This is a genomic window from Nocardia otitidiscaviarum NBRC 14405, assembly GCF_000308635.1.
Lineage (GTDB): Bacteria > Actinomycetota > Actinomycetes > Mycobacteriales > Mycobacteriaceae > Nocardia > Nocardia otitidiscaviarum.
Genome location: NZ_BAGD01000066.1, coordinates 1 through 57,671, shown reverse-complemented (window position 1 = coordinate 57,671; position 57,671 = coordinate 1). Strand labels below are relative to the sequence as shown.

General features: G+C 69.1%; 52 protein-coding genes and 1 riboswitch (1 of these 53 running past the window's edge). Of the genes, 31 read left to right on the top strand and 21 right to left on the bottom strand.

What is annotated here, in order from left to right:
- From ON31_RS13005 to ON31_RS12995, 3 genes are all read left to right on the top strand, one after another.
- Window positions 1-1,478: the 3' portion of a malate synthase G gene (locus ON31_RS13005; RefSeq protein WP_039813346.1), read on the top strand. 712 nt of this gene lie to the left of the window's left edge; only the last 1,478 of its 2,190 coding nucleotides appear in the window; the start codon falls outside the window, past its left edge; its stop codon occupies window positions 1,476-1,478.
- 385 nt (window positions 1,479-1,863) lie between these two features.
- The gene (gene sigK / locus ON31_RS13000) at window positions 1,864-2,520 is read left to right on the top strand and encodes an ECF RNA polymerase sigma factor SigK (RefSeq protein WP_029930626.1); all 657 of its coding nucleotides are present in this window, start codon (window positions 1,864-1,866) and stop codon (window positions 2,518-2,520) included.
- Window positions 2,513-3,232 (top strand): anti-sigma factor, encoded by a 720-nt coding sequence (locus ON31_RS12995; protein ID WP_039813344.1) that lies wholly within the window; start codon window positions 2,513-2,515, stop codon window positions 3,230-3,232. Before sigK ends, ON31_RS12995 begins: the two co-directional genes overlap by 8 nt.
- Before the next feature lie 209 nt (window positions 3,233-3,441).
- Here ON31_RS12995 and ON31_RS12990 read toward each other — a convergent pair whose 3' ends face one another.
- Window positions 3,442-4,452 carry a fused (3R)-hydroxyacyl-ACP dehydratase subunits HadA/HadB gene (locus ON31_RS12990; RefSeq protein WP_039813342.1) on the bottom strand — a complete coding sequence of 337 codons (1,011 nt, stop codon included), beginning with the start codon at window positions 4,450-4,452 and terminating at the stop codon, window positions 3,442-3,444.
- A 270-nt stretch (window positions 4,453-4,722) separates the two neighbouring features.
- Here ON31_RS12990 and ON31_RS36625 point away from each other — a divergent pair, with 270 nt between their 5' ends.
- The 6 genes from ON31_RS36625 (at window position 4,723) to ON31_RS38385 (ending at window position 10,428) form a co-directional block, all read left to right on the top strand.
- Window positions 4,723-4,872 (top strand): hypothetical protein, encoded by a 150-nt coding sequence (locus tag ON31_RS36625; RefSeq protein ID WP_157533661.1) that lies wholly within the window; start codon window positions 4,723-4,725, stop codon window positions 4,870-4,872.
- Between the two features lie 53 nt (window positions 4,873-4,925).
- Entirely contained in the window at window positions 4,926-5,471 is a 546-nt protein-coding gene (locus ON31_RS12985) for an HNH endonuclease (RefSeq protein WP_039813391.1), read from the top strand.
- Window positions 5,472-5,505: 34 nt separating this feature from the next.
- Complete coding sequence (locus tag ON31_RS12980; protein WP_039813340.1) at window positions 5,506-5,772, top strand: WhiB family transcriptional regulator; 267 nt, start codon at window positions 5,506-5,508, stop codon at window positions 5,770-5,772.
- Window positions 5,773-5,954: 182 nt separating this feature from the next.
- Window positions 5,955-7,631 carry a substrate-binding domain-containing protein gene (locus ON31_RS36620; protein ID WP_039813339.1) on the top strand — a complete coding sequence of 559 codons (1,677 nt, stop codon included), beginning with the start codon at window positions 5,955-5,957 and terminating at the stop codon, window positions 7,629-7,631.
- Between the two features lie 57 nt (window positions 7,632-7,688).
- A complete protein-coding gene (locus tag ON31_RS12970; RefSeq protein ID WP_039813336.1) occupies window positions 7,689-8,102 on the top strand; it encodes a DUF7144 family membrane protein in 414 nt (137 codons plus the stop codon).
- A gap of 151 nt (window positions 8,103-8,253) precedes the next feature.
- A complete protein-coding gene (locus tag ON31_RS38385) occupies window positions 8,254-10,428 on the top strand; it encodes a WD40 repeat domain-containing serine/threonine protein kinase (protein WP_051037171.1) in 2,175 nt (724 codons plus the stop codon).
- A 57-nt stretch (window positions 10,429-10,485) separates the two neighbouring features.
- Here the strand turns inward: ON31_RS38385 and gcvP are convergent, their stop codons facing one another.
- From gcvP to ON31_RS12925, 7 genes are all read right to left on the bottom strand, one after another.
- Complete coding sequence (gene gcvP / locus ON31_RS12955; protein ID WP_039813328.1) at window positions 10,486-13,323, bottom strand: aminomethyl-transferring glycine dehydrogenase; 2,838 nt, start codon at window positions 13,321-13,323, stop codon at window positions 10,486-10,488.
- Window positions 13,324-13,478: 155 nt separating this feature from the next.
- Window positions 13,479-13,571, bottom strand: a riboswitch (glycine riboswitch).
- Between the two features lie 98 nt (window positions 13,572-13,669).
- Complete coding sequence (locus ON31_RS12950; protein WP_039813325.1) at window positions 13,670-14,233, bottom strand: MerR family transcriptional regulator; 564 nt, start codon at window positions 14,231-14,233, stop codon at window positions 13,670-13,672.
- Between the two features lie 183 nt (window positions 14,234-14,416).
- Window positions 14,417-14,890 carry a bifunctional nuclease family protein gene (locus ON31_RS12945; protein ID WP_029930635.1) on the bottom strand — a complete coding sequence of 158 codons (474 nt, stop codon included), beginning with the start codon at window positions 14,888-14,890 and terminating at the stop codon, window positions 14,417-14,419.
- Between the two features lie 306 nt (window positions 14,891-15,196).
- Entirely contained in the window at window positions 15,197-15,958 is a 762-nt protein-coding gene (ftsR, locus tag ON31_RS12940) for a transcriptional regulator FtsR (RefSeq protein WP_085996412.1), read from the bottom strand.
- Between the two features lie 44 nt (window positions 15,959-16,002).
- Window positions 16,003-16,467: an oxoglutarate dehydrogenase inhibitor Odhl gene (gene odhI / locus ON31_RS12935; protein ID WP_029930637.1), complete on the bottom strand. Its 465-nt coding sequence runs from the start codon at window positions 16,465-16,467 to the stop codon at window positions 16,003-16,005.
- Window positions 16,468-16,658: 191 nt separating this feature from the next.
- Window positions 16,659-17,057 (bottom strand): glycine cleavage system protein GcvH, encoded by a 399-nt coding sequence (gcvH, locus tag ON31_RS12930; RefSeq protein ID WP_039813319.1) that lies wholly within the window; start codon window positions 17,055-17,057, stop codon window positions 16,659-16,661.
- 59 nt (window positions 17,058-17,116) lie between these two features.
- Window positions 17,117-17,728: a CDP-alcohol phosphatidyltransferase family protein gene (locus tag ON31_RS12925; RefSeq protein ID WP_039813316.1), complete on the bottom strand. Its 612-nt coding sequence runs from the start codon at window positions 17,726-17,728 to the stop codon at window positions 17,117-17,119.
- Window positions 17,729-17,884: 156 nt separating this feature from the next.
- Between ON31_RS12925 and ON31_RS12920 the strand changes: the two genes are divergently transcribed.
- From ON31_RS12920 to ON31_RS12910, 3 genes are all read left to right on the top strand, one after another.
- Window positions 17,885-19,579, top strand: coding sequence for a GMC oxidoreductase (locus tag ON31_RS12920; protein WP_039813389.1), 1,695 nt, complete (start codon window positions 17,885-17,887; stop codon window positions 19,577-19,579).
- Between the two features lie 65 nt (window positions 19,580-19,644).
- A complete protein-coding gene (locus ON31_RS12915; protein WP_039813313.1) occupies window positions 19,645-21,018 on the top strand; it encodes a DUF2252 domain-containing protein in 1,374 nt (457 codons plus the stop codon).
- A gap of 135 nt (window positions 21,019-21,153) precedes the next feature.
- Window positions 21,154-22,041, top strand: coding sequence for an NERD domain-containing protein (locus tag ON31_RS12910; RefSeq protein WP_255222079.1), 888 nt, complete (start codon window positions 21,154-21,156; stop codon window positions 22,039-22,041).
- Here ON31_RS12910 and ON31_RS12905 read toward each other — a convergent pair.
- Together ON31_RS12905 and ON31_RS12900 are read right to left on the bottom strand one after the other, a co-directional pair.
- Complete coding sequence (locus ON31_RS12905) at window positions 22,032-22,697, bottom strand: phosphatase PAP2 family protein (protein WP_063821485.1); 666 nt, start codon at window positions 22,695-22,697, stop codon at window positions 22,032-22,034. The genes ON31_RS12910 and ON31_RS12905 overlap by 10 nt on opposite strands.
- Window positions 22,698-22,850: 153 nt before the next feature.
- Window positions 22,851-24,779, bottom strand: coding sequence for an acyl-CoA dehydrogenase family protein (locus ON31_RS12900; protein WP_039813383.1), 1,929 nt, complete (start codon window positions 24,777-24,779; stop codon window positions 22,851-22,853).
- A gap of 68 nt (window positions 24,780-24,847) precedes the next feature.
- Between ON31_RS12900 and ON31_RS12895 the strand changes: the two genes are divergently transcribed.
- Window positions 24,848-26,314, top strand: a complete 1,467-nt coding sequence (locus tag ON31_RS12895) for a threonine/serine exporter family protein (RefSeq protein ID WP_081592410.1) — start codon at window positions 24,848-24,850, stop codon at window positions 26,312-26,314.
- A gap of 119 nt (window positions 26,315-26,433) precedes the next feature.
- Here the strand turns inward: ON31_RS12895 and ON31_RS12890 are convergent, their stop codons facing one another.
- Window positions 26,434-26,619: a hypothetical protein gene (locus ON31_RS12890; protein WP_039813309.1), complete on the bottom strand. Its 186-nt coding sequence runs from the start codon at window positions 26,617-26,619 to the stop codon at window positions 26,434-26,436.
- A gap of 180 nt (window positions 26,620-26,799) precedes the next feature.
- Here ON31_RS12890 and ON31_RS12885 point away from each other — a divergent pair, with 180 nt between their 5' ends.
- Together ON31_RS12885 and ON31_RS12880 are read left to right on the top strand one after the other, a co-directional pair.
- A complete protein-coding gene (locus ON31_RS12885; protein WP_029930647.1) occupies window positions 26,800-27,687 on the top strand; it encodes a helix-turn-helix domain-containing protein in 888 nt (295 codons plus the stop codon).
- Entirely contained in the window at window positions 27,677-27,883 is a 207-nt protein-coding gene (locus ON31_RS12880) for a DUF397 domain-containing protein (RefSeq protein WP_029930648.1), read from the top strand. The genes ON31_RS12885 and ON31_RS12880 overlap by 11 nt, the downstream gene beginning before the upstream one ends.
- Window positions 27,884-27,931: 48 nt before the next feature.
- On the opposite strand, the gene ON31_RS12875 is transcribed toward ON31_RS12880, so the two are convergent.
- The 3 genes from ON31_RS12875 to ON31_RS12865 all read right to left on the bottom strand — a co-directional run bounded on the left by ON31_RS12875 (window position 27,932) and on the right by ON31_RS12865 (window position 31,531).
- Window positions 27,932-28,660 carry a TetR/AcrR family transcriptional regulator gene (locus tag ON31_RS12875; RefSeq protein WP_039813307.1) on the bottom strand — a complete coding sequence of 243 codons (729 nt, stop codon included), beginning with the start codon at window positions 28,658-28,660 and terminating at the stop codon, window positions 27,932-27,934.
- 46 nt (window positions 28,661-28,706) lie between these two features.
- The gene (locus ON31_RS12870) at window positions 28,707-29,933 is read right to left on the bottom strand and encodes a cytochrome P450 (RefSeq protein ID WP_039813304.1); all 1,227 of its coding nucleotides are present in this window, start codon (window positions 29,931-29,933) and stop codon (window positions 28,707-28,709) included.
- An 89-nt stretch (window positions 29,934-30,022) separates the two neighbouring features.
- The gene (locus tag ON31_RS12865) at window positions 30,023-31,531 is read right to left on the bottom strand and encodes a sugar transferase (RefSeq protein ID WP_039813301.1); all 1,509 of its coding nucleotides are present in this window, start codon (window positions 31,529-31,531) and stop codon (window positions 30,023-30,025) included.
- 524 nt (window positions 31,532-32,055) lie between these two features.
- Between ON31_RS12865 and ON31_RS12860 the strand changes: the two genes are divergently transcribed.
- Genes ON31_RS12860 through ON31_RS12845 form a run of 4 tightly spaced genes read left to right on the top strand, consistent with a single transcriptional unit; the run spans window position 32,056 to window position 35,766 of the window.
- Window positions 32,056-33,300: a class I SAM-dependent methyltransferase gene (locus ON31_RS12860; RefSeq protein ID WP_039813378.1), complete on the top strand. Its 1,245-nt coding sequence runs from the start codon at window positions 32,056-32,058 to the stop codon at window positions 33,298-33,300.
- Between the two features lie 5 nt (window positions 33,301-33,305).
- Complete coding sequence (locus tag ON31_RS12855) at window positions 33,306-34,088, top strand: sugar phosphate nucleotidyltransferase (RefSeq protein ID WP_029930653.1); 783 nt, start codon at window positions 33,306-33,308, stop codon at window positions 34,086-34,088.
- Window positions 34,085-34,729 carry a PIG-L deacetylase family protein gene (locus ON31_RS12850; protein ID WP_039813375.1) on the top strand — a complete coding sequence of 215 codons (645 nt, stop codon included), beginning with the start codon at window positions 34,085-34,087 and terminating at the stop codon, window positions 34,727-34,729. Before ON31_RS12855 ends, ON31_RS12850 begins: the two co-directional genes overlap by 4 nt.
- Window positions 34,729-35,766 carry an NAD-dependent epimerase/dehydratase family protein gene (locus tag ON31_RS12845; protein WP_039813298.1) on the top strand — a complete coding sequence of 346 codons (1,038 nt, stop codon included), beginning with the start codon at window positions 34,729-34,731 and terminating at the stop codon, window positions 35,764-35,766. The genes ON31_RS12850 and ON31_RS12845 overlap by 1 nt, the downstream gene beginning before the upstream one ends.
- Here ON31_RS12845 and ON31_RS12840 read toward each other — a convergent pair.
- Window positions 35,741-36,304, bottom strand: a complete 564-nt coding sequence (locus ON31_RS12840; RefSeq protein WP_039813296.1) for a dTDP-4-dehydrorhamnose 3,5-epimerase family protein — start codon at window positions 36,302-36,304, stop codon at window positions 35,741-35,743. The two genes, ON31_RS12845 and ON31_RS12840, sit on opposite strands and share 26 nt — an antisense overlap.
- 89 nt (window positions 36,305-36,393) lie before the next feature.
- On the opposite strand from ON31_RS12840, the gene ON31_RS12835 reads away from it, so the two are divergent.
- Both ON31_RS12835 and ON31_RS12830 read left to right on the top strand, forming a co-directional pair.
- Complete coding sequence (locus tag ON31_RS12835) at window positions 36,394-37,413, top strand: methyltransferase domain-containing protein (RefSeq protein ID WP_370450508.1); 1,020 nt, start codon at window positions 36,394-36,396, stop codon at window positions 37,411-37,413.
- A 78-nt stretch (window positions 37,414-37,491) separates the two neighbouring features.
- Window positions 37,492-38,115, top strand: a complete 624-nt coding sequence (locus tag ON31_RS12830) for an MspA family porin (RefSeq protein ID WP_039813291.1) — start codon at window positions 37,492-37,494, stop codon at window positions 38,113-38,115.
- 96 nt (window positions 38,116-38,211) lie between these two features.
- Here ON31_RS12830 and ON31_RS12825 read toward each other — a convergent pair whose 3' ends face one another.
- The 6 genes from ON31_RS12825 to ON31_RS12800 all read right to left on the bottom strand — a co-directional run bounded on the left by ON31_RS12825 (window position 38,212) and on the right by ON31_RS12800 (window position 44,309).
- Window positions 38,212-39,051 (bottom strand): glycosyltransferase family 2 protein, encoded by an 840-nt coding sequence (locus ON31_RS12825; RefSeq protein WP_085996409.1) that lies wholly within the window; start codon window positions 39,049-39,051, stop codon window positions 38,212-38,214.
- A gap of 57 nt (window positions 39,052-39,108) precedes the next feature.
- A complete protein-coding gene (locus ON31_RS12820) occupies window positions 39,109-40,440 on the bottom strand; it encodes a polysaccharide pyruvyl transferase family protein (RefSeq protein WP_063821484.1) in 1,332 nt (443 codons plus the stop codon).
- 211 nt (window positions 40,441-40,651) lie between these two features.
- Window positions 40,652-41,785, bottom strand: a complete 1,134-nt coding sequence (locus tag ON31_RS12815) for a serine hydrolase domain-containing protein (RefSeq protein WP_039813285.1) — start codon at window positions 41,783-41,785, stop codon at window positions 40,652-40,654.
- Between the two features lie 84 nt (window positions 41,786-41,869).
- The gene (locus ON31_RS12810) at window positions 41,870-42,088 is read right to left on the bottom strand and encodes a hypothetical protein (RefSeq protein WP_039813283.1); all 219 of its coding nucleotides are present in this window, start codon (window positions 42,086-42,088) and stop codon (window positions 41,870-41,872) included.
- Window positions 42,027-43,358, bottom strand: a complete 1,332-nt coding sequence (locus tag ON31_RS36220; RefSeq protein WP_051037168.1) for a serine/threonine-protein kinase — start codon at window positions 43,356-43,358, stop codon at window positions 42,027-42,029. Before ON31_RS36220 ends, ON31_RS12810 begins: the two co-directional genes overlap by 62 nt.
- 156 nt (window positions 43,359-43,514) lie before the next feature.
- Window positions 43,515-44,309 (bottom strand): SGNH/GDSL hydrolase family protein, encoded by a 795-nt coding sequence (locus ON31_RS12800; protein WP_039813280.1) that lies wholly within the window; start codon window positions 44,307-44,309, stop codon window positions 43,515-43,517.
- A 332-nt stretch (window positions 44,310-44,641) separates the two neighbouring features.
- Between ON31_RS12800 and ON31_RS12795 the strand changes: the two genes are divergently transcribed.
- The 10 genes from ON31_RS12795 to ON31_RS12750 all read left to right on the top strand — a co-directional run bounded on the left by ON31_RS12795 (window position 44,642) and on the right by ON31_RS12750 (window position 57,646).
- Window positions 44,642-45,700: a glycosyltransferase family 4 protein gene (locus ON31_RS12795; protein WP_172544868.1), complete on the top strand. Its 1,059-nt coding sequence runs from the start codon at window positions 44,642-44,644 to the stop codon at window positions 45,698-45,700.
- Complete coding sequence (locus ON31_RS12790) at window positions 45,697-46,854, top strand: glycosyltransferase family 4 protein (RefSeq protein ID WP_039813278.1); 1,158 nt, start codon at window positions 45,697-45,699, stop codon at window positions 46,852-46,854. The genes ON31_RS12795 and ON31_RS12790 overlap by 4 nt, the downstream gene beginning before the upstream one ends.
- A 598-nt stretch (window positions 46,855-47,452) precedes the next feature.
- Window positions 47,453-48,727 (top strand): lipopolysaccharide biosynthesis protein, encoded by a 1,275-nt coding sequence (locus ON31_RS12785; protein ID WP_039813364.1) that lies wholly within the window; start codon window positions 47,453-47,455, stop codon window positions 48,725-48,727.
- A complete protein-coding gene (locus ON31_RS12780) occupies window positions 48,724-49,731 on the top strand; it encodes a CgeB family protein (protein ID WP_039813275.1) in 1,008 nt (335 codons plus the stop codon). The genes ON31_RS12785 and ON31_RS12780 overlap by 4 nt, the downstream gene beginning before the upstream one ends.
- 81 nt (window positions 49,732-49,812) lie before the next feature.
- The gene (locus tag ON31_RS12775; protein WP_039813272.1) at window positions 49,813-51,192 is read left to right on the top strand and encodes a hypothetical protein; all 1,380 of its coding nucleotides are present in this window, start codon (window positions 49,813-49,815) and stop codon (window positions 51,190-51,192) included.
- A complete protein-coding gene (locus ON31_RS12770; protein WP_039813269.1) occupies window positions 51,183-52,493 on the top strand; it encodes a Wzz/FepE/Etk N-terminal domain-containing protein in 1,311 nt (436 codons plus the stop codon). The genes ON31_RS12775 and ON31_RS12770 overlap by 10 nt, the downstream gene beginning before the upstream one ends.
- Window positions 52,490-53,848 (top strand): glycosyl hydrolase family 28-related protein, encoded by a 1,359-nt coding sequence (locus tag ON31_RS12765; protein ID WP_039813266.1) that lies wholly within the window; start codon window positions 52,490-52,492, stop codon window positions 53,846-53,848. Before ON31_RS12770 ends, ON31_RS12765 begins: the two co-directional genes overlap by 4 nt.
- Window positions 53,845-55,173 (top strand): GNAT family N-acetyltransferase, encoded by a 1,329-nt coding sequence (locus ON31_RS34610; protein ID WP_051037167.1) that lies wholly within the window; start codon window positions 53,845-53,847, stop codon window positions 55,171-55,173. The genes ON31_RS12765 and ON31_RS34610 overlap by 4 nt, the downstream gene beginning before the upstream one ends.
- Entirely contained in the window at window positions 55,173-56,504 is a 1,332-nt protein-coding gene (locus tag ON31_RS12755; protein WP_081592413.1) for a glutamate-1-semialdehyde 2,1-aminomutase, read from the top strand. The genes ON31_RS34610 and ON31_RS12755 overlap by 1 nt, the downstream gene beginning before the upstream one ends.
- Window positions 56,501-57,646, top strand: coding sequence for a glycosyltransferase (locus ON31_RS12750; protein ID WP_039813261.1), 1,146 nt, complete (start codon window positions 56,501-56,503; stop codon window positions 57,644-57,646). Before ON31_RS12755 ends, ON31_RS12750 begins: the two co-directional genes overlap by 4 nt.
- Window positions 57,647-57,671: the final 25 nt, after the last annotated feature.

The following is a 57,671-nucleotide window of genomic DNA, read 5'->3' as shown; positions in this document are numbered from 1 at the left end:
TGCACATCGAGATCCAGATCGACCCGTCCTCGCCGATCGGTTCCACCGACACCGCCGGTGTCAAGGATGTGGTGCTGGAGTCCGCGGTCACCACCATCATGGACTTCGAGGACTCGGTCGCCGCGGTGGACGCCGAGGACAAGGTGCTCTGCTACCACAACTGGCTGGGCCTGATGAAGGGCGATCTGGCCGAAGAGGTCAGCAAGGGCGGCAAGACCTTCACCCGCACCATGAACCCCGACCGCGTCTACACCGCCCTCGACGGTTCCGAACTGGTGCTGCACGGCCGCTCGCTGCTGTTCGTGCGCAATGTCGGCCACCTCATGACCTCCGACGCCATCCTCGACGCCGACGGCAACGAGGTGCCCGAAGGCATCATGGACGGCCTGCTCACCGTGCTGATCGCCAAGCACGCGCTCAACGGCGACACCAAGCTGAAGAACACCCGGACCGGCTCCATCTACATCGTGAAGCCGAAGATGCACGGCCCCGACGAGGTCGCCTTCACCAACGAGCTGTTCGGCCGGATCGAACAGGTGGTGGGTCTGCCCGCCAACACCCTCAAGGTCGGCATCATGGACGAGGAGCGGCGCACCACGGTGAACCTGAAGGCGTGCATCCACGCCGCCAAGGACCGCGTGGTCTTCATCAACACCGGCTTCCTCGACCGTACCGGCGACGAGATCCACACCTCCATGGAGGCCGGGCCCATGGTCCGCAAGGCCGAGATGAAGGGCCAGCAGTGGATCCTGTCCTACGAGGACTTCAATGTCGACACCGGTATCGCCACCGGCCTGCCCGGCAAGGCGCAGATCGGGAAGGGCATGTGGGCCATGCCGGACCTGATGGCGGACATGCTGGTCCAGAAGGTCGGCCACCCCAAGGCCGGTGCGAACACCGCCTGGGTGCCCTCGCCCACCGCCGCCACCCTGCACGCCACCCACTACCACCTGGTGGACGTGTTCAAGCGGCAGGCCGAGATCGCCAAGGGCGGTGCGCGCGCCAGCGTCGATCAGATCCTGGAGATCCCCCTCGCCGCCGACACCAACTGGTCGGCCGAGGAGAAGCAGCAGGAACTCGACAACAACTCCCAGGGCATCCTCGGCTACGTGGTCCGCTGGATCGACCAGGGCGTCGGCTGCTCCAAGGTGCCCGACATCAAGGACGTCGGCCTGATGGAGGACCGCGCCACCCTGCGCATCTCCTCCCAACTGGTGGCCAACTGGCTGCGCCACGGAGTGGTGTCCGAGGACGAGGTCATCGCCTCCCTCGAACGCATGGCCCCGGTCGTCGACCGCCAGAACGCCGGTGATCCGAGCTACCGCCCGATGGCCCCGGACTTCGCCTCCAGCATCGCCTTCCAGGCCGCCAAGGAACTCGTGCTCGAGGGCACCAAGCAGCCCAACGGCTACACCGAGCCCATCCTGCACCGCCGCCGCCGCGAGGCCAAGGAGTACAACGCCAAGTTCGGCGCGTAATCGCGGACCATCCGCGCGCATCCCCCTGGTCGATCTCGGTCGACCGGGGGGATTCGTGTCTCCGGAGTGGGTAGGCTGCGCGGCGTCAGTCGTTCCCCAGCAGAGGAAAGCTCCATGGGCAGTACCGTTCTCGATGTCGTCAATCTGATCATCGCCCGCGTGAACGCGGCCTGGTGGTGGGCCTCCAGCGGCTCTTCCGGCCCGATGCCGCTCTAGCGGGTCCGCTCCTCCTCGGGCGGCCGCGAGCGTGCGTTCGGCGGTCGTCCGAGCCGGTGGATTCGCCGGGGAACCGCGGTGCGCGAGAATATCCGGCGTGCCGCGGCACCGGCCGCTAGGCTGCGAGGTATCCGCACCGGCGAGCCGTCCGACCAGGAAGACACCGCATATGGCCGATGAAGGCCGCACCCTCTCCGCTGATACCGGCGACAACCGGGTCGAGCGGTCCGAGAGTTGCCCGGCCGCCCGGCCGACACCCGATCCGGAGCAGATGCGCCGCCTGGCGGCGTTGTTGCGGGGTGTCGCCGCGGGCGATCGGGACGCCTTCACCGCCTTCTACCGCTCGACTCACGACCGCGTGTACGGTCTGGCGCTGCGGATTCTGCGTCGTCCCCCGGCCGCCGAGGAGGTCACCCAGGAGGTGTACCTGTACGTGTGGAACTCCGCCGACCAGTACGATCAGCGGCTGGCCAGTCCGATCGGCTGGCTCATGATGCTCACCCATCGGCGCGCGGTGGATCGCGCCCGTACCGAATACTCCCGCGGACACCGCGATTTCGCTTACGGTCAGCGGCATCTGGGCCGAGATCACGATATCGTCGCCGAGACGGTGACGCAGCGCTCCGAGGAGCGCGCCGTGCTCGACTGCCTGGCCACCCTGACCGATATCCAGCGGGAAACGGTGGCGCTCGCCTACTACGGCGGCCGGACCTATCCGGAGGTGGCCGATGATCTCGGTATCCCGTTGTCCACGGTGAAGACTCGCATTCGTGACGGATTGCGCCGACTGCGCAGCTGTTTGACAGGATCGGTGACCGATGCCTGACCACTCGCCCGACACCGATCTGCTCGACCTCGCCTATCCGTACGCACTCGACGCGCTCTCCGACGACGAGCGCGCGGCGGTGGAGGAGCGGGTGCGCACCGCCGACGCCGCGGCGGCGACCGCCTTCCGCGACTCCGTGCGCGATATCCGCGAGACCCTCGCGGCGCTCACCGTGGTCGACAGGCGTCCCGCGCCCGACCACGTCGAGGCGTCCGTCCAAGCCGCCCTGGACCACCAGTTGGCGGCCGCCGCACCGGCGACCCGGACCTGGCCGGTGCGCTGGCTGGCCGCCGCGGCGGTGCTGATCCTCGCGATCGGGGTCGGCGCGTTCCTGGCGATCGACCGTGCGCAGCAGCGGGATTCGGGCGCGGTGACCGCGCAGCGGGTGCTCGCCGAGCCGGATGCGCGGCAAACCCGCGCCCCGGTCACCGGCGGCGGCGATATCGTCGTCACCACCTCGGCGCGCTTGGATGCCGCCGCCGTGTCCTTCGACGCGGTGCCCGCCGCACCGCCGAACCGCACCTATCAGCTGTGGCTCATCCCCGAGGGCGGCCAACCCGTCTCGGCCGGTGTGCTCGACCCCCTCCCCGCGGCGGACGATCCGGCGGTGGTGCCGCTGGACCACGCCGACCTGCTCGCGCTCTCGGTGGAGCCCACCGGCGGCTCCGACCAACCCACCACCGACCCGGTGGTCGCGGTCCCCCTCGACTGACCGCCCCGCGCGGCCGACCGACCGCCCGGCCAGCCAACCTGGCCGACCTAGCTGCGTGGCCGACCGAGCTGCACAGGTCGCCCACACGTAGCCGACCCATCGGGCGAGCCGCCCCGCGCGGGCGAACGACCTGTACCGTCGACCTCCCGCCCGACCGAACCGGTCCGCTCACTGCGCGGACCGATCCGCCTGTACCGCAGGTACTTTCGTCAGGCGAGCGCGACGGTGGCGGTGGCCCCGCCGAACACCCGGCGGCCGTCGTGGGTGGCCGTGAGGGCGATGGTGGCGGTCCGATTCGCGGTGTCGATCTCGCTGACCCGGCCACCGAATTCGATTTCCCCGACCGTGCCGGGCAGCACCCGAACCGGGGTGGACAGCCGTACCCGGTAGCGGCGCAGGGCGGTCGGATCGCCGGTCCACGCGGTGAGGTAGCCCGCGCCCAGACTCATGGTGAGCATGCCGTGCGCGAGGACGCCGGGACCCATGCCGACCGCCTCGGCGCTGGCGGGATGCCAGTGGATCGGGTTGGGATCCCCGGCCACTCCGGCGTAGCGCACCAGATCGCCCAGGGTGAGCCGGTAGACGCGGGACGGCAGCCGGTCACCGACCGCCACCGCGGCCAGGTCGCGGCCGCCGGTCACCGGCCGGGGCGCGGGGTGGACGGGCGAGACCGCCTCGACCTCGTCGAAGGCGGGCGGTTCGGCGTCGAGCAGGCCGTGGTGCAGGACGTTCTCGCCGATCGCGGCGAATCGCTCGTCCGGCCCGCCGTCCGCGCGCGCCACCAGTCCGGTGGTCGCGGTCAGCACGGCGCCGCCGTGCGCGTCGGTGACCTCGTTGCCCACCACCATGAGATCCCCGCCGAATGCCTTGCGGCGCGACAGCAGTCCGATGTGGCTGGTGAGCCGGTCGCCGACCAGGATGGGCCGATGGAAGTCGAAGGTCTGCTCGGTCTGCACCGTGGAGGTGAGGTCGCAGTCGGTGAGCAACTGCCCCAGAGCCGCTTGCACCCTGCCGCCGAGCAGAGCCGCGAAGGTGGGCGGGGTGGGCAGTGTCGCGCAGCCGTAGCCGGCGGCCACGTCCTCGTGCAGGTGGGCCGGATGATCGTTCTGGACCGCGCGGGCGAATTCGCGCACCTGCTCGCGACCGACCTCGTAGTGGTCGCGCAACCGGTAGGTGCGCCCGACCAGCGTGTGTGGATCGGCGAGGGTGGCATCTAGCACGGACTTCTCCTCCAGGGCCGGGAATGAGTTACCAACTAGTCGGTACCCGCTGGGCCGCCGGATTGCCCCCGGCACGCTGATGTGATCTACGACACATTCGCCTGCTCGGCGTTCGCGCACGGGTGCGCGGGCAGTGGCACTCGCCTCGTTGCGAATCCGTAATCGGTTTCGGTGAAACAAATCCGGCCACTCCACCGTTGTAGAGGTACGGCGGGGGTGGAGATCCGCACGACAAAATCCTCACGACAACGGCAGGTCCGTTGTGCCACCATGAGTTTCGACAATCATCCCGACCGAGCGGTCGGCGACCCAGGGAAGGAGGAGGCGGCTTTGCATCCGGAGTACTCGCAGCACGGCAGTGATATGGACGAGCTCGAACGGCTGGGCCGGAATATCGGCCGCCTCGCCGCGCGGGCCTGACCCGCCGCTTCCTCTCGTCCCCTCCTTCCTTTTCACGAAACATGGTGACACCCATGCTGTTCCGTCACGCCGACGACCCGCCGGCGATAACCGTCGACAACTGGATACACACGGGAGTGCTGCTCCTCAACGCCTCCTACGAGGCGCTGACCGAGATCCGCGCCGAGCGCGCCGTGGTGCTGCTCATCAGCGGTGCCGCCGAGTCGGTGGTGGATCGGGACCCGCACTTCCCCATTCGCTCGAAGAGCCTGGAGCTGGCACTGCCGGAGACCATCCGACTGCGGCGCTACGTCTACCTCGAGCACTGCGTGACGGTCACCGACGGCAGCCGGGCCACCCTGCCCGCCGTGCTGCGGCGCGACGCCTACCGCTGCGGGTACTGCGCCGGATGGGCCCGCACCGTCGACCACATCCGGCCCCGCAGCCGAGGCGGCCCCAACACCTGGGACAACCTCATCGCCGCCTGCGGACGGTGCAACACCTACAAGGCGGACCGGACTCCCGAGGAGGCCGGCATGCGCCTGCTGTGGGAGCCCCGCGCTCCCCAGGACATGGCGAAGAAGCAGCGGCGGATCTGGAAGGAACTGGCCGCATCGTAAACCACGTGATCGGACATGAAAGGAGCGAGATCCGATGACGAAAACAGCAGTTCGGGAGCTGAGCCTGGCGGATCTGCTCCCCATCTCCGACTCGAAGGACTACTGGGCCCGCGCGGCCTGCAAGGGCGACCCGAACCACGACGCCTGGTTCCCCTACCCCTCGCAGGACTTCGACTACGCGCGCACCATCTGCGCGGCCTGCCCCATCCGGCGCGAATGCGGTGACTTCGCCGCCAGCACCGGACAGTCCGGCGTCTGGGGCGGGCACGAGTACGACCGCGGCACACTGATCCGCGATTGACTCGCCCCGAGGCCGCCGTCGTGCCCCGCGCGACGGCGGCTTCCTCGCGTACCCGCCGATTCGTGTCCCGGGCCGGTTCCGGGCAAGATGGTGACCCGTGATCGCTTCGCCTCCGCCCCGGTGCCGTCGCAAACCCCGCCTGACCTGCGAGGCGAATTTCGCGTGAACATAGACTGACGATCGTGGGAACTCATCGCGCCCGAGGCCGGTCACGTGGGGTCAGCAAAGGTCCGGTCATCGCTCTGGTGGCGGTGGTGGTGCTGGCGGTGGCGGTGGTCGGCTGGAGCTGGCTGGCCGAACGGGCCAAGGATCGGGATGCGGCGGCGGCCGCCGCCTGCGCCGAGGGCACCACCACGCTGCATGTCACCGTCGATCCGGATATCGCGGAACCGGTGCGGGCGGCGGCGCAACGCTACAACGCCACCACACCCCGGGTGCGTGATCACTGCGCGCAGGTCGAGGTGACCGCGCGGGCATCGGATGCCGTGGTCGCCGCGTTCACCGCCGACGCACCGTGGAATCCGGAGCTGGGGCCGCAGCCCGCACTCTGGATTCCGGATTCGTCGCGGTCGGTGGCGCTCATGCGGGTGCCCGGACTGGTGGAGGGCACGCCCGCCCCGGTCGCGGTGAGCCCGATCGCGCTGGCCGTCCCCGACCAGCTCCGGCGGGCACTGGAGGCGGCCCAGACCACCTGGGCGGATCTGCCCGGACTGCAACAGGGTTCGCTCGCCGAGGTGGGGCTGGGCGGCTGGGGCGGACTGCGGCTGGCCATGCCGCCGGGTGACGACAGTCTGGCCGCCGCGCTCGCGGTCGGATCGGGGGTGTCGGGATCGGATCCGCTCACCGCGGAGGCCGCGTCCTCCGGTCAGGTGACCTCGGCGATCTCGCGGCTCGCGGCGGGTGCGCCCGAGGCGACCGATCTCGGCCGCGCCCTGCTGGATGCGGCCGGGGCCGACGATCTGCCCGCGGCGACCGTGCACGCGGTCACCGCCACCGAGCAGCGCATCAAGGCCAATCGCGGCCTGACCGCCTTCCGCCCGCTGGGCGCGACCCCGGTGGCCGACTACCCGGCGGCGCTGCTCACCGGCGACTGGGTGGACCAGACCCAGAATCTGGTGGCGGGCCTGTTCGCCGACTATCTGCGCGCACCCGAACAGGCGAAGCTGTTCACCGACAACGGTTTCGGCGCCGCACCGCCCGCCGGGCCGCCGGTGCCGGAGCAGGCGGTGCTGCTCCGCGTCCAGGAGGTGCTGGCGAATCCGGTACTGGGGGTGAGCGCCACCGCACTGGTGGACGTGTCGTCCTCGATGGCCACCACCGAAGGGGCGGCCACCCGCCTGGCCAACACCCTCGCCGCCCTGCAATCGGTGATGAACGTGATGCCGCCCGATTTCGGGCTGGGCGTCTGGACCTTCGGCAAGAACCTGGACGGGAACCAGCACTATCGGGTGGTCTCGCGGACCGCTCCGCTCACCGACGCGCACCGGGCCGGACTGGTGCGGGAGCTGTCCGATATCTCGGCGACCAGCACCCAACCCGACCGCGCCTATCCCACCCTGGAGGCGGCCTACCGCGACGCCGTCGCGAATTATGCGCCGGGACGGACCAATTCGATCCTGATCGTCACCGACGGCCCCGACGACGACTCCCCCGTCACCGGCGACCAACTGCTGGCGACTATCGCCGCCCTCGCCGATCCGGCCCGCCCGGTGCGGATCGACGTCATCGCGATCGGCGGCCAGGGCCCGCAAACCCTGCGCACCCTCACCGAGCAAACCAATGGCACCTTCACCCAGGTGCCCACCACCGACGAGCTCGCCTTCGGCAGCGCCATGAATCAGGCCCTGACCACCCCCTGATCAACTCCTTCGGCATGTCGTCGCACACTGTCGGCGAACTCGTGGGAGATTGCGGGAATGGCGCATACGACGAGCACCGACAGTTCGCTCGAGCAGGGTTTCGCCGCGGGCACCTCCATCGCGGCCGCGGTCCTGCTGCTGGTGGTCGGCGTGCTCTCGATCCTCGAGGGCATCTCGGCCGCGGCATCCGACGATCTGGTGATCGTGGATGTCAACGACTACGTCTACAAGCTCAACACCACCGGGTGGGGATGGATCCACATCATCCTCGGCGCGATCGTGGTCATCGCCGCCATCGGCCTGATGGCGGGCACCACCTGGGGCCGCGCCGCCGCCATGATCCTGGCGGCGCTGTCGATCATCGCCAACTTCCTGTGGCTGCCCTACTACCCGATCTGGTCGATCGTCATCATCGCCCTGGACGTGGTGGTCATCTGGGCCGTCGCGACCTGGAAGCCCGACACCGTCTGACCCGAGCCCGACGGTGCACGGCGCCCCATCGATCCGCGCGATCGGTGGGGCGCCGTCGCGTGTTCGGGGGGTGCGCCATTAACGCGAACGGATTCACACTGGATACCAGGAGACCGGCGACCACGCCGGGCGGGTAGCACAGGGAGGACCCGTGACTCTCCACCAGGGTGCGATATTCGCCGGATACGCCATCCAGCGCGTGATCGGCGTGGGCGGCATGGGCACGGTGTATCTGGCCCGCCATCCCCGGCTGCCCATGGATGTCGCGCTCAAGGTCCTCTCGGCGGATCTGGGCCGCGATCCCGCGGCGCGCGCGTACTTCGAACGGGAGGCCGAGATCGCGGCGCGGTTGCAGCATCCGAATATCGTGCGGGTGCACGACCGCGGCACCGAGGGCGACCACCTGTGGATCGCCATGGACTACGTGGACGGCCCCGATATCGGGCAGGTGCTGCGCGACGGGCCGCTGGCGGCCGAGGTCGCGGTGGAGGTGATCGCACAGGCCGCCGACGGTCTCGATCACGCGCATCGGCGCGGGGTGCTGCACCGCGATGTCAAACCCGCGAATCTGCTCACCACCGCGGTCCGGCAGCGGCGGCACGTGTACCTGACCGACTTCGGTATCGCCCGCAGTCTGGACGACACCACCACCGTCACCACCTCGGTGCGCGCGACCTTCGCCTACGCGGCCCCAGAACTGCTCACCGGGCATCCGCTCGACCGGCGCGCCGATGTGTACGCGCTGGGCGCGACGCTGTACCGGCTGCTCACCGATACGGTGCCCTATCCCCGCGACACCCTCGCCGCGGTCCTGCACGCCCACCTGCACCAGACTCCGCCGCAGGCCACCTCGTGCCGACCGGATCTGCCCGCCGGGGTGGACCGGGTGATCGCCACAGCCATGGCCAAGGACCCGGCGGACCGCTACCCCACCTGCACCGCCTTGGCGGAGGCCGCGGTGACGGCGCTGCGCGAACCGGCCACGCTCCCCGCCCCGCGACCGCTCCCCGCCTCACCGCCGCTCCCCGCCTCACCGCCGCTCCCCGCCTCACCGCCGCTCCCGGCACCACCAGCGGTTCCCGCATCACCGTCGACCGACACCGGCCAGACCAACGCCGGCCAGACCAACGCCGGCCAGACCGACGCGGGCCAGACCGACGCGGCCACGCCACCACCCGGCCGCCCACCGATGGACGGGAGCTGGGACACTCCCACCGCGCCCGCACCACCGCCCAGCCGCGAACCCACCGAACCCCCTGTCCCCCAAGCGAAGTCGCCGGCCATCACGCGGCGACGCCTGCTCTCGGCGCTCGGGATCGCGGCACCCGTCGCCGCCGTCGCGACCGCCGTCGTACTGCTCACCCAGGAGGATTCGTCCGGCCGGTCCGACGCGCCGGGGCAGCGCGATGCGCCCCGTGCGGGTTCGCGGCTGCGCACGGTGCTCACCGGCCACACCGGCCTGGTGCACGACGTGCGCTTCAGCCCGGACGGGGCGCTGGTGGCGACGGCGAGTTTCGACAAGAACGCGCGGCTCTGGGATGTCGGCGCGGGCGGTCCGGCAGGCGAACCGCTGACCGGTCATACCGATCGGGTGCGTTCGGTCGCCTTCGCCCCCGACGGCGCCACCCTCGCGACCACCAGCGCGGACACCACCGCGCGACTGTGGGACGTGCGCACCGGGCGACCACGCGGTGAACCGCTGTCCGATGCCGCCGGGTCGATCAATGCCGTCGCCTTCGCCCCCGACGGCGTGCTCCTCGCCACCGCGGGCAGCGACAGCCTGATCCGGCTGCGCGGAGTGGACTCCCGGCAGCAGGTCGGCGCGCCGTTGCACGGCCATACCGCCGCGGTCAACGCGGTCGCGTTCAGCCCGGACGGCACCATCCTGGCCAGCGCCGGCTTCGATATGACGGTGCGGCTGTGGGATGTGCGCACCCGCCGGCAGCTGGGTGCGCCGTTCCTCGGGCACACCGACCGGGTGCGCACGGTGATCTTCAGTCCCGACGCCAGCCTGCTGGCCACCACCGGCGCGGACGGCACCGCGCGGATCTGGGACACCGGCACCCATCGCCAACTCGGCGATGCCATCCCCGGCCACACCGGCGGCGTCCGCGCGGTGGCCTTCGCACCCGACGGCGCCACCCTGGCCAGCGGCGGCGACGACGGCACCGTGCGACTGTGGGATGTCACCACCCGCCGCCAGCTCGGCGAACCGCTCACCGGCCACACCGACGCCGTCTACGCGGTCGCCTTCAGCCCCGACGGCCGCCTGCTCGCCACCACCGGCAGTGACGCCACGCTGCGCCTATGGGAACCGGCGGTCTGATACCACACCGGCTCCACTCGGGAACCGGTGCGGCACAATGTCATTCGGTGCGGGCGCTCATTCGGCGTAGGCGTCCAGCGGCGGGCAGGAGCACACCAGATTGCGGTCGCCGTAGGCCCCGTCGATGCGCCGCACCGACGGCCACACCTTGGCGCGGGCGTGCTTCACCCCGCGCGGATACACCGCGGTCTCCCGGCTGTACGGGTGATTCCAGTCGCCGACCAGGCATTCCGCGGTGTGCGGGGCCCCGCGCAGCGGGTTGTCGTCGGCGGGCCAGACTCCGGCGGCCACCTGGTCGATCTCGGCCTTGATGGCGATCATGGCGTCGATGAAGGCGTCCAGCTCCTCCAGGTTCTCGCTCTCTGTGGGCTCCACCATGAGGGTGCCCGCCACCGGGAAGCTCATGGTGGGTGCGTGGAATCCGTAGTCCGCCAGGCGTTTCGCCACATCGTCGACGGTGACGCCGGTGCGCTTGGTGATCTCGCGCAGGTCCAGGATGCACTCGTGGGCGACCATGTCGTTGTCGCCGGTGTAGAGCACCGGGAAGTGGTCGTTGAGGCGCTGGGCGATGTAGTTGGCCGAGGCGATGGCGGTCAGGGTGGCGCGGCGCAGCCCGTCGGCGCCCATCATGCGAATGTAGGCCCAGGTGATGGGCAGGATGGAGGCCGAACCGAATTCGGCCGCCGACACGGCGTGCGAATCCCGCTCCAGCGGATTGCCGGGCAGGTACCGCGCCAGGTGCTCACGGACCGCGACGGGGCCGACGCCCGGACCACCGCCGCCGTGCGGGATGCAGAAGGTCTTGTGCAGGTTCAGGTGGCTGACGTCACCGCCGAACTTGCCCGGACGGGCCAGGCCGACAAGGGCATTGAGGTTCGCGCCGTCCACGTACACCTGACCGCCCGCCTCGTGCACCAGGGCGCACAGCTCGGCCACCTCGTGCTCGTACACGCCGTGCGTGGACGGGTAGGTGATCATGATGCAGGCCAGCCGCTCGGCGTGGTCGGCGATCTTGGCGCGCAGATCGTCCAGGTCCACGTCACCGTTGGCGCGGCACTTCACCACCTCCACGCGCATGCCGACCATGGCGGCCGAGGCGGCGTTGGTGCCGTGCGCGCTGGACGGGATCAGGCAGGTGTCGCGGTGGGTGTCGCCGCGGTCCAGATGGTAGCGGCGGATGGCGAGCAGACCCGCGTATTCGCCCTGGCTACCGGCGTTGGGCTGCAACGAAACCCGGTCGTAGCCGGTGACCGCCGTCAGCCAGCCCTCCAGATCCGTGATGAGCCGGCGCAGGCCCGGGGCGTCCTCGACGGGCGCGTACGGGTGCACGCGATTGAAGCCCGGCCAGGTGATGGACTCCATCTCCGCGGTGGCATTGAGCTTCATGGTGCACGAGCCCAGCGGAATCATACTGCGGTCCAGCGCGATGTCCTTGTCCGACAGTGCGCGCAGGTAGCGCAGCATGGCGGTTTCGGTGTGGTACCTGGTGAACGCGGGGGCGGTGAGGAACTCCGAGGTGCGGTTCTCGATGTGCGGGCGCTGCGCACCGTGCAGCAGCGCGCCCTCGGGGCCGACCGGGATCTCCGCGCCGAAGCAGTCGAGCACCGCCACCACATGCGCGTCGGTGGTGGCCTCGTCGCAGGCGATGCCGACATGGTCGGCGTCCACCAGACGCAGGTTGATGCCCGCGCCCTTGGCCTTGGCCACGATGGCCTCCGCGCCGCCCGGCACCTTCACCAGCACCGTGTCGAAGAAGCGCTGGTGCACCACGGCGTCGCCGAGTCCGGCGGCCAGCCACTGCGCGTGCCCGTGCACCCGGCGGGCGATGGCGCGCAGTCCGTCGGCGCCGTGGTAGGAGGCGTACATGGCGGCCACGATGGCCAGCAGCACCTGGGCGGTGCAGATATTGGAGGTGGCCTTCTCGCGGCGGATGTGCTGTTCGCGGGTCTGCAACGCGAGGCGGTAGGCGAGGCTGCCGTCGGCGTCCACCGAGACGCCGACCAGTCGGCCCGGCAGCTGTCGGGCGTGCGCGGAGTGCACGGCCAGATATCCGGCGTGCGGGCCGCCGAAGCCCAGGGGCACGCCGAAGCGCTGGGTGGTGCCGAAGCAGGCGTCCGCGCCCTGTTCACCGGGCGGGGTGAGCAGTGTCAGGGCCAGCAGGTCCGCGCCGATGCCCACCAGCGCGCCACGCTCGTGGGCGGCGTCGATGAGCGGCTGCCAGTCCACGATGCGGCCCGACGCGCCCGGCAGTTGCGCCAGCACGCCGAAGAAGTCGCCCTCGGGCAGTTCGCCCGCGGCGAGGTCGGCCTCGACGATCTCGATCCCGAGCGGTTCGGCGCGGGTGTACAGCACGGTCCGGGTCTGCGGGAACAGATCGGTGTCGATGAGCAGTCGCGACGACTTCGACTTGCGGTTGGCGCGCTGCAGCAGCGTCATGGCCTCGGCGGCGGCGGTGGCCTCGTCCAGCATGGAGGCGTTGGCCACCTCCATCCCGGTCAGATCCGACACCATGGTCTGGAAGTTGAGCAGCGCCTCCAGGCGACCCTGCGAGATCTCCGGCTGATACGGGGTGTAGGCGGTGTACCAGGCCGGGTTCTCGAGCAGGTTGCGCACCAGCACCGGCGGGGTGAGGGTGTCGTAGTAGCCGAGGCCGATCATGCTGGTGGCGACGGTGTTGGACGCGGCCAGCGCGGCCAGTTCGGCGAGTGCCTCGTGCTCGCTCATCGCGGGCGGCAGCGCGGCCAGGCCGTTGGTGGCGGCGGCGTCGAGAATGCTGGCCGGCACGGCCCGTTCGGCCAGCTCGTCCAGGGATCCGATGCCGATGGCGGACAGGATGCGGTCGGTTTCGCCGCGATCGGGTCCGATATGGCGGTCGGCGAAGGATCGATTCTGCACGGCAGCTCCAAGGTTCGGGCGGGTCGACCGACGGGGTCGACAGTCGGGTGCCCTCCCCCTCTGTCGTGGAGCCTGAGAGATTCGGGTCCGCCGGGTGAGCGGTGCCCTTTCCCCATGGGCGGGTGGTCGCGGACCACCGCTTTCCAGAGGCGTCGAATCTCCGTACGGTCCCTGGTGCCTGAGAGATTGACGGGGAGGTGCTGCTCCTTCGGCGTCCGGTGGTCCCGGAACTCTCCCGCACGGCGGCGACGCACCGCCCAGTCTATGCCGACCCTGGTTACAGGATTGTTGCCTGGGCCGATTTCACACCTGGGGCGGCGCGTCGCACGACGCCGTTATCGAATCGCTAACCGGTCTTGGCGTTGAGGCGGGCCTTGCGCCGGAAGGCGAGTTCGTCCTCCGGGCGGTCGGTGGCATTGCCCTCCTCGGCGCGTTCGGCCGGGAAATTGGCTATCGCGCCGGTCAATTCGCGCATGGCGCCGCTGACGGCGATGCCGAAGACGCCCTGGCCGCCCTGGAGCAGATCCACGACCTCCTCGGGCGAGGTGCACTCGTAGACGGTGGTGCCGTCGGAGAAGAGCGTGATGCCCGCCAGATCCTCGACACCGCGGCTGCGCAGATGGTCGACCGCGATGCGGATGTTCTGCAGCGAGATGCCCGCGTCGAGCAGGCGCTTCACGATCTTGAGGACCAGGATGTCCTTGAACGAGTACAGGCGCTGGCTGCCGGATCCGGAGGCGGTGCGAATGGACGGAGCGACCAGTCCGGTGCGTGCCCAATAGTCGAGTTGGCGATAGGTGATTCCCGCCGCCTGGCACGCAGTGGGAACTCGGTAGCCAACCAGATCATCGGGCACCGTGTCATCGGGGAACAGCCCTGGCTGTACCACGTCTTGCGGTTGATCTCCCACTGACTACTCCCTCACTACCGTGGCCTATCAGGGCTCGTCATCAATACTGGAGCGAATGGCCTAACTATCGAGGCTACTCTCCCGATTGTCCCGGCAGTATCGGCATCCGACCAAGCCTGCTCGACCGCGTGTTTCTCACCCTAAACCTGAGGTCGAGACACGTTTCCGTATCGGATCGGCCACTCAGCTGTCGGTCGCCTTGAAGTCGTCCGGCGAAACCGATTCGAGGAATTCCTTGAACTTCTCGACCTCGTCCTCACGCTCGTCCGGCATGACCAGCCCGGCCTCCTCGAGCACCGCCTCCTCGGCGTAGATCGGGCAGCCCACCCGCAGCGCGATGGCGACCGAGTCCGACGGCCGCGCCGAGATGCGCGGACCGTTCTCGAAGACCAGATCGGCGTAGAAGGTGCCCTCCTGCAGATCCACGATCCGCACCTCCTTCAAGGTGTGGCCCAACTCCTTGATGAGGATCTTGACCAGATCGTGGGTCAGCGGCCGGATGGGCGTGACGCCCTCCTGTTCGAGCACGATCGCCGTCGCCTCGGCCTGCCCGATCCAGATGGGTAGGTATCGGTCGCCGGATACCTCGCGGAGCAACAGCACGGGCTGGTTCTGTGGCTGCTCGACACGGATGCCGATCACACGCATTTCGCTCATGGCACGCCTCCCATAAACTCGCCCGGCTGCCGCCCTGCCGCTCGGTGCCGTATCACCGAGTCTAAAGCGCGTCGGCCATTTTCCTCCGACACCACCCTTCTCGGGTGTCCCCACACCGAATCGGTGCGGATTCCTGCTTCGCCGAGTCCGGTTCCACCAGTCCCCGTTGGGAACTGGCCAGCGCCCGACTCTCCACAGACATTGATGACCCGGCCACCTGCTGGGCGGTCCGGAACGCCATTGCTGACGTAAGAGCCACAATACGCGTCGGCACCGACACCGTGCCCGACACACAGGGCGAGGATTTCAGCCGCCGAGGGAAGCGCGCACGGCGGTCTTCACCAGGCAGGTGTGCAGGGTCAGCGACAATGCCGCCAACTCCCGCACCGTCTCCTCGGCGCGGGCGCGCGCGTCCTCGTCCCGACTCTTGGCGATCGGGGCGGCGATCTGGGCCACCAGCGCCGCCTCTCGATCCGCCGCCAGCTTGAAGGCGCGCAGATGCCGTGCCTCCAAACCGAATTCACTCAATGCCTGCGCGGTGCGGGCCAGCGTCACCGCGTCGGTGTCGAAGAAACCGGCCGCGCCGGGGGTGATCAGTCCGGCGCGGATCAGCTCCTGGAGGAACTTCTCGTCGATACCGGCCTGGTCGATCAGGTCCGCCCGAGTAACCCGGATCTCGTGATCGAACCGGAGTTCCTCGGGCGATACCTCACCGGGCACGACCCCGAGCCGCCGCAGGCGGCCCGCACCGTCGGTGGGCGCGGATCCGTTCACCGCGTCGACTCCCCCGCCGCCCGCTCGGGCGCGAGCTTCCCGCACCCCGAGCGTGGCGGCCCCCTTGTCGATCGCCTCGAGTTGTTCCTTGATCACCTTCAGCGGCAGGTACTGGTCCCGCTGCGCGGTCAGCACGAACCGGAGCCGCTCCACGTCGTGCACCGCGAACCTGCGGTAACCCGACGGGGTGCGCTCCGGGCTGATCAGTCCCTCCGATTCGAGGAATCGGATCTTCGAGATGGTGATGTCCGGAAAGTCCGGACGCAGGAGATCCAGCACGGAGCCGATCGACATACCTCCGCGCGTCCACTGCGCTGCGCCTGTCATTCCGCTCGGTCCTATAGCGCGCCCGCGTCACTCGATTGCGGACGCGGACCGGTCAGGAAGACCAGCCGGAACTTGCCGATCTGCACCTCGTCGCCGTTCTGCAGCTCCGAGGAGTCCACCGGCTCCCGATTCACATACGTACCGTTCAGGCTGCCCACATCGACCACCTGGAAGGTGTCGTCGTCCTGCCGGAACTCGGCGTGGCGGCGGCTGACGGTGACATCGTCGAGAAAGATGTCGCTGTCGGGGTGGCGCCCCGCGGACGTGGTGGGCTGATCCAGCAGAAATCGCGAACCGGCGTTCGGGCCGCGCTTCACAACCAGCAGGGCCGCCCCCGCGGGCAGACCCTCGACCCCTACCGGCTGCTCGCCGGTCTGCTCGGTGCGAGGTTCGACCTCGTTCAGGAAATCAGCGCGGAACACCGATGTGGTCTCGGCCGCGCTCTCCCCGTAAACCGGGTCTTTGTGCTCGCTCACCCTTGCTCTCCTCCTCGAACCGAATAATCCATGCAAGCAGTTGATGCCTTCAGCTACTCGGCCACCGGGGCCGCTCTCGCCCTCGGACGGGTGAGGTGCGAAAACTCCGAGCACCGGCTGCCGGATCATCTGTTGGCATTGACCGTACCCTGCCGGGGCGTGCCCGTGCAGGTAGAACTGTGAAGGCTCCTTCAGCCCCCGATAACTCCTTGATAACCTGCGGCATCCAGCAGCTCGCCGAGTACCGCGTCCACACCGTCGGCGGCATCGAGCTCGAGTTCGAACATCCAGCCGTCGCCGTAGGGATCGGAATTGATCGTCTCGGGCGAGGACACCAGATCTTCGTTCACGGCAACGACTTTGGCGGCCAGCGGCGCGTAGATGTCGCTCACGCTCTTGGTCGACTCCACCTCCGCGATGCTGTCCCCGGCTGCCACATCCTTGTCCACCTCCGGCAGCTGCACGAATACGACGTCACCGAGCTGTGACTGCGCGTAGTCGGTGATGCCCACCCGCACCCGGGTCGGGCCGACCTTGGCCACCCATTCATGTTCCTCGGTGTAGCGCAGATCCTGGGGTAGGTCGGTCACAGGCGTCCTTTCAACAGATGTACTCCCGAGTTGTCGTTGTGTCGGCAACACCCTAGCCGCTACGGGGTGACCCGTGGCACGGCCGGTACGGCGCGGGCCACGGCAACCGCCTTGCCGACGTAGAGGATGCCTGTCCACACGTAGACCACCGTGCCCCAGACCAATAGTGCCCCGCCGAAGGCCGTCCCGAAACCCGCGGCCGCCCAGTCCATCTGACCGGCCAGCAGCCACGGCAGCGCCGACATGAGCGCGAAGGTGGCGGCTTTGCCCAGGTAGATCACCTCGGGCGGGGGCAGGTCGCGCCGTTTGTACACCCCCAGCGTGACCGTCAAGATCACATCCCGGCAGATCAGTATCGCCACCACCCACCAGGGCAGGATGCCGCGAATCAGGAAGCCGCCCAGTGTCGCCACCAGGTAGAGCCGGTCCACCAGCGGGTCCAGCAGCGCGCCCAGCCGGGAGGACTGGTCGAGCAGGCGCGCCAGCTTGCCGTCCAGGAAGTCGGTGACCCCGCTGACCACCAGCAGCGCGAACGCCCACCCGTCGGCCTCCCGCACCAGCAGCAGCCACAGGAAGACCGGAACGCCGACCAGCCGGATGACGCTGAGCACGTTCGGCACGGTCAGAATGCGGTCGCCGAACACCGTTTCGGCGTTCCGTTCGGATGTCACAGGCCGTGCATACCTCAATCACGGTGTTATCGCCATCCGGGCACGCCGACCACCGGGCGTGGTTGGATCACAGTATGGTCGCTGCCATAGTCTTCGAATGAGAGAATGAGTTTCGATTCGTCTCATTTCCACTGGGTGCTGCGCGAGAGGAAGAGCATGCCCGACTTCGACTACGACGTCGTTGTGATCGGTTCCGGATTCGGCGGCAGCGTGAGCGCGCTGCGGTTGACCGAGAAGGGATATCGGGTGGCGGTGCTGGAGTCCGGCCGCCGCTGGACCCCGGAGAACCTGCCCAAGACGAACTGGAATGTGCGCAAATCCATCTGGGCGCCACGACTCGGGATGACCGGTACCCAGCGGATCAGCGTGCTCGGCAAGTGCGCGGTGTTCTCCGCCTCCGGGGTGGGCGGCGGCTCGCTGATCTACGGCAACACCCTCTACGAGCCGCTGCCGGACTTCTACGCCGACCGGCAGTGGGCGCACATCACCGACTGGCGGGCCGAGCTCGCGCCCTACTACGACCAGGCCCAGCGCATGCTCGGGGTGGAACCGAACCCGCGCCTGACGCCGGCTGACGACGTGATCCGTTCCGTCGCCGAGGATCTCGGGGTCGCCGACACCTTCCACCCCACCCGGGTGGGCGTGTTCTTCAACGAGGAGAATCCGGGCGCGGAGGTGGACGACCCGTACTTCGGCGGCGTCGGACCGCGCCGCAGCGGCTGCGTGCACTGCGCGCGCTGCTTCACCGGCTGCCCGCACAACGCCAAGAACACCACCGTGAAGAACTACCTCTACCTGGCCGAACAGGCGGGGGCGCACGTCTTCGAACTCACCACCGCCACCCGGGTGCGGCCCATCGCGGGCGGCGGGTACGCCATCGAGACCCAGCGCTCGGACCGCTGGATCCGCAAGGGGCGCAAGGTCTTCACCGCCGAACAGGTGGTGTTCGCGGCGGCCGCGCTCGGCACCCAGAAGCTGCTGCACCAGATGCGCGACGAAGGCGTGCTGCCCCGGCTCTCGCCGCGGCTGGGTGAGCTGACCCGCTCCAACTCCGAGGCCATTCTCAATGTGGTCAGCAAGGCGCGCGACGATTTCGCCCAGGGCATCGCCATCACCTCGTCCATCCATCCCGAGCCCAATACCCATATCGAGGTCTGCCACTACGGCAAGGGGCAGAACGGGCTGTTCCCGCTGTCGGTGCCCATCGTGGACGGCGGGGCGTTCCGCTTCCTGCGCTTCCTGCTGGCCATCCTGCTGCACCCGATCGTCTTCGCGCGCAGTCTCAACGCCCACCGCGCCTCGGAGAAGTCGGTGATCCTGCTGGTCATGCAGTCGCTGGACAATTCGCTGACCTCCTTCCGCAGATGGGGGCAGCTCAAGACCCGCCAGGGCACCGGCGAACCCAACCCGACCTGGATCCCGCTGGCCCACGACGTGGGCCGCCGCTTCGGGGAGAAGGTCGACGGCGATGTGCACTCGCTGATCATGGATGTGTTCAATATCCCGGCCACCGCCCACTACATCGGCGGCTGCGTGATCGGCACCGATCCGAACACCGGCGTGGTCGATCCGTATCAGCGGGTCTTCGGCCATCCGGGCCTGCACATCGCCGACGGTTCGGCGGTGACCGCGAATCTGGGCGTGAACCCCTCGCTCACCATCACCGCGCAGGCGGAGCGGGCCATGGCGTTCTGGCCCAATCGCGGCGAGCCCGATCCGCGCCCGGAACTGGGACAGCCGTACCGGCGCATCGCCCCGGTCGCGCCCCGGCGTCCGACGGTGCCGGACACCGCGCCCGGCGCGCTGCGACTGCCCATCTTCCCGACCGATGCGCCGGTGTCGGGGCACTGATCCCCGGGCGGCCGGGATGACGCGGCGGGTGGGCGCGGGTAGGTTGGCATCTCGTGTGCGCCAACATGATCGACTTCCGCTCCCCCGTCGCGGCGGATGAGGTGCTGGCCCGGGGCCGGGCGCTGCGCGAGCGCACTCCGCTGTCCGCGCGGGACCGGGATGCCGTCGCTCCCGACCGCCCCGGCGTGCTCGACTTCCTCGAAGCCAGCAATCGCGGTCGGCTCGACCATCTGATCCCGCTGCGGATGGGCCGCATGGTCGCCTCGCCGTTCGCCTTCTTCCGCGGCTGCGCCGGTCTGATGGCGGCGGATCTGGCGCCCGCCCCGGTGAGCGGTCTCGATGCCCAACTGTGCGGTGACGCGCACGCCGCCAATTTCGGTCTCTACGGCGGTCAACGCGGCGAGATCGTCATGGACATCAATGATTTCGACGAGACCGTGCGCGGTCCGTGGGAGTGGGATCTGGAGCGGCTGGCCGCCAGCCTGGTACTGGCCGGACGTGAGGGCGACGCGAGCGAGGACGACTGCCGCATCGCGGCACGCGATGCCGCCCGCTCCTACCGGCTCGCGGTGGGCGCACTGGCCGATATGCCGTTCCTGACCTCCTGGACCGCGCTGGCCGACGAATCGGCGATCGGTCGCACCCGCGCCGACGCCCTGCTCGACGATTTCCAGCGGGCGGCCAAGAAGGCGCGCAAGAACACCAGCGCCAAGGTGGCGCGCAAGTGGACCGAGATCGAGGATCACGAGACCGGCATCGGCAAGCGCACCTTCGTTCCCGACCCGCCGGTGCTCAGCACGGTGGATCCGGCGGTGGCCGAGGCGGTGATCGACGGCCTGACCGGCTACGTGGGCACGCTGCGCGAATCGCGGCGGCGGCTGATCACCCGGTTCTCGGTCTCGGATATCGCCTTCCGGGTGGTGGGCACCGGCAGTGTGGGCTTCCACAGCTATCTGGCGCTGCTGCACGGCAATGGCGACGAGGTGCTGGTGCTCCAGCTCAAGCAGGCCGCGCCGGCGGCTCTCGCACCCTATCTGCCCGCCGTCCCGGCGCGGCACGAGGGTGAGCGAATCGTGCAGGGGGCCAGGGCCGTTCAGGCCGAGACCGATATCCTGCTGGGCTGGACCACGCTCACGCTGGACGGCCGCGAGCTGCCGTTCATCGTGCGGCAGTTCCGTAATCTCAAGGGCGGTATCGATCCGTCGGCGCTGGATCCGGACCACCTCGACGACTACGGCCGCCTGGCCGGGGCGCTGCTGGCGCGCGCGCATGCGCGCTCGGTCGATCCGCGGCTGCTGGCGGGCTATCTCGCGGACGGGGAGGAGTTCGATGACGCGGTGGCCGCCTTCGCGGTGCGGTACGCGGACCGGACCGAGGCCGATCACGCCGAATTGGCGACCGCGGTGCGGACCGGTCGGATCGCCGCGGAGACCTCCTGACCACCCTTCCGACACCGTCTGACCTGCCGCTGGGCGACACACGGCCCACGGCAAAATCCGTCCGGGAGGGTCCGACCCTCCGTACCATTTCGACTATCGATCGACGAGAAGGGTGCGAAGCCGATGCTCGTTCGAGTGCAGAACACCGCCGGCACCCATGCCGAGAAGGTGCTGATCGACTGGTTGCGCACCTGGAAGGGCCGCGGCGATCCGCACGGCGTGGCCACCATGAATTGCAGCCTCTTCCACGGGGATCGGCTCTACCCCTTCGACGCGGTGGTGTGGACGCCGACCAGCTGCGTGGTGATCGAGGCCGAGGCGCTGGTGGAACGGCTCGAGGGTGAGCTGGAGGTGCCGCTGAGCGGCCCCTGGCGTGGCGCCGACAAGATCATCAACTTCGAGGGCGGCGACCGCCGCACCCCCCTGGACAAATCCCGCGATCACACCTTCGCCCTGCAGAACTGGTTCGCCGAACGCGGGCTGGGACAGCGCGTGGTGCACGGCGCGGTGCTGGTGGTGCCGCCGCCCGGTTCCAAGGTACGGGTGCGCCAGCTGTGGAGCGACCCCAGTTTCGAGGTGCTGCTCGGCGACGACCCCACCCGCCTGCGCGAGTACTTCGACTCCATCGCCTCGCGCGGCCGTCCGCAGTGGTCGGCCAACGATGTGGCGTGGGCGTTCCGTGGGCTCGGCATCCTGCCGTATCTGCCCGCCCCGCAGGATCTGCTGAACGAGGGCTTCCTCGGCCCGGTGGACGTCACGCTGTGGCACGGCGGCCCGCAGCAGGCGCAGGCCGAGGCCTACGCCGAGGAGCAGGCCCGGCTGGAACGCGAGGCCGAACGCCCGCACCGCCGGATCATGTCGGTGCCCGCGCCGTGGTACAGCCCCTGGAAGCTGTATCCGCGCCGGTCCGGCGAACTCGATGTCGGCGGCAGCGTCATGCGGGTGCTGCTGACCATCGGCATGGTGGTGGCGGCGGTGTGGGTGATCTGGTTCGTGCTCGCGGCGCTGCTGACCTACGGCTGAACGGCCGGGTCGCCGGGCGCGCGTGGCGTACCGGGGTCGGCGCGCAGCGCGATGCGGCGCACCGGGATATAGAGGACAGCCACCAGCGCGACGGCCGCGGCGGCACCGCCGACCACATCGGTGACGTAGTGGTGCCCGAGTCCCACCATGCCGACCGTCACCCCGGCCAGCACCACCGCACCGACCCCCACCGCCACCGCACGGAAGCCGCGATGCTCGGCGGCGAGTGCGACGGCCGTGACCGCGGCGACCAGGTGCACGGTATGCCCGCTGGGATAGGCGAGATAGTCGTGCAGCGGCCGGTCCCACAGCGGTTTGAGCGCCCTGGTGTTCACGACGACCGCGAATTCCGGTGCGAGCAACACGAATCCGGCCCGCCACCACAGCCGCCGCCGCGCGAACCACAGCACCGCGACGACCAGGAGCGGCAGCACCGCCCAGGCGGTGCCGGGAAATGCCAGCATCTCGTACGCGTCGGCCCGGTCGGGCAGCCGCTCGGCCAGCCAGCTGTCCACCCCGGTCGCTCCCTTTCCGGCGGGAAACGTCAGCGGCACGACCACGGTGAGCAGCGCCGCGCTCAGCGCCAGCAGCGACAGCGCCGCCCCACCCGCCGTGCGAACGACGGGCGGGGCGGCGGATGGAGACTCAGCGGACACGAATCCGCACCCTAGCTCCGGCGCTCGCGGCCATGGTGTCGCCCCGGCCGCTCCCGGCGCGCCCGACGCGCGCTGAGAGCAACGCGGCCCGTCTCGACACGGACCCGGTCCGCTCGCGCGCGATCCGGCTCAGTGCGCGATCCGCGGTCCGGCTCAGTTCGATACCGCCGCCGGATCGGTGAGCATGGCGGCGCGCAGCATGTACTCGGGCACCCCGAGGCCGCCCACCAGGGTGGTCGCGTGCGGCCGCAGCCGGTCGACCAGTTCGTTCACCCCGCGGCGCACCGCCTTGGCCCGCTCCACCGACATGAAGCGGTGCATGATGAACCACGCCTGGTTCTCCTCCAGCACGGTGTACACGAACAGATCGCATACCGAATCGGCGAGCGCGCGGGCCTGTTCGTCCTCGATGGCGGCGATGCCTTCGATGAACGCCTCCAGCACGATGCGGTCGATATGCGCGGTGCCCGCCGCCAGAATGTGGTCCTGGGCATTGTTGAACGCCTCGAACGGTCCGGTGTCCGCGGCACGCGCCCGCAGCCGGTGCGCGGCCGTGCGGGTCAGGTAGTCCTCGCGATCGGCGAACAGCTGCAGCTGCACGTCGCGGCGGGCCAGGTCGCCGTCGTCGACACCCTGGTCGGAGCGGTCGCGCAGGCGCTGGATGAGCTGGCGCACCCCGGTCACGTCGCGCACCACATCGCGGGTCATGGTGGCGGCGAAGCGCACCCAGCCCAGCGCGTCGAGATCGCGCACCTCATCGGAGTAGGCGGTGAGCAACTCCTTGGCCACTAGTTGGGTGAGTACCACGTTGTCACCCTCGAAGGTGGTGAACACGTCGGTGTCGGCCTTCAGAGTGACCAGTCGGTTCTCGGTCAGGTAACCCGCGCCGCCGCATGCTTCGCGGCACTCCTGAATGGCGCGGGTGGCGTGCCGGGTCTGCGCGACCTTGAGTCCGGCCGCCCGCTTCTCCAGCGCGCGCTGCGCGCCCGGATCGACGTCCTGGCCGGTCTGCACCAGATGCATGCGCCGCACCAGGTCGTTCTGCGCGAAGGCCAGTGCGTAGGACCGCGCCACCAGCGGCAGCAGGCGGCGCTGATGGCTGCGGTAGTCCAGCAGCAGGGTCTCCTCGCCGGTATCCGGATCGTCGAACTGGCGACGCCGCTCGGCGTAGCGCACCGCGATGCTCAGCGCCACCCGCGCACCGGCCGCCGCCGCGCCGCCCACGCTCACCCGGCCGCGCACCAGCGTGCCCAGGGTGGTGAAGAAGCGGCGGCTCGGATTCTCGATGTCGGAGTGGTAGGTGCCGTCCGGTGCCACGTCGGCGTACCGGTTGAGCAGGTTCTCGCGCGGAATCCGCACCTGGTCGAACATGATCCGGCCGTTGTCGACGCCGGGCAGGCCGCCTTTGAGCCCGCAGTCGGAGGTGGTCACGCCGGGCAGGTCGTTGCCCTGGTCGTCACGGATGGGCACCAGGAAGCAGTGCACGCCCCGGCTCTCACCGCCGGTGATCAGCTGCGCGAAAACCGCTGCCATACGGGCGTGTTCGGCCGCACCGCCGATGTAGTCCTTGCGGGCGGCGGGAGTCGGGCTGTGCACCACGAACTCCTGCGTCGCCGGATCGTAGGTGGCGGTGGTCAGTAGATTGGCCACATCGCTGCCGTGACCGGTTTCGGTCATGGCGAAGCAGCCGAGCAGGTCCAGGGTGATGAGCTGTTCGACGTAGGTCTGGTGCCGCTCGGTGCCCAGGTTCTCCACCGCACCGCCGAAAAGTCCCCACTGCACACCGCATTTCACCCACAGCGACAGGTCGGTGTAGGCCAGCATCTCCAGGGCGGTGACCGCCCCGCCGGGATCGTTGCCGCCGCCGTGCTCGAGCCGGAAGCCCTTCTCGGCCCAGCCGAAGGTCGAGACCAGGCGCATCTGCTCCAGCACGCGGGCGCGGGCGGCCCGCATATCGAGGGTGGGATCGCCGTAGAGCCGATCGTCGTCGAGGTGTTCGCGTGCCTTCTCGCGGATCTCTCGCCAGGGGCCGTCCAGGGCCGCGCGTAGTTCGTCCACTGTCCGATCGTCGTCGGTCGCCATATTCGCCACCCTACTGTGGCGGTTACGCTCGACTGGGTGATCTACCGCACCGTGTACTTTTCTCCATCATGAGCAACGATCTGGCAATCAGAGCGGAGGATGCGCCCGTGCGCACCGCCTGGTGGCAGCGCCGGTTCGCGGCGGCGATAGATCGCCTGCTCGCCGACCGGATCGCCACCGTCGACGCGGTGGTCGAGGCGCCCTCGCCGCTGCAGCCGATCGATCTCACCGACGACGCCAGCGTCACCGAGGTGCTCGACCTGGCCGAGCGGGTGGGCGAGGTCGTGCTCGCGGCGGGCACCTCCGTCAGCGACACCACGACGCAGATCGAATTCATCGCGGCCACCTACGGCCTGTCCCAGATCGACGTCGACGTCACCTACAACTCCATCCGCATCTCCGTCGATCGCGGTCCGAAGCTGCCGCCCGCCAGCACCATGCGGGTGGTGCACTATCGGTCGCTGGACTTCACCCGGCTCGCGGCCGTAGACCGGCTGACCCGGCGCATCCGCCGGGAACTGGTGCCGCCGGAGGAGGCCCTGGCGGCGCTCGAGGCCATCACCACCGCGCCGCACCCCTACAAGCGCTGGGTCTCCACTTTCGGCTGGGCGCTCATGGCGGCGGCGATCGGGCTGCTGCTGGGCGGCGGTTGGCTGGTCTGCGTACTGAGCTTCGCCGCCACCACCGCCATCGACCGCACCAACCGGATTCTGAACCGCAAGAGCCTGCCCTTCTTCTTCCAACACATGGTGGGCGGCTTCATCGCGGCGATCCCCGCGATCGCCGTAGCCACCTACGCCGGGCACCTCAGGATGGATCCGTCCCTGATCATCGCCGCGGGGATCGCGGTGTTGCTCGCCGGTCTACAACTGGTCGGCTCGGTCGAGGACGCGATCACCGGCGCACCCATCACGGCGGCGGCCCGCATGCTCGAGGTCATCATGATGACCTGCGGCATCATCGGCGGCATCGTCTTGGCGCTGCGCTTGGCCGAGATCCTGGGCGCGACGGTTCCGGCGATCGATACGACCGCGACCCGCGATATCACCAACTGGCCGCTCAAACTCGCGGCGGGCGCGATCGCCTCCGTAGCCTTCTCGCTGGCGTGCTACGCCGAACGCCGGGCACTCACCGCCGCCGCCTTCAGCGGCGCTGCCGCGACCATCTGCTACCTCCTCGTCCAGAACTCGGGTTTCGGACCGATCATCTCGTCGGGTGCCGCGGCCACCGTGGTGGGCCTGGCCGGTGGGCTGGTCGCGCGCCGTGCCCTGACCCCGCCCCTGGTCATCGCGGTAGCCGGTATCACACCGCTGCTGCCGGGCCTCAAGGTCTACCGCGGCCTGCATTCGCTGCTCAACGATCAGCATGTGTTCGGTCTGAACCAGTTGTTCACCGCCTTCGCCATCGGCGGCGCCCTCGCGGCCGGTGTCACCCTCGGTGAATGGTTCGCCCGCTCGCTGCGGCAACCGCGAATTCTGCAGCGTTTCGGCACCATTCGCCGCCCGCGCATCCGACCGCGGCGTCCGGCGGCCTGACCCGGAAAACCCCCGGAGCCGTACGACCGATCCGACGACAGGATCGTGCTCCGGGGGTATTTCCTTGCCCACCCGGCCTTTTCACGTCGACCACGGCCGGAGCGGGAGGTTCGGGCGGATCAGGCGGGCGCGGACGGCGCACCCGCCGGTATCAGGTGTTTGGCCTCCACCAAACGGGACTTGGCCTGGCGTTTCACCGGGCAGGCCAGACTGGGGCAGTCGATATGGGTCTGCATGATGAGGTGGGCGTAGCCCACGGTCATGACGGGCACGGCGCTGTGGTTGGTCGGCGGAATGCCGTACATCCTTGTCGCCCCTTCCCTTTCGTGTCTGACGGGTTGCCGGTCCGTGGGCACACTTCCAGTAGACACCGCGGTGTCGCGTGCTGGAAGATTTCGGTGTCGGACATTGGCGAAGACTTCCGCGGTCTTCCAATCCCGCTGCGAAAATCATTCCAAAATCGCACACCCTCATGAGGTTCGCTAATGACCGAAGGTGGTTCCGGCTCCACAGTTCCCCGCCGCATGCTGGGCCGACAGCTGCGCCGCCTGCGCGAGGACGCGGGCGTCTCGGTGGCCGCGGCCTGCCGCACCATCGAGGTGTCCGCGCAGACCATGTGGCGACTCGAGGGCGGGCAGTCGGTGAAGCTCAAGGACATCTACATTCGGGCCCTGTGCGTGCTCTACGGGGCCTCCGACGACGATACGGCGGCGTTGCTGGGACTCGTAGCAGAAACCAAGCGAACCGGATGGTGGCATTCCTACGGTGACGCCGTGCCCGGTCACTTCGACCTGTACATGGGCCTGGAGGAAGCGGCCAAGCGCCTCACCATGTTTCAGCTCACCCTGCTGCCCGGCATGGTGCAGACCGCCGACTACCGGCGCGCCATGGTGTGGACCGTCCACCCGCAGATGCCCACGGCCGAGGTGGAGCGGCGCGTCGAACTCATGACCAAACGACAACAGCGCCTGCACGATTCGGGTTTCGAGCTGAACGTGCTGCTGTCGGAGTCCGCACTGCACCATCAGGTGGGCGGCCCGGGAGTGATGGCCGACCAGCTCGCGCACTTGCTGGAGATTGGCAGGCGTCGAAACGTATCGATTCGGGTAATCCCCTACAGCGTCGACAGCTGGATCGGGCTACAGGTGGGCCACTTCGTATTCCTGGAGTTCCCACTGCACCGGGAGACCAAGTGGACCGAACCCCCGGTTGTCTACGTGGAGGGATACACCGGCGCTCTATACCTGGACCGCGACAACGAGATTCAGCAGTACAGAGCGGCTATTGCAGAGATACGACGCGTCGCGTTGGATGAGAGCGACACCAGAGATCTGGTAACCCACACAGCAAGGAGCAAGCAGCGTGAGCAATGACCTGTCCGCGGCACGGTGGTTCAAGAGTTCCCGCTCAGCGAACCAGGAAGCGTGCGTCGAAACCGCACACCTGGCAAACGGCGCGGTCGGCGTCCGAGACTCCAAAGACCCGACCGGCCCCGCCCTGATCTTCGCCCCCGTCGCCTGGGACGCCTTCGTCACCGGCGTCCGTTCCGGCGAGTTCGACAGTCTGTAACCCATCGGCGAGAGGTACTCGGGAATCCCTTGCCCCCGAGTACCTCTCCTATTCCTTCAGCAGGCCGATGCTGCGGCCGATATCGGCGAGGGTGGCGTCGAAGAGCACGTCCGGGTGGGTGACGTGGATGGGGTAGTTGCCGAAGGCTTCCAGGGTGACGTGGCCGTACAGGCGGGCCCAGAACTGGATCATCACGTAGCTGACGCCCAGATCGAGCTTCTCGGCCGGGAATTTCTGGCCCGATTCGGCGAGTACCGCGAGCAGATCGGTCTGGAAGCGGATCAGATCGTCGCGCAGTTCCGTGGGGATGGCCGCCACGGGCGGGGTGACCACCTCGTAGTCGGCGAGCAGTCGACCGGCCGCCTCCAGAAACAGGCGACCGACCGGTTCACCGAATTGCCGCATGGCACTGGGCGCCCCGGCGCCGGCGGGAGACGCGAAGACCAGCGTGAACTCCCGCGGATGAGTGAGTGCCCAGCGCCGGAAACCGCGGCAGACACCGAAGAACCGCACCATGGCGTCGTCGGGCTCCCCCTCGAGCGCCACGGCCATATCACGGGCCAGATCCGCGCACACGTCCAGGCGCACCGCCGCGATCAGATCGTCGCGGCTCTCGTAGTAGCGGTAGAGCGCGGGAGCCGTGATACCCAGCTCCCGCGCGATCGCCCGCAGCGTCACCGCGTCGGGCCCCTGGTCGACCAGCAGTGACCGCGCGACGCGGCGGATGTCGGCGTCGCTGACCGCGGGCACCCGGCCGCGGCGTCGCGTGTCGGTCATGCTGTCTCCCCATCGAACCGGGTGGCCGGGCGCGCGGTCCGACCGCTCACTCGTAGGCGACCTGCCAGCTCTTGATGCCGTTGAGCCAGCCCGAGCGCAGGCGGACCGGTTCGGAGATCTGGCGCAGGTTCGGCATCACATCGGCGATGGCGTTGAACATGAGGTCGATCTCCAACCGGGCCAGGTTGGCACCTACACAGTAATGCGTCCCGGTGCCGCCGAAGCCGACATGTGGGTTGTTCGTGCGCAGCACGTCGAACTGGAAGGGATTGTCGAAGTGGTCCTCGTCGAAGTTGGCGGCCGAGTAGAACAGCCCGACGCGCTGGCCCTTCTTGATCTCGATACCGCTCAGCACGGTGTCCTCGAGAGCGGTGCGCTGGAAGGACACCACCGGGGTGGCCCAGCGCACGATCTCGTCGGGCGCGGTACGCGGGCGCTGCTCCTTGTAGATCTCCCACTGGTCCGGGTGGTCGACGAACGCCTTCATGCCGTGGGTGATGGCATTGCGGGTGGTCTCGTTGCCCGCGACCGCGAGCAGGATGACGAACCAGGCGAATTCGTCGGAGGCCAGCGCCTCACCCTCGACATCGGCCTGCAGCAGCGTGGTCACGATGTCGTCCATCGGGCATTTCTTCTTCTCCTCGGCCAGGTTCCAGGCGTAACCCATGACCTCGGCGGTGGCCATCTTGTGATCGCCCTCGAACTCGGGATCGTCGTAGGAGATCATCTGGTTGGTCCACTGGAAGATCTTGCCGCGATCCTCCTGCGGCACGCCGATGAGTTCGGCGATGGCCTGCAGCGGGAGTTCGCAGGCGACCTGCTCGACGAAATCGCCACCGCCGGTCTTCTTGGCCTCGTGCACGATGCGCTCGGCGCGCTCCCGCAGGGCGGCGCGCAGCGACTCCACCGCGCGCGGGGTGAAGCCCTTGGAGATGATGCGACGCAGCTTGGTGTGGCGCGGCGGATCCTGGTTCAGCAGCAGGTGCCGCTGGATCTCGATCTCGTCGCGGGTGATGTCGGAGTTGAAGCGGATGACGGCGGTGTTCTCCTCCGAGGAGAAGATGTCGGAGCGCTTCGAGATCTCCTTGATGTCGTCGAGCTTGGTGACCACCCAGTAGCCACCGGTGTCGAACCCGCTGACCCCGTCGGGCTGCGGGTTCCACCAGATGGGCGCGGTCTTGCGGAGTTCGGCGAACTCCTCGATGGGCAGTCGCCGGGCGAACAGCTCGGGGTCGGTGAAATCGAAGCCTGCGGGGATGGACGGCGCGGACACGGAACCTCCTCTGGAACACGTTCCCAAGGAGTGAACCACACCACACCCGATTTGTGAACGGGTATTAGTAAATACCGTTCACCGAATCCTCAGTACGCGCCCTCGCCCCTGGTCACCGCACCGATCGTCCTGGCGACCAGCAGCAGGTCCAGCAGCATGGACCAGTTCTCGACATAGGAGAGGTCGAGCCGCATGGCGTCCTCGGGCGCCAGATCGGACCGGCCGCTCACCTGCCACAGGCCGGTGACGCCCGGCTTGACCAGCAACCGCCGCCGCATGACCCCGTCGTAGGAGTCCACCTCCCGCCGCACCTGCGGGCGCGGCCCCACGATGCTCATCTCACCGCTGAGCACATTGAAGAACTGCGGCAGCTCGTCGAGCGAATACTTGCGAATGAACCGCCCGACGGGGGTGATCCGTGGATCGTCACGCATCTTGAAGAACACCGGGTTGCCGCCGTTCGATTCGATGAGCGCGTGGATGTGCGCGTCGGCGTCGACGTACATGCTGCGGAACTTGATCATGCGGAACGGCCGTCCGTCCCGCCCGATCCGCTCGGACAGGTAGAACACCGGACCGCGGCTGCCCACCTTGACGGCCACCGCGATCGCCACCAGCACCGGGGCGATGAGCAGCACGGCCGTCAGTGCGAAGCAGAGGTCGAAGACCGCCTTGCGAATCGACTTGGCGCGGTCGTAGCGCGGCTTCTCCACGTGCAGCATGGGCATATCGGCCACCAGCCGGTGGGTGAGCCGGGTGCCGGCCATATCCACCAGTCCGGGCGTGACGATCAGCTCCACGCCGAGCGGATCCAGCTCCCAGGCCATGCGGCGGAAGTCGGCGGGGCCGAGCTTGTCGGTGGCGGTGACGGCGACGGTGTCCGCGCCGGTGCGCCGCACCGCGTCCAGCACCGACCGGTCGTCACCGACCACGGGTATGTCCAACTCGCCGACTTCCAGTGCCGGATCGGGCAATTCGCCGTCGTGCGGGGTGCAGACGCCGATCACGTTGTACCCCCAGCTGGGATCGCGCGAGAAGGCGGTCACCATGGCCCGCGCCGCGTCCCGGCTGCCGACCACGAGTACGCCGATCCGGTACCCGCCGCGGGCGCGGCGACCCGCCACCCAGCGCCGCCACAGCCGCCGCTGCAGCATCAGCATCAGCACACCGAGTGGAAGGGCGATGGCGAGATAGCCGCGGGCGATATCCACGCGCAGCACCAGTGACACGATGGCGATGACGCCGAACAGCCGCAGCGTCGCCGAGATCAAACGCCGGTATTCCTCTGTGCCGGAACCGATTACGCGCGGCGACCGAGCGCCGCTCAAGCCCAGCGCGGCATACCAGGCCAGGGCGAGCACCACCGACACCACGGTGTAGCGAACCTCGAGCGGCAGGGTGGCGGCCAGCGGCGGATCAGCGGGTCCGCCGAACCGAATCACCTGTGCCACACCGACGGCCAGGCATACGCATAGCAAATCGGTGAACCGCAGTCTGCGGACATAGTCGTCTTGCCAGCGCTCTCTGTCCGAGCGTGGCAGGGGCCGCGGTGGCCGGGCAGTACGCAGCGCGCGCCCGGCGGAAACCTCGAAACTCATGAAACGAATGCACCTCCCCCACGGGAGAACTCGGTCCCGATCCCCACTGATCAGTTCCACTCGGCTCGACACGGACTGACGCCGGTTCCCCAAGGGCTTTCACTGCATGACAACCGATGAGGCCACCGATTGTTTCGGCGGCCGGAAGCCGAATGTTACACACCCCACCCACAGCGGTCACCGAAACCGCATGGGTACCAATGTATCCGAAAATTTGCGGGAACCGGCACGACCGGTTTCCTGGAATTCCCCTATTGTTCCCCTAACGGGGGAACAAGCAGGTCAAACATGACATATAGCCCGAAAATCGGTGCGAAACACTTAATTTGCACGACTCCCACGTTTGCCGACCGAACGCTCGGTTCTGTGGGCCGCAGAAATTTGCTCCCTAATAACCCCCAAGCCCTCTGAACAAACACTCGGACACCCTCGATCCTGTTGTAACGTAACGACGGATCGAGCCGACCCTCTGGGCAGATCGGGCGTTGCCGATCGCCGGTGTCGGTGAAAGGTGGGGAATCTGCGTGCAATGTCGTTTGTGTGACTCCGAAAGATTGGTCAGTGTGCTCGATCTCGGAGCCACTCCGCCCTGTGAGAAGTTCTTGACGGCGGCTGAACTCGATCTTCCCGAGCCGACCTTCCCGCTGCATCTGCGGCTGTGCGAAGACTGTCTGCTACTACAGATCCCGGCGCTCATCACGCCGGAGGACACCTTCACCGAGTACGCGTACTACTCCTCGTACTCCGACAGCTGGGTGCGACACGCCCGCGACTTCGTGGCGGCGGCGACCGAGCGACTCGGGCTGGGCCCCGGCTCCTTCGTGGTCGAGGTGGCATCCAACGACGGCTACCTGCTCCAGCACGCGGTGGCGGCCGACATCGACTGCCTCGGCATCGAACCGTCGGTGAACGTCGGCGCGGCCGCCCGCGAGAAGGGCGTGCCGACCCGCACCGGCTTCCTCGACGAGGAGTTGGCGGCCAAGGTGCGCGCCGAACACGGTCCGGCCGATCTCGTGGTAGCCAACAACGTCTACGCGCACATCCCGGATCTGCGCGGGTTCACCCGCGCCCTGCGGGAGCTGCTCGCCGACGACGGCTGGCTGTCCATCGAGGTCCACCATGCGCTCGAGCTGGTCACCCACGGTCAATTCGACACCATCTATCACGAACACTTCCAGTACTACACCGTGCTGTCCGCGCAGCGCGCCCTGGCGACCGCCGGGCTCACCGTCGTGGACGTGGAACTGCTTACCACCCATGGTGGTTCATTGCGGCTCTGGGCGCGACCCGAAGCGGTGGCGCATCCGGGCGAGCGGGTCGCCGAGGTGCTGCGGCGGGAGGCCGACGCGGGCCTGCACACCGTCGCGGGCTACCTGGAACTGCGTCCGCGCACCGAACGGGTGCGCCAGGATCTGCTGCGCTTCCTGCTCGACTGCCGCGCCGCGGGCAAGCGGGTGGTGGGCTACGGCGCGCCCGGCAAGGGCAACACCCTGCTCAACTACTGCGGCATCCGCACCGATCTGCTGGCCTACACCGTGGATCGCAATCCCTACAAGCATGGGCGGTTCACGCCCGGCAGCCGCATCCCGATCCATCCCCCCGAGCGCATCGACGCCGATCGCCCGGACGTGGTGCTGGTGCTGCCCTGGAATCTGGAAACCGAGATCACCGCGCAACTGCGCCATGTCACCGACCGGGGCGGACAGCTCGTCTACCCGCTGCCGGAACCGCACACGACCGTGGCCGCGCTGGATCAGTCCGAGAGGTAAGCGAGATGAAGGTTGTGCTCTTCTGCGGCGGCTACGGCATGCGCATGCGCAACGGCTCCGAGGACGTCCTGCCCAAGCCCATGCAGATGGTGGGCCCGCGCCCGCTGATCTGGCACGTCATGCGCTACTACGCGCACTTCGGGCACAAGGATTTCATCCTGTGCCTGGGCTACGGCGCGGCGCACATCAAGAACTTCTTCCTGACCTACCAGGAGTCGGTGTCCAACGATTTCGTCATCCGCGGCGGCCGGGTGGAGTTGCTCCAGTCCGATATCAGCGACTGGTCCATCACCTTCGTCGACACCGGCGTGGAGTCGCCCATCGGTGAACGCCTGCGGCGGGTGCGCAAACATCTCGAGGGTGAGCACTACTTCCTGGCCAACTACGCCGACGTGCTCACCGACGCGCCGCTGGACGAGGTGATCACGAAGTTCCAGCAGTCCGGTGCGGCGGCGTCGATGATGATCGTGCCCCCGCAGTCCTCCTTCCACTGCGTGGATGTGAACTCCGCGGGCGAGGTCAAGAACATCACCCCGGTCTCGCACCTGCCCATCTGGGAGAACGGCGGATACTTCGTGCTCACCCAGGAGGTCTTCGAGCATCTGCCGCGCAACGGCGATCTGGTGGAGGACGCCTGCGGCGCGCTGGCCGCGCAGGGTCGGCTGTTCGGGTATCAGCATCACGGCTTCTGGAAGCCGGCCGACACCTTCAAGGAGCGCGCCGAACTCGATGCCGGATACCACCAGGGCGACCGTCCGTGGATGGTGTGGGAGCGGCCCGCCTCATGATCCGGCTCGATACCGGGTCGGTCCGCGAGATCGCACTGCTGGCCGCGCACTGCGACGACCTCGCCATCGGCCTGGGCGGCACCCTGCTGACCCTGGCCCGGCGCGGATTGCGGGTGCGCGCGCTGGTACTGAGCGGGGCCGGCACCGACCGGGCCCGCGAGGAACAGTACGCCCTCGAATCATTCTGCCCTGGAACAGATCTCGAACTGGAGGTGCTCGACGTCCCGGACGGCCGCGCCCCCGCGCACTGGGAGCGGGTCAAGGACGCGGTGGCCCGGCTGCGGCGCGGCGGCGATCCCGACGTGGTCTTCGCCCCGCAGCGCGAGGACGCCCATCAGGACCATCGGCTGCTGGCCGAACTGGCGCCCACCGAGTTCCGCGACCATCTGGTGCTGGGCTACGAGATCCTCAAGTGGGAGACCGACACTCCCAAACCCACTGTCTTCCACCCACTCTCGCCCGAAGTGGCCGAGCGGAAGGCGGAGCTGCTCATGAAACATTATCCGTCCCAGCGGGATCGGGACTGGTTCGACGAACTGTCCTTTCTCGGACTGTCCCGGCTGCGGGGCGTGCAGTGCCGCGCCCCGCACGCGGAGGCATTCGTCCTGGAGAAGGCGGCCATCACTTTCGGAGGTGCGTAATGCGTGTACTCGTCACCGGACATCAGGGCTACCTGGGCACCGTCATGGTGCCGGTGCTGCGGGCCGAGGGGCACGAGGTGGTGGGCCTGGACAGCGGCTTCTTCGCCGACTGCGTCCTCGGCGATGCCCCGCAGGAACCGCCGGGGCTCGCGGTCGACCTACGCGACGTGACCGCGGCGCAGCTGGCCGGATTCGACGCGGTGATCCATCTGGCCGCGCTGTCCAACGATCCGCTCGGCGCGCTGGCCCCGAGCATCACCTACGACATCAACCATCACGCCTCGGTGCGGTTGGCGGAGTCGGCGAAACAGGCCGGGGTGCGCCGTTTCCTGTACGCCTCCACGTGTTCGGTGTACGGGGCCGCCGGGGACGGCCTGGTGACCGAGACCGCGCCCCTGCGCCCGATCACCCCGTACGCCGAATCCAAGGTCCGGGTCGAGGACGATGTGGCGGCGCTGGCCGACTCCGGCTTCTCGCCGGTGTTCCTGCGCAATGCGACGGCGTTCGGTTTCTCGCCGCGGCTGCGCGCCGATATCGTGCTCAACAACCTGGTCGGTTACGCGGTGCTCACCGGTGAGGTGAAGGTGCTCTCCGACGGCACACCGTGGCGGCCGCTCGTGCACGCCCAGGACATCGCACGCGCCTTCGCCACCTGCCTGACCGCGCCCGTGGAGGCGATCCACTGCCGGGCCTACAACGTGGGTTCCGAGGCCAACAACCGCACGGTCGCCGAGATCGCCGGGGCCGTGGTGGACGTGGTGCCCGGATCACGCTTGGTCATCACCGGCGAGAGCGGCGGCGATCCGCGCTCCTACCGGGTCGACTTCTCTTATGCCCGACGGGAATTGGGCTTCGAGGCGCAGTGGCGCATTCCCGACGGCGCGGCCGAGCTCTACACCGAGTATCTGCGCCACGGCCTCACCGAGGAGCGGTTCTTCGCCGCCTTCACCCGGCTGGCGCGGCTGAAGTCGCTGATCGCGGCCGGTGCGCTCGACGACGAACTGCGCCGGATCAGGATCGGGGCGGCAGATGGGTGAGCAGGTCCCGCCAGGATCCCGCCGCGGCGTCCCGGCCGGAGACCACGGTCACCGGCCGCGGCCACGCGATGGCCAGATCCGGATCGTGATAGGCCACGCCGAGATCCTCGCTCGGATCGTGCGGCCGGTCGATGCGGTAGCAGACGTCGGCCACCGCGGTGAGCGCCTGGAAGCCGTGCAGGAAGCCGGGCGGTACGTAGAGGTGCCGAAAATCATTGTCGTCCAGGAGGAATGCCTGTTGTCGCCCGAATGTCGGCGAGTTCGGCCGGATATCCACCAGCACGTCGTGCACGGCCCCGTGCGCACAGCGCACCAGCTTGGCCTCACCGCGCCCGGATCGCCCGTGCATCCCGCGCACCACGCCCAGCACCGAGCGGGACTGCGAGTCCTGCACGAACGCCGCCGCCGTACCGGGTACGCCCAGGTACTCGTCGAATTCCGCGGCGTCGAAGGTGCGCGTGAACAGCCCGCGGTCGTCCCGGTGCGGCTCGGGCGTCAGCACCAGCACGTCGGCGAGTTCGGTCGGTTCGATGCGCACCGGGCCATGGTGCCATGAGGACGGCGACGGCGCGCGGGTGTCGCGGTTGCGGGGGCACGGAGTTGGCCCGGGTCCTCGATCTCGGGAAAATGCCCGCCGCGGACGACTTTCCGATGCTGGCGGCGACACCGGAGGCCGACGAGTCCGGCCATCCGCTGGCCATGGACCTGTGCGCGGCCTGCGGGCTCGCCCAGTTGGCCGAGGACGACACCCATACCGCCGAACCGCGCGGCGTGGAGCCGCTGGCCCTGCGGGAGCAGGCGGCCGACGCTCTCGCCCGGGTGGCGGCGGCGGGCTGGTTGGGCGGGCGCACGGTGCGGGAGTTCGGTAGCCCGCACGGCGGCAGCTGGCTGCCGATGCTCGCCGAACGCGGCTTCACCGAGACCCCCGGCCCGGCCGATTTGGTGATCGACTGTTTCGGCATCATGCACGAACCCGATCAGCTCATGGCCTTCGCCCAGCGCGCGGCGGCCACCGCGCCCACCGGGGTGCTGCTGCTGCAATTCCATTCGCTGCGCACCATTGTCGAGCAGGGGCAGTGGAATGCCCTGCGGCACGGGCACTTCGCGTACTATTCGCTGACCGCGCTGCGCCGATTGCTCGACGCGGCCGGGATGAGCGTGGCGACCGCCTGGGAGTTCGATCTCTACGGGGGCACCATCCTGGTCGCGGCGGTGCACGCGCCGATCACGCCCGACGAGTCGGTGGCGGCCATTCTGGCCACCGAATCCGCGCTCGGCGACGCGGACGCGGTGCGACACCTACAGCGTGACGCCGATCGCCAGGCCCACGCGTTGCGGGTCTGGCTGGAACGCGAGCACGCGCGTGGGCACCGGGTGTACGCCTACGGTGCCGCCTCCCGGGCGATTTCGCTGCTGCACCTGGCGGGCGTGCACCGCGGCCTGCTGGCCGCGGTCGCCGACGCCTCGCCCGCGAAGCATGGCCGCCGCATGTCCGGAACCGATGTGCCGATCATCGCGCCTGCCGAACTCGTTGCCGCCCAACCGGATCAGGTGCTGCTGACCGTGGCGGACCTGCTGCCGGAGGTGGCGACGCTCTGGCCCGAACTGGATGGGAAGTGGGTGGTGGACATACCGGAACCGCAATGAGACACCGGAGTTCGTCTTGGCTTCAGTTGTGAGAGCGTCAGTTTCAGCCGCACCACCTGATGAGGGAATTGGGGAGAGATGAAGGTTAAGCATCGCGCCACCGTGCGCACCATGGCCGTCGCGGCCGCTGTCACCATCGGTCTGGCGTTGGGCTCCGGTACCGGCCTCGCCGGAATCGACAGCAGCAGCTCCATTCTGGACCGGCAGGATCGCACCGTCGAGGCGATCCAGTCCGATACACGCATCGACTTCGTACCACCGCTGGACGGAAACCCCCTGACCCGGGAATGGTTCCACCACGGCACGGCCAGCTACCGCATCAGCGGGCCGCACGCCGAGGACTGGGAGGGGCACATCACCATCGGCTACCAGGTCGGCTATCCGGCGACCCTGGACGGCAAGATCCGCTTCCAGTGGTGGACGCCCAGTCTCGGTGTCGAACTCGACGATTCACCGGGCGTCAACCTCGGCGGTTTGATCCCGCAGGCGGGGATCGAACTCGCGGTGGGCTTCGGGCCCGGCATCCAGACGGTCGAGGCGGCCGGGGGCGATGTGTTCGGCTCCGAGGGCTTCATCCGCATGTCCGGTATGCACGCGACGGTGAGCGGCGTGATCGGGCAGGTCACCATCCGGCCGTGGGTCCGGGTCGTCAGCGCGGGCGGCGATGCGGTGATCACCTATGGGCCGCTGTGGACGATCTGAGCCCAGCGGATCCGAGCTCGGTCACAGCGTGATCGCAGCGCGTCCCGGCCGTCCGCGGCCGGGACGCGCTCACGTCGAAGCCCGGCCGAATACCTTTCAGCGCACCATATCCGGGCGGTTGCGCAGCGTCGCCACCGTACGGATGCGCAGCCGCTCGAAGGCGGCCCGCGCCAGGCGCAGATCTCCGGCCAGCACATCCCCGCGACGCACCAGGTGGGGGTATTCCGCCCCGAGCCGGTGGTGAAACCGCAGCGTCTCGGTCAGTTTGCTGACCGTCGAGGTGCTGCTGCACAGATTGAAGCTCGAATTGCGCCAGGCCGCGGTGAGCTGCGGCATTCCGTAGAAGGCCCCGAAGGCGCTCACCCGCGCGAACAGATCCACATCCATCGGGAAGACGAGATCACCGCGGAAGCCGCCCACCCGGTCGAAGTCGGCGCGCCGGAAGGTGGCCGCGGCCGTGGGGCCGAATTCGGCGGGCCCCTTGCGCACGATCACGCGCATGAGGGTGCGGGCGCTGTGCTCGCCGAGCAGGCCGGGCAGGCCCAGATCAGTCTCCTCCACTCCCCCGGCCTCGTCGATCACCTGGAATTTCGACGAGCAGATGGCAATGCTGTTGTCGGCCATGACCGCCTGCTGGGCGACCAGCGCGCCGGGCAGCAGGATATCGTCGGCGCACACCACCTTCACCAGTTTCCCGGTGGACAGCGATACCACCCTGTTCCAGTTCTCGCCGATGGGCAGCGTCTGCTCGTTGCGGTGCAGGCGTACCCGCGCGTCGTCGAACGACTTCGCGATGGTGGAGGTTTCGTCGGTGCTGGCGTTGTCCAGGACGACCACCTCCATCCCGACATCCTGGTCGAGTATCGACCGCAGGGTCGTCTCGAGGGTGCGTGCGGAGTTGTATGCCGGTACACACACCGAAAGTTGAACCACGATTCCCCCTGACCAGTAGTGACCGATGCCGTGGTAACCGGGTCGCGGTGGCCGCGCCGGTTACTCCTCGACGAGGCGGAACACGCGCTCGAGTCCCGCCCGGCTGGCGTCGATCTGCTCGACGGCCTGGTGCCGCAGGGTGTCGCGCAACTCCGGTGCGGCCGCCCACAGCTCCCGCACCTGTTGGGTCAGTTCCCGCTCGAGATCGGTGGAATCCAGGTGCACGACCCGCAGCCCGGCCCCGAACATATCGGCCAGTCCGTAGAACTTGTCGTCATAGTACTGCGACGCCGTTACGCCGACGGCCGGAATTCCTTGGGAGAGCGCGAATACCGCCAGATGGTAGGCACTGGTCACCAGTACCCGGCACCGCGACACCTGGCGGGCCACGTCGGCGGCCGTCCCGGCGCGGCCGATGACCGGACGGGTGCGCTCCGCGCCCGAGAGCAGTGGCAGGGTGGAGCGGCGGTCCTCGGAATCGTATTCGGAGATGATGAGCGGTGCGAGCGCGGCATCGAATTCCCGGGCGCAGGAGCGCACCACCGCGCCGAGGGTGTCCCGGGCGGAGTCGCTGACCTTGGAATAGTCCGCGACCCGCAGGCACAGGCCGAGGTCGGCTCCGATCTCGGGCCGCCGCACGCGGTAGGCGAATTCGACGGCGTCGTCACCGGTGACCAGTACTCGATCCGCGGCCACCCCGAGTTCGGTGAGCAGCCGCGGCCCGCGCACGCCTTCGCGCAGCGCGATCACATCCACATCGGGCAGTATCGCGGCGGCGCGTTGCAGCAGGCGCGGATCGCCCATGGGGCCGAGGCCCTGCCCGAGCATGGCGGTCGGGATCCCCCGCGCGCGAGCACGTTCCAGCAGATTCAGCGTGCGGTGCGCCTGATACAGGTCGATATCGGTCATATAGCCGCCTCCCTGGGCGATCACCAGGCTCGCGGTGTCGACGGCGGCGGGTACGGGTGGCTCCGGGAGCCCGTCCGCCGCCGAGTCGGTCCCCCGCCCCAGCATGCCGCGCGCACCGCGCACCGCCCACGCCTTCATCCCGCGCAGATGCGATTTCGGCACATCGGTCGACGCCCGCCAGGCCACGGCGGCCGGACCGGTCAGGTTCGCGCCCACCGCGCGCTCGACGCGGCCCGCGAGTCCCCCTCTGCCCCACTGGCCGCCACCCCGGGCGTAGACCGGCTCCGCGGCGGGCAGCAGCCCGCGCAGGATGGCCGGTTGGTCGGTCAGCACCCCGATCCGGGCGTGCGGCCAGCGCTGGCGCAGCCGCTCCACCGTCATTACCATCATGGCGATATCGCCCCGATTGCGCAGCCAGTACTCACCGTTGTCGATGAGCACCCGGAAGTCACCGGCACCGGCCCCCGCGCCAGAGTTCCCCACTGTGGTTGTCCTTCCGCGAGTCCGGCGCCGCGCCGGCGTTGACGTAGGGAGGGGCAGCTCTGCCGCATGCGCCCGGCCGCCCCTGGCGGGTCCCCTCTGCCGAGCATAAATCCGCAGCGAATGTAGCGCACCGCGTACGGTTGGCGCTACATGGGATCGAAATGGTGAAATCGGTTCTTCCACAAGATCATCCGTCCAGCTTTGCGGCAGGTCACGGGGCGCACAGCGCGGTGTCGACGACGGCGTTCGGATCGATGCCCGCACCGTGAAGGTTCAGAATGTCGGGTAGCTGGTTCATGCTCACGGTCACCGCCCGCTCCGGGGTGGCCGCCCCGTAGACGAAGAAGCCGTGCATGGCCCCGCCGTGTCCCCACACCTCGGTGCCGCAGGAGGTGGTGCGGCGGAACAGCCCCAGCCCGAAATCGTCGGAGCGGCGCGGATCGCCGCTGGGCACGGTGGCCCGCATCTGCTCGAGCTGCGCGGGACCGAGGATCCGGCCCGCGAGCAGCGCCCGGAAGAACCGGTTCAGATCCGCTCCCGTGGACACCATGGCCCCGTCCGGCAGGCCCCAGCCGGGATCGATATCGGTGATGTCCACCAAGGTGTCGCCGAATTGGTGATACCCGCGCGGATGGGGGCCGCGGATGACGTTCTCCACCGGGTAGAGCGGCCAGTAGGTGCCGCGCAGGTTCAAGGGGACCAGAATCCGCCGCGTCACCTCCACTCCGATCGCGACACCCGTCACCGCCTCGACCAGGCGGCCCGCCAGCAGATAGTTGGTATTCGAATACTCCGCCCGCGCACCGGGTTCGAACGCGGCCGGTTGGTCCAGTCCGAGGCGGATCAGCGCGTCGGCGGAGCGGGAGCGCCGCAGCGCGTCCACCGAGCCCAGCTCGATCCGGGTGAGATAGTCCGGGATCCCGCTGGTGTGCTGGAGCAGATTCCGTACCGTGATCCGGCTTCCCTCCCCACCGGGCCCCGAGACGACCCCGGGCAGATAGCGCTCCACCGGTGCGTCCAGGTCGATCCGTCCCTCACCCACCAGCAACAGCACCACGGTGGCGACGAACGCCTTGGTATTGCTCGCGATGCGCACGGCCGCGGTATCCGGGAAGGGCGCACCGGTCCCGAGATCGCCGACACCGCTGGTGATCTGGATATCGCGATCGCCGGCGGACTCGACGAGCTGGGCGCCGGGCACATCGGCGGCCCGTACCAGGGCGTCCAACTCGGTCCGCACCTCGGCGGTGGCGGCGATGGCGGTGTCGGAGCGGGCGGCGGTGGTGCCGCCGGTGAGCACGGCGAGGGCGACCACGGTGACCGTGGCCAGGGCGATACGTCGCATCGGCTGCTTTTCGTCGAGGGGATCCGGCCTGCCCGGTGATACGAGCGGGCGGCGCGATCCGTTCGACCGGATCCGTGCGCGAAATCAGTTGGGCAGCGCGTCGGTCGACCACATACTGCACAGCCAGCGACCGTCCACGTAATCCATGGCCATGGCGATGCTGCGGGTCTCGGTGGTCTCCGGTTTGCCCTCGACCCGATGGATCTCGGTGACGTTCGCGGTGATCTCGTAGTGGGTGCCGTTACCGGAGGTGGCCGTGCAGTGGGCATCGCCCGCGCGGGTCTTCTCCGGATCGGCCGCCATGATCAGGCGCAAGGCCGGGAGCAGCTGTGCCGCCTGGACTTTCCAGGTGCCGGTCGCGCCCTCGTACACCCTGGTCTCCCAGGCGGACGGGGTGTCGTAGTCGTAGGTCGTCATGAGCTTCGCGTAGTCGCAGGCGGCCTGTTCGGCGGCGGCGCGGGTGGCGTCGGTGGCGACCTCGCCGGGCCCGCTCGCCGCACCGAAGGTGAAAGTCAGTGCGCCGGTGGCGAATCCCACCCCCCCCGAAGGCCACCAGCAGTGCCAGCAGCGCCCCCAGCAGCAGTGCCGGACGGGGGCGACGGGAACGGGCCGCGACCGGCCCGGTGTGACGCGGGGCGAATGCGGTGGGCGCGTACGTGTTCGAGGACGCGGCGAACTCGGCGGACGGCTGGGTCGGGGCCGGGTTCGGGACGGGGTGTCGCGGCGCGGCACCGTGCGCCCCCGTGAGCGCGCGCTGCGCCGCGTCGGCCAGTTCCCCGCAACTGCCGTAGCGCCGGTCCGGGTCCTTGGCCAGCGCATGGGCGACGACCTCGTCGAACGCCGTCGGCACGGCGGGATGTCGGAGACTGGGCCGGGGCACCGGCATATTCAGGTGCCCGTTGATCACCTGCGCGGTGCTGGCCCCCGGATAGGGCAGTTCCCCGGTGAGCATGTGGAACAGCGTGCAGCCCAGCGCGTACACGTCGGCGCGGTGATCCACCGGCCCGAAGTCGAACTGTTCGGGAGCCGCGTACTGGAAGCTGGCGTACATCTCGCCGGTGCGGGTGAGCCCACTGGTGTGGTCGAGGGCCTTGGCGATGCCGAAGTCGGCCAGGTACACCTGTTGGTGCGGCCCCCAGGCGAGCAGGATGTTGGCGGGCTTGACATCCCGGTGCAGCACACCGGCGCGGTGGGCGTGGTCGAGGGCCTTGGCGGTCTCACCGATGATCCGGACGGCGTGGTCGGGCCGCAACGGCCCCTCGCGCAGCACCGCCGCCACATCGGTGCCCTCGACGTACTGCATGGCCATCCAGAGCCGGTGCTCGTCGCGGCCGCGCGCGTAGACCGCGACGATATTCGGATGGGAGAGCCGCGCGGCGGTATCGGCCTCGCGCAGGAAGCGCTCGCGCACCTCGGGATCATCGGCGACGGCCGCGCCGAGCAGTTTGAGTGCGACGGGCCGGGGCAGGTCGCGGTCCTGCGCGAGATACACCTCGCCCATTCCCCCCACGCCGAGCAGCCGTTCGATCCGGTAGCCCGCGAACGTCTGTCCCCGCGCCAGCGTCCGTACCACCGTATCGCCTCCGACCGCCCGCCTTACTGCCGATCACCATAACGCACCCCGGACCCGAGCAGAGGCCCCGAAGATCGACGGCAGGAGCGCCGCCGCCGGGGCCGCACGCCCGGGTCGCGAGTTCCGGATTCGACGCCTGCGGAGGGCGATCCGCGCTCAGCGCACGGGGGCGAGGTCCGGGCGCTTGGGTGCCAGACCGTCGCCCGAGGATCGGCCGGTCAGCCGCCGCTGAATCCACGGCAGCAGGAATTCCCGGGCCCAGTGCAGATCCTCCTGGCGCGCCGTCGGCCAGGGCTTGGGCTCCTCCGGCCCCCACGGTGCGCGCCAGTCGGCGGCCACCGGAACGCCGAGCACCTCGCAGGCCCGCAGCGCCAGCCGCTCGTGGCCCGCGGCGGACAGGTGCAGCCGGTCCCAGCTCCAGGCCCGGTGGTCCTGCAGTGTCCGCATACCCCACAGATCGAGGACGGGGCAGTCGAATTCGTCGGCGATGGCCCGCAGGTGCATGTTGTAGGTGGCGATCTTGCCGCGCAGATGGCGCATGACCGGCTGGAAGCCGGTGTCCATACCGGTGACGACCACGACCGTGGCGCCGGTGCCACGCAGTCGGATCAGCGCGTCGCGGTAGATATCGGCCAACTGGTCGGCGTCGCCGCCCGGGCGGATCAGATCGTTGCCCCCGGCGCAGAAGGTGATGAGATCGGGGCGCAGTTCGAGCGCGCGCGGCAGCTGATCGTCCACGATCTGGCGAATGAGCTTGCCGCGCACCGCGAGATTGGCGTAGCGCACCTCGGTGCGCTCGGCGAGATGCTCCGCCAGCCGATCCGCCCAGCCGCGGTAGCGACCGTTCGGTGTCGCATCGCTGTCGGGGTACGGGTCGTCGAGCCCTTCGGTGAAACTGTCGCCCAGGGCGACGAAGGTCAACTGGTCGCTATCGAGATTCAGTTCCGGCACAGCCTGCGATCTTGCCCCGCTACCTTCGGGTTACGCGACCGTCGGTTGTCCGGCCCGATCGCATCCGCCCAGGTGATTCGGCGTATTCCCGGGCGCGGCCCGCACTTTCTCTCATAGTCCGGCCCTGCCGCATGCGGTCCGGATCACGGTGTGGCGCGGCGATCTTCCGCGTTTGTCGAACCGACCGACCACCCCCTTCGGTTGCCTCGCAATAACCGACCTACCTGCGCGGATTGACCTACACTGGCCGAGAGAGGGCGCGCGGATCGCGACCGCGATTCGTGACGGAGTGGACTGACCCGGGGGTGACGGTGTTGGTGGGGTCACTGCGGGTGCATATGACCGGATCGGAATGGTTCGCCGCCGCCCCGGGCGGATTGAACCGGTACTTCACGGATCTGTACCGGGCGCTGAACGACCACCCGGATATCGCGGTCACCGCAACGGCTTTCGGAGACGCCCCGGCCGGTCCGGGGGCCGGGTCGTGGGGACCCACGGGCGGGTCCACCCTGCACCGCGCTCGTACGGCCTATCTGGACCGCGCGGAACTGCTACCCGGTACGGTGCTGGACCGGCACTTCTGCCTCTACGGCCCGTCCACGCGCGGGCGCAATCCGCTGGTGGTGCACTTCCACGGGCCCTGGGCGGCGGAAAGCCGGATGGCCGGCGAGAGCGACCGGGCGGTTCGCGCCAAATACCTGGTGGAACGGCTGCGCTACCTCGGGGCGGACCGATTCGTGGTGCTGTCCCAGCACTTTCGCCGACTGCTGGTCGCCGACTATCGCGTGCCCGCGGACAAGGTCCGGGTGATCCCGCCCGGGGTGGATCTCACCCGCTTCCCGGTGCCCACCCGCGACCGGTCGACCGGCACGGTGCTGTGCGTGCGGCGACTGGAACGGCGCATGGGGATCGACGTCCTGGTGCGGTGCTGGCCCGAGGTCAGCGCGGCGCACCCCGACGCTCGACTGGTCATCGTCGGAACCGGCACGGCCGAAGCGGAACTCCGGGAACTGGCGCGGACCCAGGACTCGATCCACTTCACCGGCACGGTCACCGATACCGAACTGACCGATCTGTACGCACGCGCGGACCTCACCGTGGTGCCGTCCCTGGCGCTGGAGGGTTTCGGTCTCATCGCGCTGGAATCACTGGCCGCCGGACGCGCCCCGATCGTGGCAGACTGTGGCGGACTGCCGGATTCGGTGCGGGACCTCGATCCCACCCTCATCGTGCCGCCCGGCGGCGGCGACGCCCTCGCCGCCCGCATCATCCGCGCCCTCTCCGGCGCACGGCCCGACCCGTCGCAGTGCCGGGCACACGCCGAAACGTTCTCCTGGTCGGCGGCCGCCCGCCGCCACCTGGACCTGTATCGGGAGCTGGTCACCGCATGAGAGCGGTATTCCTCGCGCACACCGCCGCCCCCTCCGGGGCGGAGCTCGCGACCCTGCGGCTGGTCTCGGCCTTGCCCGCCGGAACGGTCGCGGTGGTGTACACCGAGGACGGACCGATGCTGCACCACATGCGCGAGCGTGGCATCGAGACGCGGTCGGTCACCACCGATTTCGACTCCCGCGCCCTCACCATCGACAAGGCCGACACGCGAGCGCTGCTCACCGGCGCGCTGGGTCTGATCCGACTCGGCTGGCGGCTCGGCGACACCATGCGGGAACTGGGGGCCACCATCGTGGTCGCCGGGAGTACCAAGGCGCTGCTCATGGGTGCGGTGGCGGCCCGGCGCGCCCGCGTCCCGCTCGTCTGGCATGTGCACGACCGGGTTTCGGCCGATTACTTCGGCCGCCGGCTGGCACCGGCACTGCGAATGCTGGGCTGGCTGGTGGCGCGCGGGGTCATCGCCAACAGCCGGGGCACCCTCGCCTCGCTGTACACCTGGCGGCGACCGGCCGTCGTCGCCTATCCCGGTGTGGAATTCCGCCACGACCACGCCGAACCGGACCGCGAGGAGCAGCGCGATCCGGCGGAGACGGTGGTGGCCGTGGTCGGCCGCCTCGCCCCGTGGAAGGGCCAGGACGTCTTCCTGCGCGCTCTGGCCGACGTGCGCGTCCTGCCGCGCGAGGTCTTCCTGATCGGCGGCACATTCTTCGACGAGGAGCACTACCGCACCGAATTGGAGAATCTCGCCACCGCGTTGGATCTGCCGGTCACCTTCACCGGGCACGTGGACGATCCGGAACCCTATCTGCGCTGCGCGGATGTGCTGGTGCACTGCTCGGTGCTGCCCGAACCCTTCGGGCAGGTGGTGGTGGAGGGCATGCGGGCGGGCTGCGCCGTCGTCGCCAGTCGCCCCGGCGGCCCCGAGGAGATCATCGAGACCGGCCGCGACGGTCTGCTCGTGCCGGGCGGCGACCGCCATCAGCTGACCCGTGCCCTGGACACCCTGCTCGGGGATCGGGAACTGCGGGTGAAGCTCGCCGCCGCCGCCCGGTTGCGCGCCCGCGATTTCGATATCGACGAATCCGCGCGCACGGTCGAGCGGTTCCTCACCACCGTCACCGTCCGCCGCCGGAAGTGGTGGCGGCGTGGATGATTCCAACGATCCGCTACCCGGCGCGGACCCACCCACGCTGCCGCTGCGGCCGGTGCGCCGCCGGGCCGCCGGGCGAGCGCGCGAGCCCGATCGGATCTCCGACGCCGATCGGCTCTCACTGCGCCGCTTCGGGGTTCCGCTGCGCGCGCGGTACCGCCGCTTCGACACCGATCCCCCGCCACCGGAATCCCCGTACGCGGAGCGGGAACAGCGCAGCATCCCTCAGTGGGCGGGCCGGGCCGATCACTATCCGATCTCCTGGTCACCGCGCCGCGCCCCGGACGGCTCCTACGCGCACAGCGCCGAAACTTTCGCACGCGGTGCTGAAAGCCTCCCGCACGGTACCGAAAACTCCGCACGCCGTGCCGAAAACGCCGAGCGCCGTGCCGAAAACGCGGGTCCGGGTGCCGATACCACTACGCGCGGTGCCGAAAACGCTGGGCGCACCCCCGAACACACCACGCACGGTACCGAGAACGCTGCCCACAGCAGCGCGGACGCCGGGCGCGGTGCCCACGCCGCCGCCCACCGCGACAGTGCCTCCCCGCCGCGTGCAGGCGTCGGCCGCCATCGCAGACGGGCCGCGCCCACACACGGGCTGGCCGGCGTGGTCCGCGATATCGTCCTGGTCACCTTCGGCAAGTACGGCCAGTACGCCATCACGGTCATCACCCTGCCGCTCATCGCGCGCATCCTCGGCCCGCACGGTGTCGGCCTGCTCGCCATCGGCATGAGTTCGTACTTCATCGGTTCGCTCGTGGTCGATCTCGGCGTCACCCAGTTCCTGGCCGCCCGCGTGCACGAGGCGGACAGCAGTCCGGGCGAGGTGAACCGGCTGCGCGGCACCTATGCCGCGCTGCGCGTCACCACGGTGAGCGTGATCGGCGCGGCACTGCTGGCGAGCCTGCTGGTGGGCGTGCCCCCGGCCCTGCACATGGTGCTGCTCGGACTGTTCACGGGCGGGTTCTGGTCGCTGTCGGAGGACTGGCTGCTCATCGGCCAGGGTCGCTTCGGATCCTCCACCATCTACCAGGGCGTCGGCCGGATCGGGTATCTGATCCTCTTGCTGGTGCTGCTCCCCCAGTTTCCGACCGCGTCGACGGCCATCGTCTGTCTGCTCGTCTCGTCCGTGCCCACGGTCGCGCTGACCTGGTGGGATTCGATGCGCCACTTCGGCCGCCCGGCGCGGCCGAGCGGGGTGCGCGCCGTGCTGCGCCTGGCCGCACCGGTGTTCACCTCCCGGCTGCTGGTCACCGGGTACGGACAGGGTTCGGCCGCCATCTACGGTGCGATCCTGTCCGCCGCCTCGCTGGGGCTCTACTCGGCGGGCGACCGGTTGGTCCGCGCCATCCAATCCACCCTGGACCCCATCGGTTTCGCCCTGCTGCCCCGGATGGCCCGGCGCACCGACCGCGAGGACTTCTGGCGCACCTCGATCCAGGCGCTCGCCGGCTGCGTCGCCATCGCCATCGTGGCGACGGTGACCGTCTGGGTGAGCGCCCCCTGGCTCATCCACCTGGTCTTCGGCCAGGAGTTCGCCGACGCGGTGCCGCTGCTGCGCTTCGAGGTGCTCATCCTGCCCGCCACCACGGTCACCTCCTATGTGACGACCGCGGTCCTGACGGTGCGCCAGGACACCACCGGTGTGCTGGTGGGCGCGATCGTCGGCACCTGCGTCGCGGTGGCGGCCATGGCGGTGGCGACCCGCACCCAGTCGGTGTGGACCCTGGTCTACGGAACCGTTTTCGCGGAAATCTCGGTCGCCGTGTGGTACATCATCCGCATGCGGTGGCTCATCGTCCGCGAACGGACGATGCGACGGGGGGCCGTCGGACCGGCCACCGTCCTGATGCGCAAGGGGGAGACCGCGTGAAGATCCTCTTCGTCGGCGACGACTGGGTGGGCAGCAACGCCCGATCGCTGGCCGACGGCTTCCGGCAGGCGGGTCACGAGGTGGTGGTGGTCGACACGACCGCGGTCACCCTGCCCGCCCGGCTGTCACCGCCCTGGGTGTACAGCAAGGCGGCGCGACGGCGCGCGCCGTGGACCGTGGACCGGCTGCACCGCGAGATCGACGCCGCCGCCGCGGAATTCGTACCGGACGTATTGTTCGCTTTCAAGGGTGTCCACCTCGACCAGCGGCGGTTGTTGACCACCTCGGCCGGTGTGCGGGTGCACTACAGCGCCGACGATGTATCCAATCCGTACAACACCACGCCGGAATACCTGGCACACGAATCGGAATGGGATCTCATCGTCACCACGAAAGCACACAATGTGGCCGAACTACGCGACCGCGGCGCGAAGAATGTGAAATTCGTTCGTAGCGCTTACGATCCGGCCTGGCACCATCCGTGCGCCCGACGCGGCGCCCGGGATTTCCTGGTCGGCTTCATCGGCGCGGTGCGCCCCGACCGCCGCGATCTGCTCGTCGATCTGGCACGCGAATACGGCCCCCGTATGCTGCTGCGCGGTCCGGACTGGCGACGGGTGCGACCGCTGTGGCGAACCGGCGCGGCGGTGGGCGGCCCGGTCTACGGTGAGCACTTCTCCGCGGCGGTGGCCGGGGTGACCGCGAACCTGGTGCTGCTCAATTCCGACAATCGTGATACCCACACCTGCCGCACCTTCGAAATTCCCGCTGCCGGAGGGCTTTTCGTCGGTCAACGCACCGACGAACACGCCGACCTGCTAGACGACGGCACGGAGTGCTTCCTCTACTCCGATCCGGCGGAACTGCGCGAGGTGCTGGCCCGCTGCGCCCGCCGCCCGGACGAGGCCGCCAAGGTCGCCGAGGCGGGCCATCGCCGCATCGTCGGCGGACGACACCGCTATGTGGACCGGGCTCGCGAGATCATCGATGCGCTCGCCGGATAATGGCCGAAAACGGCTGCGGAAAAAGGGTAACGGCGAACGGGTCCGCGCGGACATAGTGGTGATGGTGAAGGACGTTCGCTGATGGGGGCCGCACAGTCCGAGGTATTTCTCGTCGCCGGTGCGCTGGCGACGATTGTCGGCGCTGCCCTGTTCCTACCCGGTGTGGTACGGATATTTCTCATCGCGCAGGTGGCGCATTGGTCGCTGTCCTATGTCGCGCGACCGGTGGTGCTGCTGTGGACCCGGCCCATGCCGCACTACGGCGACAATGTGCCCGATCCCCGGCTGGCCGAATTCGGATACGACGACGGCATCGCGCTGGTCCTGGAGCCCGTCGTATTCGGACTCTGGTTCTATGCCGCGCTGGTGGTCGCCTATACCGTGTGGACGCGGTACCGCGGCGGCGAAACGGCCACGGCCACACCGCCGCTGATCGACAATCCGGTCTTCGTCCCCACCCTGGTGGTGCTCTACGTCCTGGGCACGCTGGGCCGCCTGGCGGCGGTCGCCACCGGCACCACCGGTAAGGCCGGTGAGCTGGAGAGCCCGAATCCGATCATCAACCTGATCACCATTCTCGCCACGCTCGGCGCGATCGGGCTGCTGGTCTACTTCCGCTCCGACAACTCGCGCACCGTCCTGTTGGTACTGGGCGCACTGTGTTTCGGCGAACTGCTCTGGACGGCCACCGTGCAGTCCAAGACCCCGATCATGGGCGCGGCCCTGGCCATCGCGGTCCGCTGCGCCATGACGGGTTGGACGCGCGCCAAGGTGATCGGCATACTCGCGCTCTCGGTGCTGGCGGTGATGGCCTTCGGCTGGTTGCAGTCGCTCAAGACCACCGCGGCGGCCAAGGCCGACGCGGAGCGCATCGACGCCAACTATCCGCCGATCGTGCGACCGTTCCTGAGCCTGCTCCGGCGTTTCGACCTGCTCGAGGCGGCCACCGACGCCTACTGGGCCGGGCCCGGATCCTGGCTCACGCCCGCAGAGGCGCTGCGGCACGCGTTCGAGAGTCTGATTCCGACGCAACTGCTGGGGCAGGAGAAGTTCCGGGCGGGCGCGGCCTGGGCCGAACAGGTGCGCGGCGCGTCGGTGGACATGTCGACGGTCTCGGTGTCGCTGGCCGAGGGCAATATCAACGAGGGCTATGTCCTCGGCGGCTACACCGGTGTGGCCGTGGGTGTTTCGTTCACCTTCATCCTGCTGCTGCTGTGGCGGCGGGCTCTCTACAGTCGGCACCTGGCCTTCGCCGTGCTGGGGCTGGCGCTCATCGAGGTACCGGTGCTGTTCGAGCGGGGCATTCTCGGCAGCATCGAGACACTCGGCAAATACCTCCAGGCGGTGGTGCTGACCTGGATGGTCTATCTGGTCGTCGGGGAATATCGCAGACGGGTGACGGAGCTGGCGGGCTACCCCGCGGCGCCGCCCGGGAAAAAGAGGACAGCGCAATGGGTTTGACCGACTACCTGCATCTGTTTCGGCGGCGCTGGCCGGTCATCGTGGCCGCGGTGGTGCTGTGCGTGGTCGCGGCGGCCGGGTACGCGCGCAGCCAGCCGACCACCTATTCGGCCTCGAGTTCGGTGTACGTCTCCATGGCCACCGGCACCTCGGTCAACGATTCGTATCAGGGCGGGCTCGCGGCGCAGCAGCGGGTGCGCTCCTATATCGACCTGGCCACCAGCGTCACCGTCGCACAGTACGTGAAAGATCAACTCGGCCTTCCCGATTCGGTGAACGATCTGCGCGGTCGAATCACCGCGGCGGCCCCGCCCGCCACCACCATCATCATCGTGTCGGTCACCGACGACACCGCCGACGGGGCGCGCATCCTGGCCGACGAGGTGGTCTCCCAACTCCGGGCGCTCATCTCCCGGCTGGAGTCCATCCAGGCCGACGCCGCGCCCGCGGCGCGGGCGGTGGTCATCGACAAGGCCCAGACGCCCACCCAGGCGAACGGGCCGCAGACCACCCGCATGCTGGCGCTCGGCGTGATCGCCGGACTGCTGCTGGGACTGGGCGGGGCGCTGGCCTGGGACCGCCTCGACAAGCGGCTGCGCACCTCCAACGATCTGGAAGCCATCCTGCCGGTGCCGATTCTGGGCATCATCGACGACGGGCGGCCCGGTGCGGCCGGGGAGACCCGCCGCCTGCGCACGCGCCTCACCGCCGACCCCGAACGCACCAGCGTGCTGTTCACCGCGCTGTCCCCACGCTCGGAACCGGAGGTGGCGCTCGGCCTGGCCCGCAGCCTCGCCGATACCGGCGCGCGGGTGGTGCTGGTGGACGCCGACACCAGCGGTCGCGGCTCCTCCCGCCGCATTCCGGTGGGCGCGGCCCCCGGTCTGGCGGAGCTGCTGCGCAACAGTTCGTCCACCGCCGAGGCGGTGGTGCTGTGGCCGGAGGTGGGGATCAGCGTGCTGCCGCTGGGCGTCGTCGATCTGCGCACCCCGGATCTGCTGGCCTCGGAGCGCTTCGCGGAGATCATGTCCAAGCTGCGCACCGAATACGACCACATCATCGTGGAGGCGGCCCCGGTCACCGCCGCCGCGGACGCCATCGCGCTGGCGCGGCGCTGCGACGCCACCGTCGGCGTGGTCGAACTCGGCCGCACCACCTCGGCGCAGGTGCGCGGCGCGCTGGCCACGTTCGGTGCGGACGATCCGCGACTGGCGGGCGTGGTGGTGTTCTCCCGGCCGGGCGGTGGTCTGCAACGGCTGCTGCGGCGGACGCCGACCCCGGGCAAAGCGGTGAGCCGATGACGGATGATCCGGTGCGGCGGCGTCACCTGCTCGCCGCCTCGCTCGGCGCGGCGGCCTTCCTGCCGCTGACGACGGCCTGCGCGTCGGGGGACGACGATCCGGGGACCGAATTCCGGTCCCCGCACGTCACCGATCAGCCCGCCGCCCGCAATGTCCGGGATTTCGGGGCGGTGGGCGACGGGAACGCCGATGACACCGCCGCGTTCGCCGCGGCGGCCGATGTCGGGGACCGACCGTTCGTGCTGTACATCCCGGCCGGGACCTACCGGGTGACCGCCTTCCCCCCGCTGCCCGACTACGCCACCGTGCTCGGCGACGGCGGCGACGCCACCACCATCGGCTACGAGGGTGACGGCACCCTCATCGCGCTGGAGCGCAAACAGCGGGTGCGGTTCTCGCGCTTGGGTTTCTACCTGTCCGGTCCCGAGGCCACGGCGGTGCGGCTGTCGGAGTGCTTCCGCTGCTCGTTCGACGGCGTGGTGCTGCGCGGCAACCATCTCTCCGACAACTACCCGCGCTATGTGGACCAGCGCGGGGTGGTGCTGGACCGCAATACCGGCGGCACCGCCTTCGTCAACTGCGATATCAACAATTTCGGCTACGGCATCGTCACCTCGTGCATCCAGAACTACGTGACCTCCTCCAAGCTCACCAACAACCGCGTCGGCGTCCTGGGCACCGGTGACAACCACAATGCCGGACTCGCCATCACCAACGTGGAGTTCGTCTCCGACTCCGATCCGCGCACCACCGACCGGCACATCTTCGTCGACGGCGCGGCCAACGACTGGTGGCTGACCAACGTGTGGTTCGAGGGGTCGGAGATCGCCCTGGCCATCGGTGTACCGGGCGGGGGTCCGGCGCAGTTCGGCATGGTGAACTGCAAGGTGGCCGCCCGTGCGGTCTGCCTCGATCTGGTGCACTGCCGACAGCCGTATCTGGCCAATGTGCAATTCGATCCGGATCTGCGCACGCCGCCGGTGGAGCTGCGCATCGACGGCGACGGCTGCCCGGAGGGCACCGCCGTCAACCTCATCTCGGGCAGCTACGAGGATGTGGATCCGCGCGCCTTCCCCGACGGCTGGCATGTGATCGGACGCGGGCGGATTCACGGGGCGCGCTTCTCCGGCACCATGGTCGCGCAGGCCGGGAAGCCCGACACCGACATCTTCCAGGCCCAGGACCGCGACGGCGGCATCGTCGCCGCCGTGCTGCCCAGTGGCGCGCTGCTGTCCGATCGCGCGGCGGGCGGGGTGGTGCTGCGCGACGAACAGGGCGGCTACTGGCGGCTGTCGGTGGACGCGACCGGTGCGGTCAAGACCTCGTCGCTGGGTCGACAGCGACCCACCACGTGAACGCCGCGACCACGGGGCTGCGTCTCGGCCCCATGCACCTGCTCGGCAGCACCCTGGTGCTGCGGCCGCCGCGCTTCGCGGATTTCGCGGCATGGCGGCACATCCGGTTGCGCGACCGGGATCTGATCGAACCGTTCTGGCACAGCTCCCCGCAGTCCTGGGAGCAGCGGCACAGTGCCGCCCACTGGGTGCGGGAGTGTCTGGAGGCCGCCACCCACGCCCGTGCCGGGCTCGCGGTGTCCACCGTCATAGAACTCGACGGCCGGTTCGCCGGACAGGTGGAGATCGGCGGTATCGACCGGCGGGCGCGCCACGGCGAGATGGGCATCTGGATCGACGCCAGGCAGGCGCGCCACGGTTTCGGCGGACTGGCGGCGTCGGTGCTGCTCGACTACGGCTTCGGCGTACTCGGTCTGGAGCGTGTCGTCGCGCCGATCTCGGTGGGCAACAAAGCCGCCGCGCACGGTGCCCGGCAGGTGGGCTATGTCTGCGAGGCGCGGCTGGCGGGGCTGTTCGACGTCGGCGGTGCTCGCACCGACCACGATCTCTGGGCGGTCACGGCCGACCGGATGCCCGCCGGTGGTTTCACCCGCACCTGGATCGAACACGTCGGTGCCCGCCAGGGCGACGCGTCGACGCGGGCGCGTCACCGGGAGGGGGCACCGACGCAGGTCGAGCCAACCGGTCTCGACGCGGCCGCCGTGACGACCGATCCCGGCGCGGTGGCCGAACCCACCGGTCCGAGCGCGGCCACCGTACTCGCGGTCTCGGCACGCTACCGCGCCGGGCAGCTGCGCCGGACCCTGCACCGGATACTGCCCGCCGCCCCGATCATCGTGCCGGTCCCCGGCTACGAGAGCGTCGTCCTGCGCACTCCCCGGGCCGCCGACGCCCGCGCGTGGCGGGCTGCCCACCCCGGTAACGAAAGCGCGTGGTATCGCGAATTCATCAGCAGCAGAACCGGTTTCCATGCATCGGCCGGCCTGCTGCTGATACTCGACGTCGGCGGCGAGTACGCCGGTGAGTGTCGGCTCTTCGATGTCGACCTGTTCGGACGCAACGCTCGGCTGCGGCTCCGGGCAGATCCCGCCCACGCCGACGACGGTGTCCGCGCGGCGGCCATCCGAGCGCTGGTGGACTTCGCCTTCACCCGCCTCGGCCTGTACCGGGTGTCCACGGAGATCCCTGTCGCGGACACCGAATCCGCCGCGGTCGCCGCGAACGCGGGACTGCTCGAGGAGGGCACCATGCGCGCTTTCACCGGACCCACCGGGGTCCGTGCCGACCACACCCTGTGGGCCAGCACTCAGAGGAGCCGGGGATGATGCGAAACTTCCAGCTCAGCAATGCGATCCAGCACCGCCTGCACGATCTCGTCCCGGGCGGGGCGCACACCTACGCGCGCGGCGCGGACCAGTACCCCGAGTTCATGACCCCGGTCCTGGTGCGCGGCAGCGGCTGCCGCGTCTGGGACTGCGACGGCAACGAATTCGTCGAGTACGGCATGGGACTGCGTTCGGTCACCCTCGGACACGGCTACCGTCCGGTGGTCGACGCCGTCACCCGCACCATCGCCGAGGGCGTCAACTTCTCCCGCCCGACCGAGCTGGAACTCCTTGCCGCCCAAGACTTCCTGGACCTGGTGCCGGGCGCGGACATGGTGAAGTTCGCCAAGAACGGTTCCGACGCCACCACCGCCGCGGTCCGCCTGGCGCGCGCGGCCACCGGGCGCGAGACGATCGCCATCAGCGACAGTCCCTTCTTCTCCGTGGACGACTGGTTCATCGGCACCACACCCATGAACGCCGGTATCCCGGAAGCGGATACGGTGCGCTTCCGCTACAACGACCTACCGTCGCTCGCGGCGGCGCTGGAGGCCCATCCGGTCGCCTGCGTATTCCTGGAAGCGGCCACCGCCCTGCACTCCCCCGCGCCCGGATTCCTGGAAGGCGTTCGCGCCCTGTGCGATCGGCACGGCGCGCTGCTGGTCTTCGACGAGATGATCACCGGCTTCCGCTGGTCCGCCAGCGGCGCGCAAGGCGTCTACGGCGTCACCCCCGACCTGTCGTGCTGGGGCAAGGCCATGGGCAACGGCTTCCCCATCTCCGCCCTGGCCGGGAAACGCGAGTACATGGAACTCGGCGGCCTGCGCACCGACGCCGAACGAGTCTTCCTGCTGTCCACCACGCACGGCCCGGAAACCGGCTCCCTCGCCGCCTTCCGCGCGGTGGTCCGCGCCTACGCCACCACCGACCCCATCGCCCGCATGGAGGCGGCGGGCCGCCGTCTCGCCGACGGCGTCAACGCCATCGCCGCCGAACTCGGTATCGCCGACCACCTCCAGGTGACCGGTCGGCCGTCCTGCCTGGTGTTCCTCACCAAGGACCCCGACGGCAACCCGTCCCAGCCCTACCGCACCCTGTTCCTCCAAGAACTGCTCGACCGCGGCGTCCTGGGCCAATCCTTCGTCACCTCGGCCGCCCACACCGACGCCGATATCGACCACACCATCGAGGCGTGCCGCGAGGCCGCCACGATCTATCGCAAGGCACTCGAGAACGGCAGCGTCGACGGCCTGCTGAACGGACGCCCGGTGGCACCGGCGATCCGCCGGTACGCCGAGCCCCGCCGCATCGCGACCAGGACGGAACCATGAACGCGCGCATCGCGATCGTGCACGAACGCTTCACCGAATACGGCGGCTCCGAGGCGGTGGTCGCGGAGTTCATGCGAACCTGGCCCGGAGCACCGGTATTCGCGCCCATCCTGGAGACAGGCTGCGTCCGCTCGGTCGCCGACGCGGCGGGCACCTCACCCGCCGCCGCGAATATCCGTGCCAGCGCCTGGCTTTCGCGGCTCTACACCGCGACGGGACGGCGCTCGCACGCACCGTTGCTCCCCCTGGTCCCGCGCGCCCTGCGCGGCCTGCCACTGCGCGCGGACTTCGACGCCGTCGTGGTGAGCCACCACGCCTTCGCCAGCTCGGCGGCACTCGCGACCTCCGCCCCCGTGATCGCATACGTGCACAGTCCGGCCCGCTGGGCCTGGGACAGCGCATTCCGAACCCGGGAGGCCGGGGGCTGGGCGGGCCAGCTGGCATTGACCGCCCTGGGCGGCCTGGCCCGGCGCGCGGAATTGCGTGCCGCACCCCGGATCTCCCATGTCGTCGCGAATTCCTCGGCCGTGGCACAGCGGGTGCGGGAATGGTGGGACCTGCCCGCGACCGTCGTGAATCCACCGGTGCGCGTGGACAGCTTCTCCCTGGACCCGACCGTCGAGCGCGAGGATTTCTTCCTCTTCGCCGGACGCCTGGTCCCCTACAAACGAGCCGATGTGGCGATTCGCGCGGCACAGCAGGCCGGTGTGCGTCTGGTGATCCTCGGTGACGGTCGGGCGCGACGACACCTGGAAAGCATCGCCGGACCCGAGACACTCTTTCTCGGCGCCGCCGACGACGCCGTCCTGCTGGATATGTACCGCCGCTGCCGCGCCCTCCTCATGCCCGGCGTAGAGGATTTCGGCATCGTCCCCGTGGAAGCCATGGCATGCGGGGCCCCCGTCATCGCGGTCGGAACCGGCGGCGCGGTGGACACAGTACTGCCGGATATCACAGGTGTACATATCGAATTCGGCCCCGACGACGAAGTTATTCAGTCGTTCGCTCGCGTCATGAAGGATTTCCCGAGCCAGAATTTCGACGGGGAACGAATCAGAAAGCACGCATTGGACTTTTCGCCCACCGTTTTCAGAGAGCGAATGTCGAACGTTGTCGACAACTGCTTACAGAACTTGACATAATATATTTCCCCTTCTGCCACAATAG

Bases quoted from the DNA above. Each gene is read 5' to 3' on its own strand.
- ON31_RS12755 (WP_081592413.1), top strand. From the start codon at position 55,173: ATGCGAAACTTCCAGCTCAGCAATGCGATCCAGCACCGCCTGCACGAT.
- ON31_RS12970 (WP_039813336.1), top strand. From the start codon at position 7,689: ATGGCGCATACGACGAGCACCGACAGTTCGCTCGAGCAGGGTTTCGCC.
- ON31_RS36625 (WP_157533661.1), top strand. From the start codon at position 4,723: ATGAGTTTCGACAATCATCCCGACCGAGCGGTCGGCGACCCAGGGAAG.
- ON31_RS12995 (WP_039813344.1), top strand. From the start codon at position 2,513: ATGCCTGACCACTCGCCCGACACCGATCTGCTCGACCTCGCCTATCCG.
- ON31_RS12890 (WP_039813309.1), bottom strand. From the start codon at position 26,619: ATGTACGGCATTCCGCCGACCAACCACAGCGCCGTGCCCGTCATGACC.
- ON31_RS12915 (WP_039813313.1), top strand. From the start codon at position 19,645: ATGATCGACTTCCGCTCCCCCGTCGCGGCGGATGAGGTGCTGGCCCGG.
- ON31_RS12875 (WP_039813307.1), bottom strand. From the start codon at position 28,660: ATGACCGACACGCGACGCCGCGGCCGGGTGCCCGCGGTCAGCGACGCC.
- ON31_RS12980 (WP_039813340.1), top strand. From the start codon at position 5,506: ATGACGAAAACAGCAGTTCGGGAGCTGAGCCTGGCGGATCTGCTCCCC.
- ON31_RS12865 (WP_039813301.1), bottom strand. From the start codon at position 31,531: ATGAGTTTCGAGGTTTCCGCCGGGCGCGCGCTGCGTACTGCCCGGCCA.
- ON31_RS12750 (WP_039813261.1), top strand. From the start codon at position 56,501: ATGAACGCGCGCATCGCGATCGTGCACGAACGCTTCACCGAATACGGC.
- ON31_RS12850 (WP_039813375.1), top strand. From the start codon at position 34,085: ATGATCCGGCTCGATACCGGGTCGGTCCGCGAGATCGCACTGCTGGCC.
- ON31_RS12985 (WP_039813391.1), top strand. From the start codon at position 4,926: ATGCTGTTCCGTCACGCCGACGACCCGCCGGCGATAACCGTCGACAAC.
- ON31_RS12815 (WP_039813285.1), bottom strand. From the start codon at position 41,785: ATGCGACGTATCGCCCTGGCCACGGTCACCGTGGTCGCCCTCGCCGTG.
- ON31_RS12835 (WP_370450508.1), top strand. From the start codon at position 36,394: ATGCCCGCCGCGGACGACTTTCCGATGCTGGCGGCGACACCGGAGGCC.
- ON31_RS12945 (WP_029930635.1), bottom strand. From the start codon at position 14,890: ATGAGCGAAATGCGTGTGATCGGCATCCGTGTCGAGCAGCCACAGAAC.
- ON31_RS12855 (WP_029930653.1), top strand. From the start codon at position 33,306: ATGAAGGTTGTGCTCTTCTGCGGCGGCTACGGCATGCGCATGCGCAAC.
- ftsR (WP_085996412.1), bottom strand. From the start codon at position 15,958: ATGTCGATCGGCTCCGTGCTGGATCTCCTGCGTCCGGACTTTCCGGAC.
- ON31_RS12790 (WP_039813278.1), top strand. From the start codon at position 45,697: ATGAGAGCGGTATTCCTCGCGCACACCGCCGCCCCCTCCGGGGCGGAG.
- sigK (WP_029930626.1), top strand. From the start codon at position 1,864: ATGGCCGATGAAGGCCGCACCCTCTCCGCTGATACCGGCGACAACCGG.
- ON31_RS12810 (WP_039813283.1), bottom strand. From the start codon at position 42,088: ATGGCGGCCGATCCGGAGAAGACCCGCGCGGGCGATGCCCACTGCACG.
- ON31_RS12770 (WP_039813269.1), top strand. From the start codon at position 51,183: ATGGGTTTGACCGACTACCTGCATCTGTTTCGGCGGCGCTGGCCGGTC.
- ON31_RS12830 (WP_039813291.1), top strand. From the start codon at position 37,492: ATGAAGGTTAAGCATCGCGCCACCGTGCGCACCATGGCCGTCGCGGCC.
- ON31_RS12765 (WP_039813266.1), top strand. From the start codon at position 52,490: ATGACGGATGATCCGGTGCGGCGGCGTCACCTGCTCGCCGCCTCGCTC.
- ON31_RS12900 (WP_039813383.1), bottom strand. From the start codon at position 24,779: ATGGCGACCGACGACGATCGGACAGTGGACGAACTACGCGCGGCCCTG.
- ON31_RS12845 (WP_039813298.1), top strand. From the start codon at position 34,729: ATGCGTGTACTCGTCACCGGACATCAGGGCTACCTGGGCACCGTCATG.
- ON31_RS12920 (WP_039813389.1), top strand. From the start codon at position 17,885: ATGCCCGACTTCGACTACGACGTCGTTGTGATCGGTTCCGGATTCGGC.
- ON31_RS12775 (WP_039813272.1), top strand. From the start codon at position 49,813: ATGGGGGCCGCACAGTCCGAGGTATTTCTCGTCGCCGGTGCGCTGGCG.
- ON31_RS12895 (WP_081592410.1), top strand. From the start codon at position 24,848: ATGAGCAACGATCTGGCAATCAGAGCGGAGGATGCGCCCGTGCGCACC.
- ON31_RS12885 (WP_029930647.1), top strand. From the start codon at position 26,800: ATGACCGAAGGTGGTTCCGGCTCCACAGTTCCCCGCCGCATGCTGGGC.